Origin of the sequence: Microlunatus sp. GCM10028923, from assembly GCF_042666975.1 — a bacterium.
Taxonomy (GTDB): Bacteria; Actinomycetota; Actinomycetes; order Propionibacteriales; family Propionibacteriaceae; genus Microlunatus.
Genome location: NZ_JBHTFF010000003.1, coordinates 226,098 through 283,768, shown reverse-complemented (window position 1 = coordinate 283,768; position 57,671 = coordinate 226,098). Strand labels below are relative to the sequence as shown.

Here is a 57,671-nt window from a genome sequence, read left to right as displayed (position 1 = left end):
CCGGGTCGGCGCGACCTGGCGGCTGCTGGAGATCCTGGTCGCCGGCTCGGCCTGGGGTGCCACCAAGCTCGAGCTGACCTCGCGGTCGCTGGACGACCTGGACTTCGCGCTGGCCCGCGGCGGGGTTTCGGCCGCGGTCGGGCTGCGGCACCTGCTCAACTCCCCGACCAGCGTCAGCCTGGTGCCGGTGCAGGGCCTGGTGGTCGGCTACCACCCGTACCCGAAGGCGCTCGGGATGGCGTCCGCGTACCGGTCGGCGATGCCGGAGATCAAGACGCCGGAGCAGCGGGAGCTGATCTCCGGCCTGGTCAGCTGGCTGGACGGGTTCGTGCACTGGTCCGGCGTCGCCCAGCAGCTCGGCCGGCCCACCCCGGACCTGATCGGGTTCTGGGTCGTCGGCTGACTAACCGGTGGGATCGGTACGGTCCCGCCAACGCACTTCCGCCAACGGACCGGCCGACGTGAGCAGGGACCGGCCCAACTCCGGGGCACCGTGACGCAGCGCGTACAGGCCGGTGGAGACGCGCTCGAGATAGCCCCATTCCCAGATCGCCTCCGCGTCGACGCCGGTCCGGTCGGCCAGCAGCCGGCAGTAGCCGCGGGCCAGCCCGACCGGATCGTCGGCGGCGATCAGCTGGTGCCGCCAGTCGCGCAGGACGACGCCGAGGTCGTACGCGCGGTCGTCGAGGAAACCGTCCGGGTCAACGAACACGAACTCGGGGCTGCCGTCCGGCCGCGGTGTGAGCACTCGGAGCGCGTTGCCGGGATGCGGATCCCCGTGTGCGACGACCGACCGTTCAAGATCGAAAGCGGCGCTGCGCCGCTCCGCGTACTCCAGGGCCCGATCGATCACCCGGCGCGGGCAGGGCCGGCCGAGCAGCGGCCAGCTCTCCTCGATCGCCTCGGCCAGCGCCGTGGCCTTGTCCGGCACCGGACGGGCCGACGGGCCGGCGGCCCGCGGAACCCGCCAGGCCTCGGCCAGGGTGTCGCAGAGGATCGTCATCGTCTGCTCCGGCGAAGCGTGCAGGTCCTCCAGCGACGGACCGAGTCCGTCCAGCAGAAGGGCGTTCCGGTCCAGGTCGGACGCCAGCAGACGGACGTACCCGCGCCCGGCCGCGCGCTCCAAGGTCGCCGCCTGGTCCGTCAGGTCGAGATCGGGCTGGCTCAGCTTCAGCACGACCGAACGGCCTTCGGCGGTACGGGCCCGCAGCACCAGCGACGTGCTACCGCCGGCGAGTTGCTCGCCCAGTCGCAGCGACCAGTTCCGGCTGAGTTCCGCGAGCACGCCGGGCAGTGCGTCGAGCCAGTCGGTGCCCGGCCGCCCCAAGGCCTGGGCGCGAGCCCGTACGCGATCCGGGACCATGGCCGCACCCTATGCCGGTTCCGCCCAGGCCGTCGCGCGGATTAGCCGAGGTGCTCGGGCCGCTCGGCGAGCCAGTCCTCCCGGGTGGCCACCCGTTCCGGGTGCCGCCGGCTCCGGGCCAGGAAGCCCGCGCCGTGCTGCGGCATCGGGTCCTGGTCGGTGGGCTGGTAGCGCAGGTCGACGCTCCACCGGACGTGATCGGAGTCGTTCGGCGTGGAGCTGTGCACCAGGCGGTCGTTGAACAGGATCGCCGTTCCGGCCCGGACCGGCAGGGCGGCGACCCGGCTCGGCTCCAGGTCCAGCTCGCCGGCGCCGAGGGTGAGATAGCCGGTGCCGGACTGTTCCTCGGCCTGGTAGGTCATCACCCGGTGCCGCTGGGTCCGCGGGTAGACGTGCAGGCAGCCGTTCTCCAGGGTGGCGTCGACGAAGGAGATCCAGACCGTGATCACCGGGTTGGAGTTGGCGTCCGGCCAGTACGACTTGTCCTGGTGCCAGGGCACCGCGCCGGCCGCGATCTTGGGCACCTTGGGCCGGACGTTGTAGACCGGGTTGGCGAAGATCTCGGGGCCGATCAGGCTCTCCACCGCGTCCAGGACCTTCGGGTTGCTCATCAGGGTGTGATAGCCAGCGATCCGGTCCCGCCAGCTGCGTCCGTACTCGAGGAAGTCGTCGCCGGTCAGCCCGTCGAACAACCGGGCCAGCCGGTACGGGAAGCCGACCGCGGTCAGCGGGTCGTCGATCTTGCCGGCGGCCAGCAGGTCGGCCGCGATCCGGTCCACCTTCTCGGTCAGCGCGGCCCGGACCGGGGCCATGTCGGCGTCGTCGAGCAGCCCGTCGAGGACCAGGTAACCCTCGGTGTCGTACCGGAGGACCTGGTCCTCGGTCAGGCTCCCGTGGTTGCCGGCGCGCATCCGTGCGTTGCCGAGTTGATCATCGTTACGGTCGATCGCAGCTCTCATGTCTTGTGACATTACGAATCTCTGCCGCCGAGGTCGTGGTCAAGACCGATCGGTTGGTGGTAGAAACCGATCATGTCCCCCGGCCACGTCCCGCTCCGGCTCGACACCCCGCCCGAGGTGGTCGGTGTCGGGGTCGGCCGGCACGGCCTGCGGGAACGGGTCGAGCAGTGGCTGTTGCCGGAACTCCATTCCGTCCACCTGTACGACTACCACGCGGAGGTCGTCGTGGCCGGCGTCGCGTACCCGATCCGGCCGGGCGCGCTGAGCATCATCCCGGCCGGCACACCGATGGAGTTCCGGTACCGGGGACCGTCGGAGCACGTGTTCGCCCACCTGAGGCTGCCCCGCGCCGGCCGGACCATGTCGGCCCCGATCATGCAGGACCTCGGCGACGAGGCCGGCTCCGTGCGGGACCGGCTCACCGCGATCGTCGTCGCCCCGGCCGCGCGGCGATCGGCCGAGTTGTGGTCACTCCTGTGGCGGGCGTCGACCGGGCCGGCCGGGCCCGATCCGGGCGCCGGACCCGATCATCCGGCGGTCGCGGCGGCGGTGGCGTACCTCGAGGCGAATCTGGCCCGGCGGATCACCGTCGAGCGGGTGGCCGCTGCCGCGCTCGTCTCGGCCAGCCACCTGAATCGGCTGTTCCGAACGAGATTCGGCATCGGTGTCGCGGGCTATGTCCGGCGGCGCCGGGCGGACCAGGTGGAGCACCTGCTCCGGGACACGACGCAGTCGATCAGCTCGGTCGCCGCGAGCATCGGGATCAGCGACCTGCAGACGTTCAACAAGTTCTGCCGGGCCAGGCTCGGCGCCTCGCCGCGGCAACTCCGGGACGGCCCGCGTTAGCCCGTCTTCTCGCGCACGAAGAGGTCTCCGGTCTGCGCGTTCCAGATGCGGTCCTGGTCCGGCAGGTCGTCACCGGAGTAGTAGTCCGGGATGTCGATCTTGGTTCCCGCCGGGTAGAAGGTGCCGAAGGGCGCGCCCGCGAACGAGTACTGCAGTCCCCCGTCCTCCATCCGGAACGGCTTGCCCACGATCTTGTCGCTGGAGCCGTCGTCGTAGCTGACCTTGGGAAGCTTCACCGTGAGGCAACGCTTGTCGTTGCTCTGCTTCGTCGGACACCACTCGCCCTCGACGGTCCCCTTGGCCTTCGTGGGCTTCGGGGTGGGACTCGGAGTCGGGCTCGGCGTCGGTGTGGGCGTTGGGGTCGGCGTAGGTGTGGGGGTTCCGGCCGAGGTCTGGGCTTCGGGCGGTGTCGCCGCGGAATCCGCGGGACCGGCGGCCGAGCAGCCGGACACGGTGAGCATCGCAGCCAGGATGATCCCGGCGGCGGCCGCGGCGCGGTTCTGAGTCATGGGTTCAGCTCAGAGCCACTTCTTCTTGACCTCGGCCTCGAGGTCGATGTCGTACTGGCGGGCGAGCAGCAGGACGTGCGCGAACACGTCGGCCATCTCCTCGCCGAGCAGGTCGTCCACGTCGGCGGCGTCGAGGCCGTGGTCGCGGGACTGGCCGCTGCGCATCAGGTAGGCCCGGGTCAGTTCCCCGACCTCCTCGTTGAGCTTCAGCATCAGCCAGTCCGGCGTCCGTTCGATCTTGAAATGCCGGACGTACGACTCCGACCGGGTCTCGACGGCTTCGGACAGTTCGCGCAGCTCCATGTCTGCGAGCCTAGAGGGTAGGCCGCGCCGGCACCGGCCCACCTCGCCTACTCCGGTTGGTGATCAGGAACACCACCGCCGCCGCGAGCCCGGTCAACCAGCCCCAGTAGAGACCCCAGCCGCCGCCGGCGCTGATCCGCTGCAGGACCAGCTGTTCGACCATCTCCGGCCGGAAGCCGAGGTCGAGCGCCACCAGCGGGGAGGTGGCCAGGGCCGTCAGCCAGCCGCCCAGCACCGCGGCGATCCAGCCGCCGAACAGGAGCGCTGCGAACCCGTACCGTGGGGAGGCGGCGCGAGCCACCAGCCAGACGACCAGCACCACGATGACCGCAAGGACGACGAATCCGACCAGCATCGCCACCAGCGCGAGCGGCCGAGGCCGCAGCGGCGACGAGATCGGCGTGTTGAACAGCACCCGGAGCAGGAGGGCGTCGACCGACGCCAGCGCCATCAGCTGGCTGATCACGCCGCAGACCAGCCCGCCGAGCGGAGCCAGGACCGCAGCGGTGATCACCGCAGCGGTCGTCTTCGGCCGGGTCGGCCCGGGGCTGGGAAGGGACATCGCAGCAGGATAGCGAGGCGCATCGTCCGCGACGGCTCGTCAACGCGATCGACGGCTAGGCAAGCCTGATCGGTCGCGGCGGTTCGCCCCGAGGTGAGAGCTGCAGCACCTCCGCTCCCGGCTTGACCCTGAGATCGGTGGAGTGGATGGCGGCCAGTTCCTGTTCGGCCGATACGTCGCCGGAGTCCGCGCGCAGGACCAGCTCGGCCAGCCGGTCGCCCAGCTCGAGGTCGACCCAGTGGCCGGGCAGCGGCATGGCACCCCAGCTGTCCCAGAGCAGCAACTCGTCTCCGAATCGGTGCGCGACGTCCATGATCAGGTACGAGAGCACGAAGGGCAGCCCGAGGTAGCCGACCGGGCCGATCCGGACACCAAGATCATCAACGGGAGCACCGTTGCGTCGATGATCGGCCCACGCGGCCGCCGCGGTCAGGAAGGTACCCGGCGGAAGATCATGCGGGTCCTCGATCGCACCCCGCGGACCCGCGAGCCAGGGATCGAAGCGGCGCCAGCGCCCACCGATCCACGCCTCACCGACCACGTGATCAGCCCGGGAACCGGGCCGCAGGTAGTTGGCGAACCCGACCCGGCTCCTGGCCGGGATGCCGTGCTGGCGCAGGATGCCGACGGCCAGCAGCACCTGATCACGGCAACAGCCCTGGACCCGCTCCGCCTCGGGACGTGCCTCGGTCAGCGGCGCCCGGTGCCGTTCTTGATCAAGCTCCAGGATGCGGCTGAGCCGCCGGAGGTTGATGTCGCCGTTGGACGACTCGGGCAACGGAACCCGCGCATAGCGGTAGTGCACGATGACGTTGCGCGCGACCTCACAGACCTCGGGCAGGCCCGGCCGGACCGCCAGCAACAGGTGCGCGAGCCGGCCCGGATCGGAGTAGCGCGAGTGACGCGCGTAGTGCGGGGACGGTTGGTCGCCACCGAACTTCGCGGACATCGAGCCTCCTCGACCGTGATCGGCTCAAGTCTGTCGCAGAAGTCCCCCGCGTTCGGCCAGAACATCGCGTCCGACGTCGCAGACCGCACAGCGGGGGACTTCCGCGACAAGCTCACGCCAGCATCAGCCGGGTGGTCCGAGTCCCGCCGACAGCGCCGGCGAGGTCGGCCGTCACGACGGTCGTCGAGCCGGCGGTCACCTCGAGTCCCTGGTCCCGGGTGAGCACCTTCGTCGTGGCCCGGTCGATCGTGATCCGGATCGGGCCGGCCGCTCGGGTCGGATCGGAGACCGCGAGGGTCAGGGTGCGGCCGTCGGACTCGACCATGATCGCCGCGGCCGCGTCCACGGCGACGCCGGCCACGGATCCCGGTGCGAAGAAGGCGGCCATGATCAGATCGCGGTCGAGCAGCCGGATCGCCTGCGCGGACGGGGTGTTGGCGAGGATCTCGAACTGCGGCGCGGCCGCAACCTGGGCCGTCCGTTGGGCCGACGCCCCGGGCAGCAACACATACGCGTAGGACGCGTCCCGCGGCTCGATTCCATGATCGAACCAGAGCGTCAGGTAGCGCCGGGTCAGCGGATCGGTGGTGCCGGCCGCGCTGCCGCTGTCGATGTCGCGCCACGAGGCGGTCCGGTCCTCACGAGCCGCGCGCAGCGTCACGTCCGTCGGGAAGACGTAGCCGCCGACGCCCTTCAGCTGCGCCCAGCCGACGCCGGCGAAGTCACCGGACCAGCCGGCGCCGTTCGGCTGGGCGGCCCCGTCGACGACGAGTTCGGCGCTGCCGCCCTCGTGCAGGTTGCGGTTCTCGACGGTCGTCACGACCGGGAACCGGCCGCCGGTCCCCTCCGTACCGCCGCCGGTGATCCCGGCGCCGAGCGCGATCACCCGGTCGTCGAGACAGAACCAGGCCTTGCGGCCCTGGACCTGGGTCGCGCCCGGAGCGACGATCCCGCGGACCGCCATCCCAACCAGGCCGAGGGTTCCGGAGGGCGAGGCGACGCCGCCGACCCAGCTGGTGTCCGGCCGCGACGCCCCACCCGCACCGATCGGCAGCGGCGTGGTGTCCGCCGTGGTCCCCGGCAGCCGGTACGGGTCGACCGTCGGCCAGAAGCCGTCGGTGAACTGCGCGTCGTCGGCGTCGTAGAGATAGGTCATCCCCGACCCGGTGTGCCAGCCGTGCTTGTTCTGGTCGTTGAGTGACTCGTAGTAGCCGATCCGGCGGCTGGACATCGAGATCGCGTACGTCCAGGCCGGCCGCCGGTGCACCGCCCGGTTCATGATCGGGAACTGGCGATGCTCGGTCCGCTCCGCCGTCGCCGGGATCGCCGGATCGTCGAGGACTTGGGCGAACAGCGCCAGCCGTGCCGGCCCGGCTCCCCAGCGGGTCGACTCCGGCGGGAACGGTCGCGCGGTGTCCCGGGCCAGCCAGCCCTTGACCAGCCCACGCCAGCGCAGCGCCCGCTCGGGATCGACGGCCTGGGCCAGCCGGAGGATGTGCTCCATCGTGATGTAGCCGGAGATCCGGTCGGACTCCAGCTGCACCGAGATCGCCCGGCCGCGGACGCAGTCCATCATCTTGCCGTCGTGGATCAGCGGCGCATAGGACCGTTCGACGACGCCGAAGAAGTCCTCCCGGTTCGGGTCGGTGATCTTCCACGGCGTCGCGGCCAGCATCGCGAACAGCCGGGCCAGGCCGCCGAGCTGGACCATGCCGTAGGACCCCGTGTACGCGTACACGCTGTGCCCGATGTAGGAACCGTCGGCGTAGAAACCGTCGCTCTTGGTGACCAGCGGCAGCAGCGGCGCGAGCGCGACGACGCCCCGGGTGATCCGTCCCTCGTCATCGGTCAGGATCCCGTCCAGGATGGAGATCTCGATCACGTCGGAACCGTTGGAGCCGACCCACTCGACCGGATCGAGGGTGCCCGGATCGGGGACGAAGAACTTCACGGCGGCGCTGTAGTCCGCGAGGTCCGCCGCCGGCAGCACCTCGTGCACCAGGCTGGCGGCGTGCAGCAGCGCCCTGGGCCCGCCGATCACCCAGAACCACCAGTTGCCCGGTCGCTCGCCGCCGGCGTGATAGATCTGGTCGTGGGTGAGCCGGAGGCCGGCGAGGACGACCTCGGCCAGCTCATGATCATCATGGCGTGCGGCACCGGGGGTGGCGTACGCGAGGGCAAGATCACGCAGCCTTTCGTACGTGTAGCGCATGTTCGGCGGGTCGAACGGCAGGTCGGTGAAGACCCGGTCCCGGTCCGGCCGACGGTCCAGCAGGGCGAGCAGTTCGTCTGCGCGCTCGTCCACGTCGACCAGCGAGGCCTTGATCAACGCGTTGGTCAGGTCGGGGGTGCCGCCGGTCAGGATGTCGCGCAGGATCGCCCGCGCTGCGGCGAAGTCCTCGGGCGACGCGGCGTGTGCGGTGGCCGGTAGCAGGGTTCCGGCCACGGCGGCGGCGCCGGCAGCGGCGACGAAGGTACGGCGAGGCATGATCATCTTCTACTCTCTCCCTGGTCTGCGTCGAGCAAGGCCGACGTCTTGGCGAACGGGCGGACCGAGCGGATCGCGGCCGGCCCGATGATCTTGTCCCGGCTGTCCAGCAGCATCGCCGGCATCAGGCGCTCGGCCTCCTCCTCGACGACGGGCTCGACCCGGAACTGGACGCCGGTGGTCAGTGCGGAGGCGAACCGGCCGAGCTTGACCCGCCACGGCACGCCCTGGTTGAAGTTGTCCGCGATCAGCCGGCCGGTGCCCGTGTCGAAGGCGCGGCAGAGGTCGCCGACGTAGTCCAGGTCGATCCACAGGTCGTCCGGCTCGGTGATCGTTCCGGCCGCGACCCGGAGCACCCAGCGGGACTCCGACAGCCGCTCGATCTCAAGATCATCCGGCTCCAGCCGGGGTGCCGGCAGCGACGCCTCCTGGAGCTCCTCGCCGGGCAGCAGCCGCAGCGTAGCCGGCTTCGGATCGGTGCTCCCGAGCGGGACGAAGCGGGACAGCCGGAGTCCTTCCGGTGTCTCGGTCAGTTCGTCCTCGCTGATCACCAGCCGCTTGCCGGCCCGGCCGGTGATCACCTGGGCGCGTTCGGCGGCGGCCCGGTCGAGCGTGATCAACTCCACCGTACGGTCAGCGATCGGGATCGAGGCGGTGCCGCCGGACGAGGTCAGCGCCAGCCGCTCACCGCCGGCCTCGAGGACGTACTCGACCGGCTCCGCCGTCGGCGCGAACGAGACCAGGCACGGCCGTTCCGCCGTGCCCAGCCTGGCCAGCGGCTGGGCGGTCGCGGACCTCAGCGTGACCCCGTGCCCGAGCTCAAGGTTCACCGGCAGGATCGCCCACCCGGCCGACGGGACGGCGAGCCGGGCCTGGCGCGGCAGCACGACCTCGTCGGCGGCCAGGGTGACCCGGACGGTCACCTCGTCCCGGTCCGACAGCGCGGTGTTGTTGCCGTAGTTGCTGAGGAAGACGAACCCGCCGTGATCATCGGCACGGACGACGGCCCGGAGTCGATCATCGTCGGGATCCGTCACGGGGTCCTGGACCGGGACCGACGCCGTCCGGGCCAGCTCGCCGCCGAACTCGCGGACGAACAGGTTCAGCGGATTCGCCCGGTAGAAGGAGTCCCGCCGCTCCCCGAACTCGCTCACCGGTGCCCAGAAGTCGTACGAACGCAGGCCGAACGCCGGCTCCTTGGTCATCCAGCCGAAGCCGTCGCCCCGAACCGGATTCGTCCCGCCGTGGGCCAGGTAGTAGCCGAGGAAGATCGACTCCGCGCCGCCGAGCCGGGTCAGCGCCGTGGTGATCATCATCTCCGGCGGCGACATCGGCCGGTACGCGGCCCGGCCGGGCGATCCGGTGCCGAGCTCGCTGAACGCGATCGGCAGCCTTCCCCGGTACGGATACGCCGGCCCGCCGCCGAACGTCGTGAGCGGGCTGTTCGGGCCGAGCCGGGGATGCAGGTCGAAGTAGCCGCCGTAGCTGGGCAGGAAGTCGTCGCCGGGCACCTCGCCAGCGGTACCCCAACCGGTCATCGAGAAGATCGGCGCCGCGATGCCGCCCTCGATCGCCAGCCGGCGCAGCTCGGCCATGTGCCGGGTGAACTCGTCCCCTTCGGGACCGCGGTGATCGGTCGCCGTGTAGCCGAACAGGGTGCGCCAGTGGTTGGGCGCGTGGCTGAGTTCGTTCTCCAGCTGGACGATCGCGATCGGGCCGCCGTCGCCCCAGAACCAGCCGCGCAGTTGATCACCGATCGCGGCGTAGTAGCGGGCGACCAGGTCCAGGTAGGCCGGATCGTTGGACCGTTCGGTGACCGGCATCCCGTACAGCCAGGGCGGCAGGCCGCCGAGCAGGAACTCGGCGTTGTTGAACGGGCCGATCCGCGGGGTGAACCACATCCCGTGCTCGGCGCAGATCCGGGCGAAGGCCGCGATGTCGTTGGGGCCGGTGAAGTCGAACCGGCCGGGCTCCGGCTCGACCAGATTCCAGAACCAGTACGACGACACCATGGTGCAGCCGCCGGCCCGCAGCGCCCGGACGGCCTCGGCCCATTCGGCGCGCGGATAGCGCTGCGGGTGGAACTCCCCCGCCACGATCGGCCACGGCTCGCCGTCCAGGGTCAGGTGCTGGTTGTTGGCACCGACCGTCCGGCCGGTCGGGTCGCTGCCGCCCCAGTGCCGAAGATGATCATCACGGATGATCAGCTTCGTGCCGCGGGCATCGCAGGACAAGGAGGTTCGGGTCACAGGTATCCAATCGCCGGGGTCCAGTTCGTGGTGTCGTTCGAGTTCTCGCCGGCCGCTCCCGCATCGACGACGAACCTGATCACGTCGCCCTGGGCGACGGTCAGCGCATCGATCGAGGTCGGCCGGCCGATCCGGTCGGCGCCGCCGATCGCGGTCGGGCCGAGCACGGTGGTCGTACCCGCCGCCGAGGTCCGCAGCACCCGGACCCGGATGCCGTCGCCGCCGACGGCACCCTTGGCGGCCTGGCCGGTGATCGCGATCGTGCCGGCCGCCGGCGCGGTCCACGCCTTGGCGACGTACGCCGAACCGCCGCCGGGATGCCAGGTCCACTTGCCGGCCTGCGGCAGTCCGCCGGCCGCGGGCCGCCAGTCGCCGCTGGCCGGGATGTAGGTCAGCGGGCTCCAGGAAGCGCCGGCGTTCGTCGAGTGTTCGAAGCGCCAGCCGTAGGTCCCTTGTCCGGTGGAGAAGTCGCGCGCCGCGTACCAGATCCGGTCGCTGGTGACCGGGCCCGGGTTCGGTGCCTGACCGCCGATGATCATGCCGTCGAAGGTGGCCCCGTCGTGAAAGGTGAGGCCGCTCGAAGTCCACAGGTTGCGGTCGATCGTGCCGGTGGCCGTCGCCTCGGAGCCGAGCCGGGCGATCCCGGGGACGTTGTTGGCGAAGGAATTGGCGTCGATCGCCACCCCACGATGATCACCGCCCGGCGACGGATGGATGGTGAGGACCTCGACGCCCCAGCCCGCATTGCCGCCGAGGTAGTTGCCGCGCACGGCGACGTCGGTGGTGCCGGCCTCGTAGTCGATCCCGGTCTGATCGGGCGAGCCGGTCGCCTTTGTGTTGACGATCAGGTTGTTCAGCAGCGTCACCTTGGCCACATGGCCCAGGTAGACGCCCGTGGTCCCCGTCGCCATCGGGCAGCCGCCGGCCCCGTCGATCAGCGAGTTGGTGACCAGCACCTCCGTCGCGCTCTGCAGGGTGAGCGAGTTCGGGCAGCCGCCGCCCTCCGGGGCAGGTGCCCCGTCGTCGTGGTGCAGGTGGGCGGCGGTGATCGTGACGTTCTGGATCAGCCGCTCGGTGGTGGTGGCGTTGCCGAGAGCGATCGAGGTCTCGTTGTGGGTTCCCTCGACGTTGTTGATCACCACGCCCTTGACGCCCCACTCGCCGACCGCCGGCGCGGCCTGCCCGGTGATCGCGATGCCGAGCCGGGTGTGGTGGACGTACAGGTTGCTCAGCGTCAGACCCTGGTGACCGATGGTTCCGTACACGGCCTGGAGGCCGGCATCCAACTTGTTCGCCCCGGCACCGTCGAGCTCCAGGTCACGGAAGGCCCAGTACGAACTGTTGGTGACCCGGATGCCGTAGCCGGCCCGGCCGCCGTTGGTGATCTTGGGCCGGTCGCCGCTGCCGTAGCCGGCGACGGTGATCGGCGCAGCCGCGGTGCCGGACCCGGTCAGGTCGAGCGACTCGGCCCAGGTCCGGCCGCGGGCCAGCAGGATCGAGTCGCCGGCACCGTACGGACGGCCGCTGGTGACCCGGGCCAGCGTGCACCACGGCTGGCCGGTCGAGGTGCCCGGGCCACTGTCGCTGCAGCCCGGGTTCGCGTTGTCCACATAGAAGGTGGTGCCCGCGGCGCGTGCCGGTGCCGGGACCAGCGCGGTCCCGATCACCAGCACGACGACGAGCAGGAACCGCTTGATGATCTTCATTGATCGCTCCTTCGTTCGCTACGGATCAGTCGACCCGGATGTAGTCGATCCCCCCGGTCCAGTGCTGTGTCAGCGCCGAGAACCGGTAGTTCCACCGGTTCAGCGGCTGCACCATCAGCTGGTCGATCTCGCCCTTCCAGCCGGGCACGTGGCTCAGGTCGATCACGTACTCGTGGTAGTCCGGGCCCGGGATGAGGGCGAAGGCGACGCCGCGGCCGCCGTCCTCGTTGCCGGGCGGGACCCCGACGTCGGGCTGGTCGAAGGCCGGATCGTCGGCGGTGCTGAACAGCAGGTGCGCGGCGTGCCGGTTCTCCGGGTTGTTCATCCGGATCCGTACGTAGCGACTATCGGCGGCGGCGATCTTGAGGCCCGTCGGCGACAGCAGCACCGGCTCGTAGCCGGTCTTGGCCCGCACGGTCCCGTCGGTCACCGCCACCGGCGCGAACTCGTCCGGCTCCTCGACGACCTCGGTGCTGGAGAACGTCCGGAACCGCAGGCTGCGTTTCCCGCCGGCCTCCGGCCCGCGCATGATCCCGGCCGCGTCGACGGTGTAGAACTCGCCGCCCTCCGCGTACAGACCTTGATCGTTGTAGCCGATGCCGTACTTCGCCGTGCCCGGCAGCTGGTACGGCGACGTGATCAACACCCCGTACCGCGCCTTCGGGTCGAGACCGTGCAGGTTCGGGAAGATCGACACGAAGCCGCCGGCCTCGCTGATCTTGGACGCGGGCACCGCGCCGGTGAACAGCCGGTCGGCGATCTGGTTCCGCTCGTCGACCCGGACGACCTGCAGGAACAGGCATCCGGTCGGTGCCCCGCTCCGGTAGGTCCACAGGTCGAACCGGGACAGGTTCCCGTCCGGCACGGTGAAGGTCTGCATCCGGCCGTTCGCCCAGGCGACGTCGGCGTGCTGGGTGAAGGTGCCCTCGCCGTTGTCGACCACCGGGGTCTGCTGCTGCGCGGCGGTGCCCGGCGACGGGCAGCTCACATCGGGGGCGATCGTCCAGCCGCCGGCGTCCGCGAACTCCCAGGCGTGTTGCGGCGCCCGGTCGAACGCGATCCGGTCCACCGACACCGAGCCCACGGCGTCCTGCAGCGTGATCGTGATCTTGTCGATCGTGCCGCGCCACTGCGGGTCGGTGATCGGGACCAGGTAGTCGGTGTAGGCGTCGGTGAGCCCCTTCGGCTGCTTCGCGTTGAGGTCGAACTCCTGGCGGCCCCGGCGGCCGTCGGCGGTGACGAAGTCGATCATGCCGGAGTTGGCACCGGTCCGGTTCAGGGCCGAGATCCGCAGCGCCCGCCGGTCGCCCGCGTCGATCCCCAACCGGGACGGCGATCGGAGCTGCGTGGTCGATCCCGCTCCGGTCAGCTCGAGCTTGCCCCGGAGCACGCTGGTCGGGTCGTCACTGCTCCAGCCCTGGCGGTCGCCGTTCATCGAGAACGTCCAGCTGCCGGGCGGATCGTCCGCCTGGGCCGCGGCCGAGTAGCCGATCCCGGGCGCCCAGCTCACCGTACCGCCGCGGGACTGGAACCCGATCACGTCGCCGGCGGCCACCCGGAGCTCGTCGACCGTCGAGGTCCAGCGGTGATCGGCATCGACCGTACCCTCGGCGATCGGCTTGCCGTTCAGGGTGATCGCCAGCCGAGCCGTGCCCTCGACCGCGAGGCCGAGACCACGCACGTTGATCACCCCGGACTTCGGTGCGGTCCAGGTCCGGGCCACCGCGGTGGCATCGCCGCTGGTCAGGGTGAACCTCTTGATCATCGAGCTGCCGGCCCGGAAGCTCTGGCCGGCCTCGTCCCAGGGAAGCTCGCGCCAGCCGCCCGCGGTCAGCTGCCGCTGGCCCCAGACCTCGTCGTCGGCGAACCCGGCGCCCGCGTGGTAGAGATCTCCGGGGTCGCCGATCTCGACGTTGTTCTTGATCGTGAACCGGCTGGTGTCGCCGCCGAGCTTGGCCTCGACGAAGGCGTGCGGCTCGGAGTGCAGGTTGCCCGTGATCTTGGCGGCGATCGGGATGTCGTCGCCGAGTTGGCCGACCGACCCGCCCGCCGGGTACGGGATCAGCGAGCCGCCGCCGTTCCCGGTGAAGACGTTGTCGACGACCGAGCCGTCGGCGTGGAAGTCGTTCGCGCCGTGGATCGCCAGATACTCGATGCCGCCGCCGTAGTTGTTCCCGAAGTAGTTGCCGCGGATCTCCACCTCGCTGGTCCTGGCCTCGTGATCGATGGCGACCATGTCCGGGTTTTCGGTGTTCGGCGTGTTGACGAACAGGTTGTTCGCGATCAGCACCCGGCGCACCGAGCCGAGATAGAGGGCGGCGGTCCCGGTCGTGGTCCGGCAGCTGGCCTCGTTGTCGAAGATCGAGTTCATGATCGTCACGTCGGTCGCCCGCTGCAGCGCGAGACCGTCGGGGCAGCCGGAGTCGACCATGCCCGGCGTCGGGACCGGGTTGTTGTTGTGATCGTCGTGCAGGTAGAGCTGGTCCATCACCACGTTCCGGAACACGTTCTCGCCCACCCGGCCCGGCACGCCCGGATTCGGCAGGTCGGTCGGCGGGACATAGCTCGTGGTGGCCAGCGTGTGCGAGTTCCGGGTGCCCTCGACCCGTCGGATCACCAGGTCCTGCAACACGGTGTCGGTGCTGGTGTGCGGCGCACTGTTGGCCACCAGCAGGCCGAGCCAGCGGTGGTCGTGCAGGAACAGGTCCTCGAAGATCACGTCGCGGTGGCCGAGGCTGTCGTAATTCGCCTGGATCCCGTACGTCATCGTGCTCTTGCCGTTCGTCGTCGAGCCGATGTCGAGATCACGGACCCGGACGTGCGAAGCGTTCTTCAGCACCATGCCGATCTTGGTCGCGCTGTTGGTGATCTTGGGCCGCGGCCCGGAACCGTACGCGCCGATGGTGATCGGGGCCTCGGCGGTGCCCGAGTCGTCGAAGGTCAGGCCGTGATCGAAGCTGGCGCCCCGTTCCAGCAGCAGCCGGTCGCCGGGCTCGAAGTCGAACCCGGCGGCCGGCGCGAAGCCGCACCAGGGCCGGTCCGGCGAGGTGCCGGGCCCCTCGTCGGAGCAGCCGGTCCGGTTGCTCACGTGGTAGTCCTGGCCGACCGGCTCGGCGACCGCCGGCGGTGCGGCCAGGCCGGCCGCGATCAGACCGCCGGCCAGGACCAGGGCGAGCGGCCGTCGCCGCGAGGAGGGCCCGGTCATGACTTCGCCCAGTCCTCGTTGTCCCAGCCGTTCTTCTTGATCTTCTCCTGGAACCCCTTGACCCAGAGGTCCTGCAGTTGATCAAGCTCCTGGTCCAGGGACTTGGTGCCGAGCAGGAAGCCGTCGTACATGCTCAACTCGGAGACTCCGGCCGGTCCGCCGGGCAGCCCGCCGATCCGCATCGGCTCGCTCCACTCGCCCTCGATCATGCCGGAGATCCCGTCCGGAACGGTCGCGTCCTTCAGCGCCGGGATCCCTCCCGTGGCGTCCAGCCAGGGCTGGATCTTCTCCCCGACACTCATCCACTGCAGGAACTTGATCGCCGCCGCGCGGTGGGCGTCGTCGAGGGTGGACGGGATCATGTACGAGGTGCCGCCGGTGCTGACCCCGAACCGCGCAGCGGCGCCGGTGGAAAGCTTGGAGCTCTCCGCGGTGATCGTGGGGAACGGCATGCTGGCCACCTTGTCCTTGATCTCGCCCAGGGCGCCGTACCCGAACGGGACGCCCCAGGCCATCGCGGCCTTGCCGGACTGGAAGTCCCGCAGGTTCACCACCGACCCCGAGGAGGCGGCCACCCCGGTCCAGTTCTTGGTCGCCCCGGCGTCGAAGAACTGCTTGAGCAGCATGATCGACTCGGCCACCTCCGGCGTGCCCTGCGCGCTGAGCTCGCCGGTCAGCACGGCGCGGGCGAAGCTCTTGGCGGCCAGGTATTTCGCCTTGCCCGGCTTGCCGAAGGTGTCGTAGACGTTGATCTTGTCGAAGTACTTGTCCAGCATCATGTTGGCGATGGTCTTGATCGACCAGCCGACGCCGATGTTGGAGTTGTCCATCGCGAACGGCGTGTAGCCCGCCGCGGTCAGCTTCTCGCAGGCCTCCAGCAGCTCGGCGAAGGTCTTGATCGGCGCGCTCACGCCGGCCTTCTCGAACGCCTCGGTGTTGTAGTAGACGCCGACCGAGACCAGGTTGAACGGTACGAACTCGAACTCGCCGCTGATCGGGCTCACCACGTTGGGCAGCTCGGCCGCGAAGTACTTCGGATCGAACAGGTCCAGCCAGGCCTTGTTGCCGGAGACGTACGGGTTCGGCTGGCCCAACGCCTCGGTCAGCGGATGGACCATGTGCGGCTCGTGCGAGGCCTGGTTGAACACCAGCTCGGGCGCGGTCCCGGCCGAGAGCTGGGTGGCCAGCGTCTGCGCGAAGTCCTTCAGCGGAAGGACGACGGTCTTCACGGCGATGTCCGGCTCGTCGGCCTGGAAGCGCGCGATCAGTTCCTCCCACGGCGTGCCGAAGCTGGCGCCGTCGGAGTTCCACTGGTTCGGCCCGGACAGCGTGATCTCCACGGCGCCGCCGGCCGCACCGCCGGCGCCGCAGCCGGCTCCGATCAACACGGTGCCGCCGAGTGCTCCGGCCAGCAGCGTTCGCCGACCGAGCGGCGGGGATGCGGGAATCATGAGACTTCCTCCTTGAAGCGTTGGATGGTGATCACTTGTTGGCGCCGGGGATCCCGCCCTGGATGCCGGCGAGGAACCACTTGGACAGGAAGGTGAAGATCAACAACAGCGGCAGGCTGGCCAGCGTGTAGCCGGCGAACAGCGGGCCCCACCGGGTGGCGTTCTGGCCCTGGAAGAACGAGAGCCCGACCGGGATGGTGCGCAGCGAGTCGTCGGTGATCACCAGCAACGGCCAGAAGAACTCGCCCCAGACGCCGATCACGGTGATCAACGAGACGGTGCCGATCACCGGGAGCGACAGCGGCAGCATGATCGAGAAGAACAGCCGCACGCCACCGGCCCCGTCGACCTGGGCCGCGTCGAACAGTTCCTGCGGAATCTGCTCGACGAAGGTCTTCATCAAGATCGTCGCCAGCACGACGCTGCCGGCGATCTGCGGCAGCACCAGCACCGGCAGCGTGTCCAGCAGCCGCAGGTTGCGCATCAGGACGAACAGCGGGATCAGGCTACTGATGCTCGGCACCATCATCAGCGCGGCCACCATGCCGAACAGGAACTTCCTGCCGTAGAAGGAGTAGCGGGCGAACAGGAAGCCGCTGACCGAGGCCAGCGCGATGGTGCCGACGATCGAGAGCCCGGCGACCGTGAGCGAGGTGACGAAGTAGCCGTCGATCTGCTCCCAGGCCGCCGCGTAGTTGCCGAGCTCCAACGGCCAGGTCGGCACCCAGTAGCTGGTGGTGAACTGCTCGTCGGTCTTGAACGACGTCATCAGCATGAACAGGAACGGGAACAGCCCGATCAGCACCAGCACGGACAGCGCGGTGATCACCGCAGCCTGGGCCGGACTCCACCGGCGCCGCGGCCGGGGTGTCGCCGGCTTCATGATCGGTTCGGGTTCGCGCGCGACCGGCCGGTCCGGCGCGAGACTAGAGGGAGCGGACATTGCCGGAGTCCTTTCGCCGCACGGCCATCACGACACCGCTGAGGATCAGCGTGATCAGGAACAGGGCCGTGGACAGCGTCGTCGCGTAGCCCCAGTCGTTGCCCTGGAACGCCACGCCGATCATCCGCAGCACCGGCACCTGGGTCGCGTTGTCCGGACCGCCGCCGGTCACCAGATAGGCGGCGAATCCGTACTGCAGAACGGAGATGGTGGCCAGGAAGAACAGCAGCCGGATCTGCGACGCGAGCAGCGGAAGATCGATCGCGACGATCCGCCGCAGCCGCGACGCACCGTCCAGCGCTGCCGCCTCGAAGACCTCCTTCGGGATGTTCTGCAGCGTCGTCAGGAAGATCAGGAACGGCAGGCTGGCGATCCACGGGAAGCCCATCATGAGCAGCGATCCGAGGGCGGTGCGCGGATCGCCGACCCAGTTCTGGACCAGCGACTCGAGCCCGATCGCCTGCAGCGCACGATTCAGCACGCCGTTGTTCGGGTCGTAGATGAAGGACCAGACCAGCGCCGTGACCACTCCGGGGAACGCGAGCGGAGCGATCAGCAGGGTGCGGAACAGGAACTGCAGCCGCTCGCTGCGCAGGCTGATCACCAGCTCGGCCGCCAGCAGAGGGAAGACCCACATCACGGTGACCGAGGCGACGAAGATCACCCCGAGGTTGCGGAAGGACCGCCACCAGATGTCGTCGCTGATCATGGTCCGGTAGTTCTCCAGCCCCACGAACGGCGAGCTGAACCCCGGGCGCCAGTCGAAGAACGAATGCACCACGCCGCTGATCGCCGGGTAGTACTGCAGCAGCCCCAGCACAGCGAAGGTCGGCAGCAGTCCCAGGTAGACGAACCACGGGAAGCCACGCCGTCGTCGTTGCCTGGTCGGCTCGGTCACCGCGGTCATCAGCACTCGTCCTCCCTGACGTCTCTCGTTGATCGAGTTTGCAACGTTTCAACATACTTGTCAACTTCTTGATCGACTCTGATCGACTTTGCAATATGCGGTAATCTCCTGCCATGGGAAAGCGGTGGCCGTGCTAGCGGCCGAGCGGCGCTCGCGCATCCTCGGACTGGCGCGCAAGACGGGTTCGGTGCGGGTCACCGACATCGCCGAAACGCTCCAGGTGTCCGAGGCGACGGTGCGGCGGGACCTGGATTCGCTGGCCGCGGACGGCGTGCTCGACAAGGTGTACGGCGGCGCGACGCTGAGTCAGGAGCGGGCCGCGGCCGCCGGTCGGGTGATCCAGGTGGGCGTCTTCATCCCGCCCCTGACCGCCTACTACCCGCGGATCGTCGACGGGATCCGTGATCTTGCCGATCAGCCGGACTCCGGGCTCGCCCTCAACCTCGCCCTGCCGCAGACCTCGCCGGACGAGACGGTGGCCGACATCATCGCGGCCGAGCGCGAGGCCATCTCCGGACTGCTCGACGCCGGGGTCGACGGGTTGCTGCTGTTGCCCGCCCTGGAGCACCGGACCCGGCCCAGTGACGAGGCCCGGGACTACGCCGGCTGGCTGCGGCGGCTCGAGGTGCCGACGATGTTGATGGACCGCGAACTGCCCGAGCTCACCCTCGGGTCACCCAGCACGATCCGGATGGCGCACGAGCGCGGTGCGGCGGCCGCCGTCCATTACCTGTACGAACTCGGCCACCGCCGGATCGCGCTGATGGCCCGCACCGACACCCAAACCGCGGAGCTGATCCAGGCCGGCTGGCGGCAGGCCGTCGATGATCTTGATCTTGACCAGGAGCTGCCGTTCATTCCCGGCAAGGACTCGCTGACCTGGCCGGGCTGGACCGGTGACCGGCTGGACGACGTGCTGGCGTTGCTCCGCCGCCGCAAGATCACCGCCCTGCTCTGCCACAACGACGAGGACGCGCTGACCCTGGTTCGGCACGCGCGGAGCCGGGGTGTCGCGATTCCGGACCAGCTGTCCGTGATCGCCTACGAGGACGAGCTGGCCGCCCTGGCCCAGCCCGCCCTGACGGCGATCCAGCCGCCGCGCCGAGAACTCGGCCTGTACGCCATCCGTACCCTGCTCGACCAGATCCGGGGCACCGCCCCCGCCGCGACGCAGCGGATCACGCTCGACCCGGCGTTGATCATCAGGGCCAGCACCGCGCCGCGGTGACGGGATTCCGCCACGGGCGCGCGCCCGGAACCGCCTCAACCGCTTGACCGGTCGGTGCGTGGAGGAAAGCCGACATCAGCCGGGGTTGATCACCAGGACCAGGTCGCCGCCCTCGGCCTGCTGCACCCGGCCGACGGCGAGGCGTTGCACGGTGCCGGCCACCGGCGCGGTGATCGCGGCCTCCATCTTCATGGCCTCGATGGTGGCCACGGTGGCGCCCGCCTCGACCCGGTCTCCCTCGGCGACGGTCACGCTGACCACACCGGCGAACGGCGCGGCAACGTGGCCGGGGTTGCCGGTGTCGGCCCGCTCGGCGGCCTTGACGTCGACCTTGATCGAATTGTCCCGGACCCGGATCGGCCGCAGCTGCCCGTTCAGGGTGCACATGACCGTACGCAGGCCGCGCTCGTCGGCCTCGCCGATCGCCTCCAGGCCCAAGATCAAACTGACGCCCTTGCCGATCCGGGCGACGTGTTCCTCGCCCGGCCGCAGGCCGTACAGATAGTCGATCGTGTCCAGTCGGCCGACGTCGCCGTACGTCTCGCGGGCCGCCTCGAAGTCCTTCGTGGGGCCGGGGAACAGCAACCGGTTCAGCGTGACCTGGCGGTCCCGGCCGGGCTTGTCCAGCGCCGCCGAGTCGTCCTCGGACAGGTCGGCGTGGGCCGGCGGGACCTTGCGTCCCTGCAGCGCCTTGCTCCGGAACGGCTCCGGCCAGCCGCCGGGCGGATCGCCCAGCTCGCCGTTCAGGAACCCGATCACGGAGTCCGGCACGTCGTAGTTCTCCGGGTGCTCGGCGAACTCAGCGGGATCCGCGCCCGCCGCAACGAGGTGCAGAGCAAGATCACCGACGACCTTCGAGGACGGGGTGACCTTGGTCGGCCGGCCCAGGATCTTGTTGGCGGCGGTGTACATCGCCTCGATCTGCTCGAACTTGTCGCCGAGCCCGAGGGCGATCGCCTGCTGGCGCAGGTTGGACAGCTGACCGCCCGGAATCTCATGATCATAAACGCGGCCGGTGGGGCTGGGCAGACCCGACTCGAACGGCAGGTAGGCCCGCCGGACGGCCTCCCAGTACGGCTCCAGATCCATCACCGCACGAAGATCAAGATTCGTCGCCCGCTCGGTGTGCTGCAGCGCGGCCACCAGCGCCGAGGCCGGCGGCTGGCTGGTCGTCGACGACATCGGCGCGCTCGCCACGTCGACCGCGTCCACCCCGGCGTCCACGGCCGCGAGCAGGGTGGCTAGCTGACCGCCCGCGGTGTCGTGGGTGTGCAGGTGCACCGGCAGGTCGAACCGCTCCCGGAGCGCCGTGACCAGGGTCCGGGCGGCCGGCGGCCGGAGCAGCCCGGCCATGTCCTTGATCGCCAGGATGTGCGCCCCGGCCGAAACGATCTTCTCGGCCAGCCGGAGGTAGTAGTCCAGCGTGTAGAGGTCCTCGGCCGGATCGGTCAGGTCGGCGGTGTAGCAGAGCGCGACCTCGGCGATCGTGCTCCCGGTCTCCCGTACGGCCTCGATCGCGGGGCGCATCTGCTCCACGTCGTTCAGCGCGTCGAAGATCCGGAAGATGTCGATGCCGGTCTCGGCGGCCTCGGCGACGAACCCGCTGGTCACCTTCTCCGGGTACGGGGTGTAGCCGACCGTGTTCCGCCCGCGCAGCAGCATCTGCAGGCACAGGCCCGGCATGTTGTACCGCAGCGCGGCGAGCCGCTCCCACGGATCCTCGTTGAGGAACCGCAGCGCGACGTCGTACGTGGCGCCGCCCCAGCACTCGACCGAGAACAGCTCCGGCGTCATCCGGCCCACGTACGGCGCGATCCGGAGCATGTCCTTGGTCCGCAGCCGGGTCGCCAGCAGCGACTGGTGCGCGTCCCGGAACGTGGTGTCGGTGACCTCGACCCCGGTCCGGTTCCGAAGATCGGCGGCGAACCCCTCCGGGCCGAGCTCCAGCAGCCGCTGCCGCGAACCGGACGGCGACGGCTGATCAAGATCGACTCCGGCCGGCCGCTTCTCGCCCGGGTCGAGCCGGGTCGGCGCCTTGCCGTACGGCTGGTTCACCGTGACCTCGGCCAGCCAGCGCAGGATCCGGGTGCCGCGGTCGGCCGGCGCGTGAGTGGTCAGCAGCTGCGGCCGCTGCTCGATGAAACCGGTCGAGACGTCCCCGGCCAGGAAGTCGTGATCTTCCAGAACCGCTTGCAGGAAAGGAATGTTGGTACTGACGCCGCGGATGCGGAACTCGGCCAGCGCGCGCCGGGCCCGGGCGATCGCGGCCGTGAAGGTACGGCCACGGCAGGTCAGCTTCACCAGCATCGAGTCGAAGTGGGCGCTGATCTCCGCGCCGGTCGCGGCGGTGCCGCCGTCCAGCCGGACGCCCGCGCCGCCGGCGGACCGGTAGGCGGTGATCGTGCCGGTGTCCGGGCGGAAGCCGTTGGCCGGGTCCTCGGTGGTGATCCGGCACTGCAGCGCGGCGCCGTTGATCCGCACCACGTCCTGGCTCAGACCAAGATCATCGAGGGTCTCCCCCGAGGCGATCCGCAGCTGCGCCTGGACCAGGTCGACGTCGGTGATCTCCTCGGTGACCGTGTGCTCGACCTGGATCCGCGGGTTCATCTCGATGAACACGTGCTGGCCGGCCCGCTCGCCCTCGGTCTCGACCAGGAACTCGACGGTGCCGGCGCAGGAGTAGCCGAGCGACTTGGCGAACGCGACCGCGTCGCGGCAGAGCGCCTCCCGCAGCTCCGCGCTGATGTTGGGCGCCGGAGCGATCTCGACGACCTTCTGGTGCCGGCGCTGGATCGAGCAGTCCCGCTCGAACAGGTGCATCGTGTTGCCGTCGTTGTCGGCCAGGATCTGCACCTCGATGTGCCGCGGCCGGCCGACCGCCTGCTCGATGAACACGGTCGGGTCGCCGAACGCGCCCTCGGCCTCGCGCATCGCGGCGGCCAGCGCTTCGGGCAGCGCGGCCGGGTCGTCGACGCGCCGCATGCCGCGGCCGCCACCGCCCGCGACGGCCTTGACGAAGACCGGGAAGCCGATCTCGGCCGCGCCGGCGAGCAGCGTCTCCGCGTCGTCGGACGGCGGGGTCGACCGCAGCGTCGGGATGCCGGCGGCCTTGGCCGCGGCCAGCGCCCGGACCTTGTTACCGGCCAGCTCGAGCACATCGGCCGGCGGGCCGATGAAGGTGATCCCGGCCTCGGCGCAGGCCCTGGCCAGGTCCGGGTTCTCGCTCAGGAAGCCGTACCCGGGATAGATCGCGTCGGCGCCGCACTCCTTGGCCGCGCGGATGATCTCCGCGACGTCCAGGTAGGCCCGGACCGGGTGGCCCTTCTCCCCGATCAGGTACGCCTCGTCCGCCTTGATCCGGTGGACGGCGTTGCGATCCTCGTACGGATAGACGGCGACGGTGGCCGCCCCCAGCTCGTACGCGGCACGAAAGGCTCGGACGGCGATTTCGCCCCGATTGGCGACCAAGACCTTGGCGAACATGCCCCTGAATCTATCTTCCCTGTGCCGACCGCCCGAATCCTCCCGCGAATGGTGGACACCCGTCCGGAGCCCGATCGGCTGGCAGCCAGCCGCCAGCCGGGCTGGCGGTCAGCCAGGTTTCGCCGGCCGGACCAGCGGCCGAGAATGGAGTCGGGTGATGATCATGGTGTTGGAGGCTGCCGGTCGCACGGCGGCCAGGATCGCGGGCGTTCTGCTTGTGCTGGCCTTCGTCTGTTTCGTGATCGGCGCGATCGTGCCGCTGGTCGGCCCGCGCGGCAATCCCTCGATCTTTTCCCTTCCGGTACGGGAGCAGCTGCTGGCTGTGGCCGGGGCCGAAGCCGGCTGGCTGTTGGCCAACCTGCTGATGGGCCTCGGGATCGTGCTCCTCGCAGGCGGCATGACGATCATGACCGCGCTGCTAGGCAGACACGGCGAGGTCGTGCTGTCCCGGATCGGGCTCGTCGGGCTCCTTCTCGCCGCAGCGCTATGGCTGAGTGTCACCGGCTACCGGTCCGGTGTGGTCCGGCCGGGTTTCGAGACGTTCGCCGACTGGTCGGTATGGCTGATCCGCGGTTATCTGCTGCTCGGCTGTCTGAGCCTGGCCGCCCTGTCCGGAGCGTTGATCAGGTCCAGTGTGACCCCGCCCTGGACCGGCTGGGTCGCCCTCGCACTGAGCGTTGCGCCACTGGTGCAACTCATGATCACCGGCGACACGCTGCCCGGCTTCCACTACTTTCCGGCTCTGCTGATCGGCGTCGTGCTGTTGCTCCGCTGACTCCTTCTGGAGGACAGCTTCCAGAACGACGTACGGATAGCTGGGTTCCGCCGGGACCGGCGTCGGGGCAAGCTCGAAGCGAGGATGAGGAGGCACGATGAAACCCGATCCGCAACGCCCGGCCGACACGACGATGATGGGGGTCGTCCACGATGCGTTCCGGCGCGACCTCGCGCGGGCCAGGACGGCTCTGACCACGGAACCGTACCCCGACGTGGAACAGCGCAAGGCGATCGCCGAGCACCTGCTCTGGATGATGAGGTTCCTGCACGCTCACCACACCAGCGAGGACGAGGGACTCTGGCCGATGGTGCTGCGCAGGAATCCGGGCGCGGCGGCGATCATGGCGACCATGGACGCGGACCACTCCCGGATCGCGCCGGCCATGGACGCCCTGAACGCGGCAGCGACCGGGTATGCCGACGACGGCTCGGCGGCCGCCCGGAACTCGGTGCTCAGCGCGCTGGACACGCTCTGCGAAGTGGTGCTGCCGCACCTGCGCCGAGAGGAGGACGAGGCGATGCCGGTGGTCTCGGCCAGCATCACGGCCGCCGAGTGGGACGCCTGGGATGAGGAGCACAACATCAAGCCGAAGCCGTTCACCCAGCTCGGCCCGGAGGCGCACTGGGTGATCGACAATCTCGACCCGGAGCGCTATCAGGTCGTCCGCGGATTGCTGCCGACCGTTCCGCGGTTCATCGTGCTGAACGGTTTCCGTGGCGGCTACCGGCGCCGCGCGACGGCGACTTGGGGGCCGGGCCGCTACGGCCCGAAGGCTTGATCCCCTTCGTCAGTCCGTGGCCGCCGCGTCGTCCGACGGCGCGTGGCGCAGGAACGTGAGCACAGCGGAAACCCTCCGGTGCAAGGAGTCCTCGACGCCGAGGCCGAGCTTCGCGAACACCGCGTTGACATGTTTCTCCACCGTCGATTCGGCCAGCGTCAGCGACTCGGCGATGGCCCGGTTGCTCATCCCCTGCGCCATCGCCGCCAGCACCTCCAGCTCGCGCGCGGTCAGCGAGCTGAGCGGCGATTCGGCGGTCCGGCTCTGGCTGCGGACCAGCACCTCGACGATCCGCGGATCCACCACCGACCGGCCGGCCATCACCTCGCGGAGCGCGCGGATCAGTTCGTCGACGTCTCCGACCCGCTCCTTGAGCAGGTACGCCAGCCCTTCGGTGCCGTGCTGGAACAGTGCGAAGGCGTACTGCTCGCCGGCGTGCTGCGACATCACCACGACGCCGACGGACGGGAACCGGATCCGGATCTCGTGTGCCGCCGCGATCCCCTCGGTGTGGTGACCGGGCGGCATCCGGATGTCGGTGATCACTGCGTCGGGCCCGAGCCGGTCGACCGCGTCCAGCAACTCCACCGCGGAGCCGACCGCGGCGGCCACGGAGACCCCGGCGTCCTCGAGGATCCGCCGGGTGCCCTCCCGGACCAGGTAGTGGTCCTCGGCGATCACGACCCTCATGGTGCCGCCACCTCTGCCGCAGTGGGCAGCCGGGCGTGTACCGTCGCGCCGCCGGCGGGCGCGTTGCCGACCCGGACTGTGCCGCCGACGGCCTCGATCCGGTCCCGCAGCGCGATCAGCCCGGAACCGGAGCAGACCATCGGCGGCAGCCCGGACCCGTTGTCCCGCACCTCCAGCTGCAGCGACCCGTCGGTCGCCACCAGGTCGATCGCGGCATTGGTCGCCCGCGCGTGCTTCAGCACGTTGGTCAGCGATTCGGCCACGAAGTAGAACGCCGATTCCTCCACCTCCACAGGAAACCGGGCGTTCCGCAGCCCGGTCGAGGTGGAGACCGTGACCGGGATCGGCATCCGCCGTGCGCTCGACTCGACGGCCGCGACCAGGCCTTCGTCGCTGAGCACGGACGGATGGATGCCGTGCGCCAGCTCCCGCAGGTCGTCCACGATCCGTACCACCTCGCCCTGCAGTTCCTCGATCAACCGGCCGGCCCGGTCCGCGTCGCGGCGCAGCGTCGACCGGGTCAGCCCGAGCTTGGCCACGAGAGCGACCAGCTCCTGCTGGACCCCGTCGTGCAGGTCGCGCTCGATGCGGCGCCGCTCGGCGTCCTGGGCCTGCACGATCCGGGCTCGGGACGCCTCCAGCTCGACCGTCTGCCGCCGGTTCTGCAGCGCCAGCACGGTCTGCCGGGCCAGGGTGTCGATCAGTTCATGATCACGAGGACCGTACGGGCCGTCCAGCCTGGTGCCGCACCGGATCATCCCCAGTTCCACGCCGTCGTGCCGCAGGGGCTGCTCCAACACCGCCGGCCCGATCCGCGTCCCGGCCGTCGCCACCGAATCCTCCAGCCGGACCTCCGCCCAGGCCAACCCGAGCCCGTCCCGCAGACCCGTGGCCAGCAGTTCGGCCAGCTCGTGCGGGCGGCCGGCGTGCTCGAGCGTGCTGCCGAGCCGGATCAGCACCTCGTAGCCGGACAGCCGGTGCCCGAACACCTGCCGTTCCGCGATCTGGTTCACCCAGCGGCGTACCGGCTCCAGCGCGATCGTCGCCGCCACGGTGATCACGATCGCGATCGCGACCGGCAGCCGGGCCGTCGCGGCCAACCCGAGTCCGGTCGCCAGCCCGAGATAGACCCCGGCGATCAGGATCCACAGTCCGGCGTAGACGAGCGTGCGTCGCGCCGCGGGACCGACTCCCAGGACCCCGTTGCGGACCCCGGCGACGACGACCGTGGCCAGTACGCCGACGAACGGGAGTAGGCCGAGGATTCCGTTCGGCAGCAGGGAATTCAGCGTCTCGTCGGCGAACCACAGGTAGCCGACCACGAGGGCGACCAGCTCGATCGTCAGCACCGACATCACGATCACGATGACCCGGAACATCCTCCGCTCGGCCGGCGACATCCGCACCGCGCGGATCAGGAACAGGGCGACGCCGATCACCGCGACGAACCAGTAGTCCTGGTACGCCGAGGCGAGCGGCTCCGGCAGCCACGTCGGCACCGGCACCGGTCCGGGCACCGGCCGGCCGTCGCCCGGCAGCGCGAGTTGATCAAGCCGGCCGGCCGGCGCGGTGACGAAGCTGATCACGCCCAGCAACGGCAGCAGCCACAGGCCACGCAGGATGATCCGCTCGTACGGGTAGCGATACCGGCCGTCCGGCAACAGGGCCAAGGCCCGGGTCAGCAGAACGATCATGATCATGCAGGCGAGCTGGTACGTGATCATCAGCCCGATCTTGGCCTGCCGGAGCGGCCCGGCCGGGTCGGCAGCACCGGCCAGATAGCCGAGCACGGCGGCGATCGCGCCGGTGCCGCCCACCCAGAGCAGCGGCGCCGCGAGCGTGCACCGGATCGGGCCGCGCCAGCGACCGGCCACACCGACCAGGAAGAACGGGAGCGGTCCCGCCAGCAGCCAGACCACGCCCAGCCATGGTTCGGCGCCGTTGACCGGCTGGGTGACCGCGAGGCAGGCCGCGCCGACGAAGCCGACCGCGGCCAGCGCGGCGAAGGCCACCGCCACAACGCCGCGCACGCCCTGCCGGTCCATGGGCTCATTCTCCGACCCTGCCGCCGATGAGGGAAGCCGGAACTCCGCCGATCCGACTGGAGGCCAGCTTCCAGAACCCGCTCCGGGCTGCCGGGTTCACCGGCGACCGGCGCTCGCGCAGGCTGGTCTTCTGGGCTTCGTCGGAAGGTTGATCATGGACGTCGGACACATCGGGACCGTGACGGAAGTCGTCCCGGCCACCGCGGAAGCGGTCTGGTCGGTCCTCACCGACCCGGCCCGGATCGGCGAGTGGAGCGGCGAGTGCCGGTCGGGCCGCTGGCTGGACGGCGCGACCGGGCCGGTCGCCGGCGCCCGTTTCCTCGGCCGGAACCGGGTCCGCTGGATCCGCTGGTCCCGGCCATGCCGGGTGATCGAGGCTGCCGCCCCGTACCGGTTCTGTTTCGAGACGGTCAGCCGGACGGACCGCACCCGCTGGACGTACGAGCTCGAACCAGTCGGCACCGCCACGCGGATCCGGCAGACCTTCGAGATCCGCCGGCTGTCCCGACCGCTCGCCGCGATGATCACGCTGTTGCTGCCCGAACACTCCGACCGCTCGGCCGCGCTCCGGGCCGACCTGGTCCGGCTCGGCCGGGTCGCGGCACGGGCCTTTCCGCGGAAGCCTGCCGGGGGCCGCTGGCGGAATCCCGCGTGAGCCCTGGCGGGCAGCCTCCAGAACAAACCGGCGGACTGCCTGGTTCCCCGCGACCGCCGCTAACCGGAAGGCTCGGTGAGCGAGCCCGACCCATCGAAAGGAACACTCGTGCGCAGAAGGTTCTATCGGTCCATCGTCGCCGCGGCACTGTTGACCGTTGGCCTCCTGTCCGCGCCAGTCACCCCCGCGTTCGCGGACGTCGCGGTCGACACACCTGAGGAGTTGGCCGAGGCGTTCCGGACCTCGGCCGACGGATCGGTGATCGAACTGGGAGCCGACATCGTGGTCGCTCCCGACGATCCGGCGATTGCTGTACCGGTCGGGAACCTGCTGCGACTGGATCTCGGCGGTCACCGGCTCGAGATCCGGCCGGGTGGGAGGCCGGGGATCCTCGTCCCGAACCAGGCCCACCTGGTCATCCGGGACGGTGCCGGCGGCGGCAGACTGATCGCGGCCGGCGACGGCGACGCGGCGGGCATCGGCGGTGCCAACGGCACCCCCAACCTCGGCAACGCCGGCATGATCACGATCGAGAGTGGGTCGGTGACCGCCACCAGCCCGAACGGAGGCGCTGCGATCGGCGGAGGCTTCCAGGGAAACGTCGAGGGAATCACCATCACGGGCGGGTCGGTGACCGCGACCAGCCGCTCCGGTGCCGGGATCGGCGCCAGCGAAGCGGCCACTGCCGGTCCGATCCGGATCGAAGGGGGCACGGTCAAGGCCACCAGTACCGGTGGGGCGGGCATCGGGGCCGGGGTCACTGCGATCTCCGGACCGATCAGGATCAACGGCGGCACAGTCGTGGCGACCAGCCTGGGAGATGGCGCGGGCATCGGGTGTGGTGCCGGAAATCGGGTGCAGTCCGGCTCGACATACGGCTCGGTGGAGATCGGCGAGGACGCGGTGGTGACCGCCGTCGCCAAGGGCCGCGGTTCGGCGATCGGCGCCGGGTACTACAGCGACTCCCGGGGCCTGTTCCTGGTCAACCGTGGATGGCTGACGATTCCGGCGGGTTCGACCCTGCGCGTCGGCGAAGCCGCCACGGCGTCGAACCGCGGCACGATCACGGGGTCCGGGACCGTCACCGGCTCGGCGAACCGGAGCGTGCTCGAAAACGACGGGTCGATCCGAGCCACCGTGACCGTGTCGCCGCCGCTCGACGTCACCCACAACAACTATCGACTCACCTTCGCCGCGAGCGAATCCGACGGCGGCAGCACGCCTGACGACGTCACCGTCTACGCCCCGACACTGGCGGCTGCCGGGCTCTCGGTGCCGGCGGAACGGCCCACTCGGACCGGCTACACCTTCTCCGGATGGTTTCAGTCGAACGGCGGGTCGGCCGACCCGTTGACCGCCGACACGGACCTGGGAACCGGGGTCGCCGGGGAGGTTCCGTTCCACGCAGGCTGGAGCGAGGGCGAGCAGCAGGCCCCGAGGCTAACCGGTGGCACGGAGGCGAGGTTCACGGTGGGCCAGCCGGGCGCGTACACGCCGAAGGTCGCCGGGCGACCGGCCCCGACCGTCACCGCGAAGGGGATGCCGGAGGGGCTCGTGCTCGACCCACGGACCGGAGTGATCACCGGCACGCCGAAGCCGGGGACCGAGGGTGAGCACGAGGTGATCCTGACCGCCGACAACGGGATCGAACCCGATGCAACGCTCAAGATCACCGTAGCCATCGATCCGGCACCGATCACATCGTTCGAGCTCGAGGCACCGGATCGGGCCCGGGCAGGCGAGAAGCTCAAGATCACCGGTGGCGGCCTACCGGGAGGCACGGAGGTGCTGCTGCAGCTCGGCTCTGATCCGACCGAACTGGGCTCCGTCGTAGCCGGCGATGACGGCGCGTTCAGTTTCGCCGCAACGATTCCCGAGGACACCGAGGCCGGTGATCACGAAGTGATCGCCACGGTCGAGATCGACGGGCGCAAGGTCACCGAAACCGAGCCGGTACGGATCCTCGACCGCGAGCCAACCCTGCCGTCCGGGTCGCCGACGGAGTCTCCGACCGACGAACCGAGCGGTGAACCCACCGACCGGCCGACTCGTGAACCGAGCAGCAGGCAGTCTCGGTCCCCGTCTCAGGAGTCCCCCTCACCCGGTCACCCAGACCCGGATGATCAGGATGGTTCGGACGGCCGCAACAGCGGAGATGATCATGGTGGCCCCGGTGAAGGCGGCCTGCCGAACACTGGGTCCGAGCTGCCGCTCGGTCTCATGATCGGGCTCGGAGCGCTTCCGCTGGCCGCCGGCGGCATGCTGCTCCTCGGTCGCCCGCGGCCACGAATTCTGGAGTACGACAGGGCGCAGTGCGACCAGCCGAACCCACCCCACGTTCCGATCCGGGAGTCCCGACCATGAACGAGTCTCTGTACCCCAAGACGCTGCTGACACCGGGAGATCCCGGCTGGGACGATGCGAGGCGGCCATGGAACCTGGCCTTCGACCAACGGCCCGACGCGATCATGAACGTCGAATCGCCGGACGATGTCGCCGCGGCCTTCAATCATGCCCGCTCCCGCGGACTGCGCGTGACGGCGCAGGGAACGGGGCACGGTGCGGGGATGTTGCGGCCGCTGGCCGGAACGCTGCTGGTGCGGACCTCCCGAATGCGGAAGGTCCAGATCGATCCGGGCGCGCGCCGGGCCCGGGTCGAAGCCGGAGCGTGGTGGCAGGACGTCACGGTGCCGGCCGCCACCCATGGGCTCGCCGCGCTCGCCGGTTCGTCGCCGGACGTCGGCGTCGCGGGCTACCTGCTCGGCGGTGGCGTCAGCTGGCTGGCTCGGCGGTACGGACTCGCGACCAACACGATCCAGGCCGTCGAGCTCGTCACCGCCGACGGCCGGCTTCGCCGGGTGGACCAGGCCCACGACCCGTGGCTGTTCTGGGCGCTGCGCGGTGGCGGCGGGAGTTTCGGGATCGTCACGGCACTGGAGTTCGAGCTGTTCCCGATCCGCGAGGCGTACGCCGGGGCGCTCTTCTGGCCGATCGACCGCGCGCCGGAGGTTCTGCACGCCTGGGCGCAATGGACCGCCGATGGCGTTCCTGAGGAGTTGACCTCGATCGGCCGGGTGTTGCGGTTCCCTTCTCTGCCGGAGCTCCCGGATCACCTGCGAGGCCGGGACTTCGTCATCCTTGAGGCGGCCTACGTCGGGCCCGAGGCAACGGGTGCCGGCCTGCTACAGCCGTTCCGTTCGATGGCGCCGGTCATGGACACGTTCGCGACCGTACCGATGCCTGCTCTGCAATCCCTCCACATGGATCCGGAAGCCCCGGTGCCCGCCCTGGCGGACGGGTCGCTGCTCACCCAGCTTCCCGGTGCCGCCATCGACTCGCTCCTGGCTGTCGTCGGCCCCGGATGTCCGACTCCGTTGCTGTCGGTCGAGGTCAGACATATCGGCGGTGCCGCTGGACGTACCGCGCCCGATCATGGAGCGCTCGCCCGCCTGGACGGGGACTATCTCTTCCTGGCGGCCGGAATCACCCCGGATCCGGACACGACCGCCCAGGTCGGCCGCGACGTCCAAGCGACGCGGCAGGCCGTAGCGCCATGGGCCTCGGCGTACGAATACGCGAACTTCTGCGAACGGCCCGGCGATGCCGGGCGGTTGTTCCCGCCCGATGTCTACCGGCGGTTGCGCATGATCAAGACCGAGGTCGACCCGGACAACCTGATCGAGGCCAGCCACTTCGTACCGCCGGCTGGCTAGCCTCGGCACGGCAGCGGAGGGTTGATCACGATGTCGATCTTCAGAGCCCAGCGTACGAACGCGGGTGGGGGGCGGGGCCGTTTCTTTACCTGGGGCGGCCACTGGGCACTCCGGGACAACACCATGATCATCTCCAGGGGCTACCAGCGACTCGTCCGCGACCTCTTCGACGTCGACTACGCCGGGCGCAGGTTCGAGCTCAGGCACCAGCGCGACGTCGGCTGCGAGCTCGTCGAACTTCCGAGCGAACGGCAGGTTCTCGAGCTGACGTACCAAGTGTTCCAGCCGGCGGCCGAGACCGCCCGGGTGACCCTGTCCTCCGGGCGCCGCCTACGTTGGACAAGGCGCTACCAGAAGTACGATCCGGTGACCGGTTTCGCCGATGATCAAGGCCGCCAGATGGTGTCGATCTTCAACGAACTGCAGTGGCACCCTACGTTCGGGCAAAGCGCCTGGAGCATGCTCTGGCGGTTCTGGGCCTCGTTTGTGACCGCATCCGAGTTCTACCGGATCGAGGTCGACGACGCGCTGGCCGGCGACCTGGACCGGTCCGACGAACTGATCCCGTTGATCATGGTCGGGCTGTGGATGGAGCTCTCGCAGAAGCGCCGCCACCCGTCCCGACTGGCGGCCTCGCAACTCCCCGGTTAGCCGACGGAGACGGCGGCCAGGCCGAAGCGGACGGTGATCCGGCCAGAGACGCGCTGCGGCTGGGGCTCGAGGTCCAATTCGATCTCGTCCGAGACGGGACCGCCGCCGCGCGCGTACATGGCCATCGGGCGGGCGCCGCCGAAACCCTCCTCGAGGTCAGAGATCTCGAGCAGTTCGGCGATCCGGCCGCCGAACCCGGCCGCGTAGTCGGCGGCTCGGGACCTGGCGTCGTCGATCGCGGCGAGCCGGGCCTCGCGAAAGACCGGGTTGTCCCGGCGGAGCGACCAGGTCGGCCCGTCCGCCTGGCCGTTCGGCAGCTCCGCCACGGCCAGCAGCAGCGGCGACAGCGCCTCGAAGTCGTGCACCACGACGCGGGTGTGCTGGCTGCCCCGGTAGCCGGTGATCTTGGTCTGGCTGCGCCGGTGGAACACCGGTCCGACGTGCGCGCCGACGGTGGCCCGCTCCTCGATCGCCGCAGCATACCGGTCCAGCACCTCGGTCAGCCCGGCACCGGAACGGGACAGCTCGGCATAGACCGACTTCGCTTCGGCCCCCGAGCCGTGCAGGGTGATCCGCAGTTCGGCGAGGTCGGGTGGAACTTCGAGTTCGGCCTCGCCGCGGACGGTGACCATCGGTGCGCTCATGAACTGAAGCTACCCGTGATGCTCACATTTGCACCCCCGGCTCGCCTGATCCGAGTTGCGTAGATTTGCCGCCATGATCGATTCGGTGATTCGCGTCGGGGTTGTCGGCGCCGGCGGCAACACGAGACTGCACCACATCCCCAAGCTGCAGGCGATCGAGGGGGTTGACGTGGTCGCGGTGAGCAACCGGACGGAGGCCTCGGGACAGGCCGTAGCGGACGAGTTCGAGATCCCGCGGGTCGCCGGCCACTGGTCCGAGCTGGTCGCCGATCCGGAGCTGGACGCGATCGTGATCGGCACCTGGCCGGACCTGCACGCCCGGGTCACGATCGCCGCACTGGAGGCAGGGAAGCACGTGCTCTGCGAGGCCCGGCTGGCGCGTACGGTCGCCGAGGCGCAACGGATGATCACCGCCGCCGAAAGCCGGCCGCGGCTGGTCACCCAGGTGGTGCCGTCGCCGTTCACGCTGGCCTACGACGCGACCATCTCCCGGCTACTGGGCGAGGGCTATCTCGGCGACCTAGTGGCGGTCGAGATCACCGATCGGTCCGGGTTCGCCGACCCCGCCGCGGCCCGGACCTGGCGGCAGACCACCGAGATCTCCGGCGTGAACGTGATGTCGCTCGGCATCTGGTACGAGGCGATGCAGCGCTGGCTCGGCGACGCGGCCTGGGTGATGGCGGCGGGCCGCACCATGATCACCCGGCGGCCCGCGGCGGACGGCACCAGCGAGTTCGTCGACGTACCGGATCATCTCGACGTGATCGGCGCGCTGCCCTCCGGCACCCAGCTGCGGATCGCGGTCTCCCAGGTCACCGGGCACGCGCCGGCCAACGGCGTCTGGCTGTACGGGACCGACGGCACCCTCCGGCTCACCGCGGACGGGCTCTTCGGCGCCCGACGCGGCCAGGCCGAGCCGACCAAGATCGACATCCCGGACGCCGAGCGGATCGACTGGCGGGTCGAGGAGGAGTTCATCGGCGCCATCCGCGGCTCCGAGCCGGTCCGCCGCACCACGTTCAAGGACGGACTGGGCTATCTGATCTTCACCGAGGCCGTCTGGCGCAGCCTCCGGGAACGTCGCGTGGTACCCCTCAGCGAACTCGCCTGACCTCTCTTCACCTTCCCGATCCCGGGTGGTCCAGCCAGCGTCTCGAGCGTTCCATATCGCTGAACGATCTTCCATCTGATCAAATGCTCCGGTAGAGTCGGCGGAATCCAAAGCCGGACAAGAAGGGCTGCGATGTCATCCGAAGAACTCGTCGTCGACTGCGACGTCCACAACGACCTGGTCGGACTCTCGAGCCACCTGCCGACGGTCTGGCAGAACACCTGGCAGACCCTCGGCCAGCCGCGCGGCAACTACGCCAATCCCCGCGGGGTGGCCCGGAAGGACGTGACGCCCCCGAACGGCGGCCGGGCGGCCAGCGACCCGTACTTCCTGATCAGTGATCATCTGGACCGCTACCGGATCGACTACGGGATCCTGACCGGCCCGACCCTGCTCGGGATGGGCACCGATCCCGACTTCCTGAACGTGGTCGCCACGGCCTACAACGCCTGCACGGTCACCGAGTGGCTGGACCGGTCGGACCGGTTCCGCGGGTCGATCCTGGTCTACGGCGACGAACCCGCCGCGGCCGCCGCCGAGATCCGCCGCTGGTCCGGCGACCGGCGCTTCGTCCAGGTGATCACCGCGGCCACCACCCGCCGGCCGCTCGGTCAGCGCTACCACTGGCCGATCTTCGAGGCCGCCGCGGAGGCCGGGCTGCCGTTCGCGATCCATCCGGGCACCGAGGGCGCCGGCACCGCCCTGCCGCCGACGCCGGTCGGCTGGCCGTCGCGCTACATGGAGTGGCACAACATCCTGCCGATCAGCTACATGGCGCAGCTGAACAGCATGATCACCGAGGGTGTGTTCGAGCAATTCCCGACCCTGCAGGTGGTGGCGATCGAGGGCGGCACCGCCTGGCTGCCGCATCTGATGTGGCGGATGGACAAGAACTACAAGGCACTCCGGGACACCACCCCGTGGCTGAAGCGGCTGCCGTCGGAGTACATCCTCGATCACGTGAAGCTGACCACGCAGCCGATCGAGGAGCCGCGGCGGCCGCACGAACTCGGCCAGATCCTCGCCATGATCGACGCGGACCGGACGTTGATGTTCTCCTCCGACTACCCGCACTGGGACTTCGACAACCGCGACCTGATCCTGTCCTCGGTCGAGCCGGCCACCCGGTCCAAGATCATGGGCGGCACCGCCGCCGAGCTCTACCGGCTGCAGTCCCCGCCGGCGGCGGAGGACCTGCCGCCGCACCTCCCGGTCGAGACCGAACCGAGCGAGCGCAGCGGCGCTCCGACCGAGACCGCCGTCGAATGACCGCCGCACCGATGACCGCCCCTTCGCCCGTCGGCGGGCCGGTGCTGGCCCGGCTCGCGGACGTCCCACCGGTCGGCGCCGGACCGCTGCGCTGCCGCGTCGACGGTGTCGAGATCGGCCTGTTCCGGGTCGGTGACCAGGTGATCGCCTGGCGCGACCTCTGTCCGCACGAAGCGGCTCCGGTCTGCCGCGGCACGATCGCCGGGACCCGGCTCCAGTCGGCGGTCGGCGACTACCGGTACGGCCGGGCCGAGGAGATCCTCCGATGTCCCTGGCACGGCTGGGAATTCGACCTGATCACCGGGCACCACCTCGCCGCCGGCTCCGGCGCCCGGCTGCGGTCGCACCCGATCGAGGTCCGGGACGGTTTGATCTTCGACGCGGCCGGGCTGGCCCAGGACCGGCCGCTGATGATCACGCGACGTGCCGACGCGGCGGATCGGGTGATCATGCTCGAGTTGCGGCCGGCCGACGACGCGCCACTGCCGGCCTGGGCGCCGGGCGCCCACGTCGAGCTCGAGCTCGGCTCCGGCCGGCGCCGGCACTACTCGCTCTGCGGTGATCCCGGAGACCGTACTCGCTATCGGATCGCAATCCTCCACGAGCCGGCGGGCCGAGGCGGATCGGCCGAGCTGCACGACGCCGGGCAGGTTTCAACGACGGTGATCATGAAACGGCTGCGGAACAGGTTCCCTCTGGTCGGCGCGCCGCGGCACCTCTTCGTGGCCGGTGGGATCGGCATCACGGGGGTGTTGTCGATGGCGCGGTCGGTGGACCGCCGCCACGGCAGGTACGAGCTCGTCTACGCCGGCCGGAGCGCTGCCGCGATGGCGTTCCGGGACGAGGTTGCCGAGCTGCCCGGCGCACGGATGATCATCACCGAACGGGACGGCAGACCGGATCTGACAACCATGATCGCCGCCGTCCCGGACGACACCGTGATCCACTGTTGCGGCCCGGCCGGGATGATCACCGAGGTGATCGAGGCCGGCCGACGGTACGGGAAGCGGGTGATCACCGAGAGCTTCGCCGGCGACGTCGCCCCGGCCAGCAGCGCGGGGCCGCGGCGGAGATTCGAGGTCGACCTGGCCAGGTCCGGTCGCCGGTTCGAGGTCGGTGCGGACGAGACGATCCTGACCGCGTTGCGCCGCGACGGCTTCGGCCACGCGGCGTCGTCCTGCGAGCAGGGCTGGTGCGGCAGTTGCGAGACCAGGGTGCTGGCCGGCACGCCGGAGCATCACGACACGGTGCTGACCGACGACGAACGCCAGGAGGCGGACCGGATGATGATCTGCGTCGGCCGCGCCGCCGACGGCCGGCTCACCCTCGATCTGTGATCACGGAAGTTGCCGGGTCGTGCGGCTGCGCGTACGAACTCCGCTACTTGAGGCCGGAGTGGGCGAGCCCCTCGACGAACTGGCGCTGGGCCACCACGAAGACGATCAGCATCGGAAGCACGGTCAGGGTGGCGGCGGCGAGCTGGGTGTTCCACATCTCGCCGCCGTACGCGTCGGTGAACCGGGTCAAGGCCTGCGGCAGGGTGAACAGCTCCGGACTGGTCAGGTAGACCGTCGGCTCCAGGTACAGGTTCCAGGAGGACAGGAAGGTCAAGATCGCCACCGCGGACAGTGCCGGTTTGGCCAGCGGCAGGCTGATCCGCAGCCAAAGGCCTGGTCGGCCGAGTCCGTCCAGCCGGCCCGCTTCCTCCAGCTCGATCGGCAGGGCGATGAAGAACTGCCGCATGATGAAGGTGGCCAGGACGCAGGGCGCGGCCAGCGACGTGACGAGGATCAACGTCCAATGGGTATTGATCATGCCGAACTGCTTGAACAGTTGGAACAGCGGCACGATGGTGACCTCGCTCGGCACCAGCAGCCCGACCAGAACCACCAGGAACAAGGCATTCGCGCCGGGAAACCGGATCCGGGCGAAGGCGTAGCCGGCAAGACTGGAGACCAGCAGCGTGATCACGGTGACGACGATCGCGATGTAGACCGAGTTCGCGTACTGCCGGGCGAACGGCTGGAACGTGAAGGCCTCGGCGTAGGCCGCCAGGGTCGGCGCCTCGGTCCACAACGTCGGCGGCGCGGCGAAGATCTCGGCCAGCGGCTTGACCGAGGCTGCGACCATCCAGACCGTCGGCACCACGAACGGGACGGCGAGCACGGACAGGGCGATGATCAACAACCCGCGGCGAACCAGGCGCCCGATGGCAGGCTTGCGCCGGGTTCCGGTGCGCTCAGTTCTCATGGAACACCCACTTCCGGCGAAGCTGCCACTGCAGCAGGGTCAGCAGCAGCACGAAGGTCAGCAGCATCAGGGCCAGCGTCGACCCGTAGCCGATGTCGTTGAACTCGAAGGCCTGCTGGAAGACGTAGAAGACCAGCACGGTGGTCGACAGTTCTGGCCCGCCGCCGGTCAGTACGGCGATCTGGGCGAACGACTGGAGCGCCCCGACCACGGTGATGATCGCCGTCAGCAGCACCGTCGGCGAGATCAGCGGCAACGTGATCGTGAAGAAGATCGCCGGTGCCGGGGCGCCGTCGATCCGGGCCGCCTCGTACAGCTCGGAGGGGACGCCCTGCAGGGCGGACAGGAAGAGCACCAGGTTGATCCCGACACTGCGGACCACCTGGGTGATGATCACGGAGACCATCGCGGTGTCGCCGTGCTGCAGCCAGTTCGGTCCGTCGATGCCGAACGTGCCCAGCAGTCCGTTGATGCCGCCGTTGTCCTGCAGCAGGAAGCCCCAGACCAGTGTCCAGGCGACCACGGACACCACGACCGGCGAGAAGAACAGGGTGCGGAAGAACGTGACGCCGCGGAACCGCCGGTTGAGCATGATCGCGATGGTCAGCCCGAGGGTGATGTTCAAGATCACCACGCCGCCGGAGAAGATCGCCGTCGCGCCCAGCACCGCACCGAGCTGCGGGTCCGCGGCCAGTGCGGCGTAGTGCGACCCGCCCACGAAGGTCTGCTTGCCGGTGAAGACATTCCAGTCGTTCAGGCTGTACCAGATCGCCAGCCCGACCGGGATGAGCACGAAAAGTGCCACCCCGGCCAGCTGCGGAGCGACGAACAGGTAGCCGGTCAGCACGTCGCGGCGCCGGGTGGTCCAGAACCCACCGGGGCGCGCGGGCCGGGCAGCAGCCGGGGCCTTCGTCCGATCCGCGCCGCCGACTTCCGGCGCCTCGGCGACTGAGGTGGTGATCATGATCGGAAGGTCACTTGCTCAAGATCGGAGCGATCGCGGAGCAGACCGAACCGAGCACGGCGGGGATGTCGGCATCCGGCTTCCAGATGGCGTCCAGGGCGGTCTTGCCCTTCTGCGCGATCTCGGCCGGACTGGTGTGGTTCGGCAGCGTGACCGCGTCCGGCAGTTGATCAACGACGACCGCCTGCAGCTGAGCGGCGGTGACCTTCTGGTTGTTCGCGGCCAGCTTGTCCCCGGTCAGCAGCGACTTCCGCGGCGGCGGGAAGAACTGGGCCAGCTTCTCCGCGTTGGTCGGATTCGTCAAGTAGGCCAGGAAATCCCGTGCCTCTTCCGGATGCTTACTGGACGTGAGGACGCCGACGCCGGCCTGCCCGAGGACGGCGTAATCGCCCTTCGGACCGTCCGGCAGCGGCACCAGCTCGTGCTTGAACGTGCCGTCCAGCAGCGAGGCCCGGGACACCTGGGCGACGGTGAAGGCGGCGTCGCCGGCGAAGAAGTCGGCGGTCGTGCCCGGGCCCGGCATGGCCTTGGTCTTGAACGCCGCGTCATGCAGGAACCGGAACGCCTGTTGCATCTCCGGGCTGTCGAAGGTGCAGGTCTTGCCGTCCGGACTCCAGGCCGAGGCACCCCAACCGGTCCACACCGTGGCGAGCGTGTTCCAGGACGTGTAGTCGAAGTCGCGGATCACGAAGCCGGCCTTGCCGGTCTTGGCGTTCACCGCGGCACCCGCCTCAGCCACCTGGTCCCAGGTCAGGCCATCGGTGTCGATCTTCAGTCCGGCCTCCGCCAGCAGGTCGGTGTTGACGTACAACGCGAACGGAGAGTTCGAGAACGGGTAGGCGTACAGCTGGTCGTCCTTGCTGAACTCCGCGGTCACGCTGCCCAGCAGGTCGTCGTACTTCCAGCCGTCGGTCGCCTTCAGCTTGTCGGTCAGCGGCAGCAGCGCGTCGGAGGCGATCAGGTCCTTGGACAGGTCGCCCATCCAGGCCAGATCGGGCGCGTTGCCGCCGGCGATCTGGGTGGTCAACGTCGTGTTGTAGTCGGCGAACGGCAGGCTCTCGAAGGTGATCGAGGAAACCTCGGGATGATCGGCCCGGTAGGCGTCGCCGATCGTGTCGAAGAGCTTGAGTTGATCTTCGTTGGAGGTCCAGACGGTCATCCGCAGGTCGACCTGATCGGTCTGCGCACCCGGGTTGGCCGGCGTGGTGCCGCAGGCCGCGGTCAGGCCGATCGCCGTGGCCAGCGCGAGCGCGCCGAGCAGCTTCCTTGCTGTGATCATGGTGTTTCCCCTTGTGTGGTTCAGCTTGTGCAGTTCTTCGTACGGGTGGTGGGAGGCCGAATCAGTAGCCGACGACTTCGGGCCAGCTCAGCTCGACTCCGACAGCGACGAGCACGGACTGGAACTGATCAACCAGGCCCGGGTCGGTCGCGACCTGCTGCGGGGTCAGGCCGCGGTCCAGGCAGAAGGCGGCCAGCTCGCCGGCCGACTCGCCGATGTTCCACTCCACCGGGTGCAGCCGGTAGGCGCCGTTGGTGATGTGGGTGGTGCCGATGTTCTTGGCCGCCGGCAGCAGATTCCGGGTCCGGACCGGCACCAGGGCGCCGAGCGGAATCTCGAACGGTGCGCACTCGACATCGATGTAGTTGTCGCCACCGGTCGAGGGGTGCAGATCGATCCGGTACATCCCGACCCCTACCGATCCCTCGAACCGCGCCGGGCCGTCGTAGCCGCGGACCTTGATCGAGACGTCCTGCTCGCGGATCGTGGTGAGGGCCTTGATCCGCCGGGACTCCCGGATGTACGGAGCCTGGGCGAAGCCGTCGTCCGTACCCACCAGATCGCCGCGCAGCCGCAACCCGGGCCAGCCCCGGCCGCCGTCCGGCCGCGGCGCCTCGGTCTGCAACCAGTAGACGTAGGCCCGAGCCTGCGCCTTGGCCCGAGCCAGGTGATGATCACGATCGGGGGCGTCGATGATCGAACCACCGACGTAGTCCAATTGGGGCCAGTTCGCCAGCACGATGTCGCTGTCGTAGAAGCCCTCGGCGAAGGTCTGTCTGGCCGCGATCCGCCGAAACTGCCACAGATCCTGATCACCGGCGTCGACCCGCGGGTCCCCGGTCACGTCGACCTCCGGATTGACGATCATGGTCCGCTGCTCCGGCACCAGCGTCCGCGGGTTGGGGGCGGTGAAGGAGAGCATGGGTGCGCCCCAGAACGGCAGCTCGTAGGTACGCCAGTGGTCGTAGTCGGCTGGCCGGTCGATCGTGTGATCGCCGTCGACATGATCGAAGACGAAGCACCACGCGATCGACTGCACGTTCGCCGGATCGGGCTGCTCCGGGGCGCTCGGCTCCCCGTACTCGGCCCGTGACTCGGCGCCGACCGCGTACTCGGTGCCGGTCAGCGGCAGCAGGTCGCCGGTCTCCGTTCCGTCCAGGACGAACGCGGCGCTGATCTTGGTCTCGGCGCCGGTCCGTGGATCCACGACGGTGACCGAGGAGACCACACCGTCGGCGACCGCTGCGGCCACCGGTACCGCCGGCTGCAGCACCGTCAGTCGGCCACCCGCCCGGTACGGATCGAGCAGGGCGTTGATCACCGCCAGCGCCACGCGCGGCTCATGACAGAGCCGGCTGACCCGGCCCCGACCGGGATTCAGCTCGCGGTCGGCCAGGGCCGTCGGCGACAAGGGATAGTTGGCCCGGTAGTAGGCGCGGATGTTCTCGCGCAGCCGGCGGTAGCGGGCCGTGACACCGAACCGCTCCACCCAGATGTGCTCGTCCGGCGGTACGGCCTGGGACGTCAGCTGACCGCCCAGCCAGGCGAACTCCTCGGTCAGGACCACCCGACGGCCGCGCTGCAACAGGGCGAGAGCGGCGGCGACCGCGCCGAGCCCGCCGCCGATGATCGCCACCTCGGTGTCGATCGTGCTGGTCATGATCATGATCCGTCCTGGTCTGGGTTCGGCGCGGTGACGATGGTGTCGCCGGGCTCGACCTCGGCCCGCATCAGCCGCTGGGTGTCGAGCCCGGGCCAGCTCTGCGGATCGGTGATGATCAACTGCTGCAGCAGTTCGAGCGCGGCCGCGGCGACCTGCTCGCGCGGTACGTGGAATCCGGCCAGGGCGTGGCCGTCGGTCCGATGGCCACGCACCTCACCGAGGGCCGCGATCGACAGGTCGGCGGGCACCGACAGCCCGGCGGCGGTCAACGACAGGATCACGTCCTCGGTGAGGAAGGCGTCCTCGCCGATGATCATCGTCGCGCCGGTGGCCCTGGCCAGTCGGGGCAACTCGGGGATGCGCTCCTCGCCGACCAGCAGGAAGGACAGCTGGCCGGACGCCGAGGCGGACTCGACCGCGCCGCGCCGATCCCGGGCGGTCGGGCTGTCCCGACCGCGATGGACGTACAGGGCCTGCTGATGACCGGCCGCCGCGGCCGCGGCGATCAGCTCGTTGGTGGGAGTGACGTAGTCGATCCCGACATACGGCACGGCGGCCGTGGTCTCGTCCCGGCGGCCGACCGCCACGAACGGAAACTGCTCGGCCACCAGCCGGCCCAGCTCCGAGCCGACCATCTGCTGACCGAGCAGGATGCAGCCGTCGGCCAGCCGAAGCCGGGTCCGGCGGTGGAACAGGCTCCGGGTCCCGTCCTCGACCGGCGAGGAGGTGAAGAACAGCAGGTCGCAGCCGATCCGCTCGGCTGCCCGCTCGAGCCCGTTCAGCAGCGGCCCGTAGAAGTCCATGCTCTCCGGCGACAACGCCGGCTCGTAGGTGAAGACGCCGACGATCTGGTTGTCCAGCCCGGCCAGCCGGCGAGCCGCCGGATCGGCCACGTAGGTGGCCTGCTCGATCGCCTGCTTGACCCGGGCCCGGGTCGCTTCCGGGATCCGTACGTTCGTCCCGTCGCGGTCGTTCAGCACCATCGACACAGTCGTCTGGCTGACCCCCGCGATCTGGGCGATCTCGCGCTGGGTGACCCGGCGTGGCTTGGACGGCATCGTTCCTCCACGGTGATAATCCCTATTGGCAACTACGACGGTGACCCTAGCCCGACGTCGATCGCAATGCAAGCAGAGCCTTGACAGCAAGGGGAATCGCTGCAAGGGTTCCATTCATCGATTCGCTAATAGGTATTATCAGGAGTTGACGATGACGTCTTCCCAGCTCAGTCGGCGCGGTTTCCTGGGCGCCGCCATGGCGGCCGGAGTCGTACTGGCCGCCGAAGCCACCCCGATCACCGCCCACGCCGCCGATGGCGACGTGACCCTGACCGCCGGCGGGATCAGCCTGCTGGCCAGCATCGGCGGCCGGCTCGCGATCCGTGACACTACCGGCGTGACCCGCTCGGCCGGTTCCAAGTTCCAGGTCAAGGACAAGATCACCGGTGTCCACCTGTCGACCGGCGGCACGCCGACCCTGAGCACGCTGCCCGACGGGACCCCGGCGATCCGGATGGACTACACCTTCGACGCGGCGGCCGGCGCGACGACCGTGGTGGGCTGGTTCACGGTGGCCACCAACCAGGCTCACCTGGAATGGCGGATCAACGGGGCCGCGACCTTGCTGCCCGAGGGCTTCCTCTTCAGTCGGTCCATCCAGGCGCCGACCGCGCCGGATGACTACATCGCGGTCACGGAGTGGGTCCGCGATGCCGGCGGCGGCATTCCGTACGAGGACTCCGTGGGCGTCGCCCACACCTCGACCTGGGGTAGCCAGCACGGCCTGTTCTTGTTGGAGCGTTCGAAACTGGACTTCACCAACGCGAGCTGGATCCACGCCCCGGGTATCGCTCAGCAAGCCGGCGGCTGGCTCAGCCAGACCGAGTTCTTCTTCTCAGCCACTCGCCCCTCGGCCACCGTCACGATCGGCCGCGGCTACGAACTCGGTCTCGAACTCACCACCAACGCCGATTTCAACCTGTACGAGGCCGCCGGGCAGTCGATGGAGCTGACCGCCAGAGTCGCCAACGGCGGTCCGGCGAAGAGCGTCGAGCTGGAGCTCTGGGTCCGCGACTTCAACGGGGCGCAGGTGGCGGTGACCACGGTCAGCGGGAACATCGCCGCCGCCGGCACCTGGCAGCACACCTTCGCCGTGCCCGCGCCGGCCGCCGGGATCGTGCTGGCCGAAGTGGTGGTCCGTTCGGGTGCCGACGAGGCGTTCGCCCGGACCAACCTCGCGGTGCTGCCACCGTTCAGCTATCAGGCCGGGGCGGACAGCATGTTCGGGATCGCCAACTACCCGTGGCTACAACGGCCCAGCGCCGGCGCGCTGCTGGACCTGTGGCAGCGGGCCGGCATCAACCTGGTCCGGATCTCGTACGAGGGTGGGCCGGGGTTGCCGCCGTCGGCGTTCGATGCCCGCGGCATGCAGCACAACATTGAACTGCAGCCGTCGCTGGACGCGACCGACGCCGTGGCCGCGACCTGGGCGGCCGAAAAGCTCGCGGTCGCGGTCGACGCCGGGGCCGAATACTTCGAGGTCGGCAACGAGCTGAATAGGCCGTTCAATACCGGCGATGCGGCGGTGGCCTACCTGACCAAGGCCTATCGGCCGGTCTTCGACCGTCGGGCCGCGACCGGCGATCAGATCAAGCTGATGAGCAACGGGCTGGCCGGGATGGACAAACCGTGGGTGGAGAAGTTCATCGCCGCCGGCGGTTGGGACCTGATCGACGCGTTCGCCTATCACCCGGGCCGGGGCAACTTCACCCCCGATTTCATCCCGCCCGGCGACGATTGGGGCGCGGGCTCAACCGGTTACTACTGGAACTTCTATGGCGGGCTCAAGCAGCTGAAGACGATCATGGCCACCCATGGCAGCAAGGAGATCTGGCTGACCGAGGCCTACGCGGCAACCAAGCCGAACAGCTGGTGGCACGACACGTACCGGCATGCCGCGGAGAACATTCTGCTGACGCTCGTGCTGGCCAAGGCCGAGGGCATCCGCTGCGTGTGCTGGTATCAGTTCCACGACTCGGTGCTCGGCATGACACAGGTCGCCAACCCGGAGAACGTCGAGTATCACTTCGGGCTGATGAACCGGGACTTGTCGCCGAAGCCGTCCCTGCTGGCGTACGCCAACGCGGCCCGGACCCTGGACCGGGCCACCTTCGGTGGCTGGCTGACCTTCGCCGACAGCCACACCAAGGGGTTGTGGTTCGACACCCCGGACGGTCCTGCCGTCGTGCTCTGGAACCGGGCCGACGGCTATCTGCTCAACACCGCCGGCACCCGGACCGACTGGCACTTCCCGGCCCCGGAAGTCTGGGTGGACCCATGGCCGACCAAGACGCCGGTGACGGTCGAAGCCGGCGCGGCGACAGTACGGCAGGTCGACGTGATCGGTCAGGTCACGCCGCTGCCGATCACCGGCGGCCAGGTGAGCCTGACGCTCGATGGAGCCCCGCGCATCTTCTACGGACTCAAGGTCCGGCCGACCGGAACCGGCGGCCACACCCTCGCCGGCTGCCGGATCCGCCGGCCGCGCAGCTAGGGCGTGTCTAGGGCGTGCCGGTCGCCGGCATCCGCCCGGCTGTTGACTCGACTCCTCTTCCGATGATCAGGGTGACCCCGAGCACGGCCCACACGATTCCCCAGCCGGCGATGCCAAGCAACGACTCGGAACCGAGGATCACGAGCGGAAACATGAGCAGCAGGGGGTACACCCCAACGATCAACACCGCCCACCCCCCACGGCCGGCGCGGGCGCGGAGCACCCCGACCCCTGCCAAGATCATTCCGATCGTGGTGATCAACAGCGCAATCGGCAGCAACGGGCTGAAATCACTGCCCAGGCTGAGACAGTGCGCCTCGCCTGCGACATAGGCAACCCGGCCGACCAGGACTACCCAGATGCCGCTCTGGGCGAGTCTGCCTCTGCTTGCCGCCAGTCCCAGCAACCCGATCAAGGCCGCGAGGAAGGTGAAATGGATGATCATCCACACCAGTTCCGCGATGACGAAGGTCGCACCACTGAATGGGCCGAAGAACTCGCTGATCACTCCAATCGTCATCCAGCCGGCTCCGCCCACGGCAAACAAGGCGCCAGACAGCCGGCTTCGGGTCGACACCTCCGTACTGCTCCGCTCCATGACTCCCACTCCTTGATCACGAGACCCTGCAGCACAGGGAGATCAGCAAAGGCCGATCGATCACCGAGCCTCGCAGGGCCGAGCCCACGACAGAACCCGGCTGCCCTCGCATCTCAGTGGAGGCTCGCCGCCAGGCAAGAAGGAGGTTGACCTCACGAGGTACGCCTCCGGGGGTCGGTCCCATCGGACCAGATCCGCGCGACGATCACCGGAGCGGTCAACTGCTCGAAGGAGCCGACCTGTGCGAAGTCAGTACACAGCTGTCGCCACGGTCCGGCGGGCTCGGTTCCTGCCCGTGAATCGACTCATCCAGACCGGGGTCAGGGCCGGGACGCGGCCCGGTAGACGTCGGCGATGGTCGCCTGGTCGGGCTCCGGCACCGGATAGTCGGCCAGCCCCAATTGTTGGGTGAGCGCCCGGCCCGCCTGCCACAGCTCGCGTGCGACGCCGAGCACCTCGGCTGCGGTCAGCGCCCACGGGGCCGAGCAGCCTACGGCCCAGGACGGCTTGCCAGGACGGCGCCAGACCGGCACAGCGACCCCGGTCGCACTGACCCGCGGCGACAGGCCGGCCAGCGGCACCCGCAGCCCGACCCCCGCTTCACGGAACCGAGTCAGCACCTCCCGCCACCGTTCCGCGTCCCAGTCGGTCGAGTGATCGTGATCGGCAACGTAGTCGGCCCAGGTCTCCGGATCCTCGTGGGCAATCAGCAGCCGGCCGGTGGCGACGTCGAGGACGGACAGGTCGGTCACCGGGGTCCGGCCGACGGTCACCAGGTCAGTGCCGGGGCTGTACGCGACCTCCTTCGCGCGGTCCGCGATCAGGGCCACCGCAATCGCACTGTGCCCGGTCGCCGCGGCGATCCGGTCCGTCGCACCGTTCAGCGCATTCTGCAGCGATTCCTCGCCGGCCGAGGCGATCGCAGCGGCCCGCGGGCCGAGCCGGTAGGACCCGTCCGTGTTGGTGGCGTAATCCTCCTCGACCAGTGTGATCAAGAGGTTGTGGGTCGTCGACGGCGCCAGCGACACCTGCTTGGCGATGATCGACAAAGGCACCGCGGCGTCGGCGATCGCCAGCACCTCGAGGATCTTCAGCGCCCGGCGCACCGACGTCACTCCAGCCAACCCGCGACCCTTTCCGATCCGACCCCACCGTCACGATGACAGAAGAGTAGCCCCCGGACGGACATGGCACCTCCGAAGCCGATCCGTGCCGTTTCGGTCCACTCGACAGGTTGAACGCGCCGCGGCCGCCTTGGTGGTCCGACCTGGACGGATCGATGCTGGCTGTAGTCGCCGTTGGCCGCGGTGCGCGGCAAGATGCCGGGCACCTTCCGTACCGGCAAGGAGTGGAGGGCAGCCTCCAGAACGATTGGCGGGCCGCCGGGTTCCGACCGTGCTCTCGGACCGAGAAGCTCGGACACGGCCCGTGATCGACTTTGCGAACCGGGCCAGTTCAACCGCCGAAGGGGATCCTCACGTGCCAATGCCACTCGCATCGACCGCCGCGCCACGTCGGCGCAGCGCTCGCCGCGCCACCGTGACGCGGCTCGCCGCCGCGACCATGCTGACCGTCGGCCTCTGCTGGCCGGCGGTGCCCGCCGCAGCGGCCACCACGGACGTCGACACCGCAGCCGAACTCGCCGCCGCCTTCCAGAGAACCGGCGCCGAGGACCAGGAGATCGTCCGGCTGACCGGCGACATCGACGTGACCGCCGAGGACAACGCGATCTCGGTCGCGACCGGCGCGGGGGTGGTGCTCGATCTCAACGACCACGCCCTGACGATCACCGGCCAGGCCGAACGCGCCGCCATCGAGATCCCCGAGACCTCGGACCTGATCATCCGGGACGCGGGCACCCGGGGGACGCTCACGGCGGTCGGCGGGCAGGGTGCAGCGGGGATCGGCGGCAACGCGGGTCGTGGCAACGGAGCGATCACAATCAACGACGGCACGGTCGACCTGAAGGGCGGAGAGCGCGGTGCCGGAATCGGCGGCGGCGCCAACGGTGCGGGTGGAGCGATCACGGTGAACGGCGGGACGATCACCGCGCGCGGAAGCCTCGACGCTGCTGCGATCGGAGGCGGTGCCAACGGCGACGGCGGCACGATTGCCGTCAACGGCGGAGACATCCGCGCCATCAACAACTCCAACGGAGCCGGCATCGGTGGCGGCGGGTATGCGGCGGCCGGCTCGATCACCGTCACCGCCGGCCGGGTCGAGGCGAGCGGCGGCGCTGGCGGTGCCGGAATCGGTAGCGGATCCGAAAGCGACGCCGGAGGCAGCATCACCATCGACGGCGGCACCGTCCACGCGTCAAGCCACTACTCGGCCGGGATCGGCGGCGGATCCGGCGGCGAACCCATCGCATCGATCACGATCAACCAAGGCACCGTGACGGCCAGATCCTCGAGCGGAGCCGGCATCGGCGGCGGACGCGAAGCCGGCACCGGACCGGTCACCATCAACGGCGGAACGGTCGAAGCGACCAACACCGGGTTCGGCAGCGCCATCGGTGCCGGTGTCGGCAGTCACGGCAGCGCTGTCACGATCGGCAAGGCCGCCGTGGTCTCCGCAACATCGGAGTCCGGTACGGCGATCGGAGGTCACCCACGTCCAGAGGACGAAGAGCTCCGCTTCGGCTCGCTGGAGATCGCCGGCGAGCTGACCATCCCCTCCGGCTTCCTGGCGATCCCGGACCAGGTGACGGTGATCAACTCCGGAGTGATCACCGGAGCCGGCTCGATCAGCGGAGGTGGCACGATCGAGAACACCGGCACGATCCGCAAGACGATCAAGGTCGCGGACTCGGCCAAGGTGACCCGGAACAACTACCTGGTCACGTACGACCCACAGGGCGGCACGGGCCGTAGTCCGGACCGCTACTCCGTCTACGCGCCGACGCTCGAGACGGCTGGCTACCAGGTCCCCACCGGGCCGACCAGGGATGGGCACCGCTTCCTCGGCTGGTACCCCGGACCTGACAAGGCAGGCACCAGGCTGGCGGCCGACACCACCCTCGGCCAGGGCAACGGACCGGCCGACGTGCCCTACTACGCCGCCTGGGAAGCCACCGCCGCGCCCCAGATCACCGGACCCGAGTCCGCCGCCTTCACGGTCGGCGAGAACGGCAGCTACACGCCAACCGTGACCGGCAGCCCGAAGCCCACCGTCACTGCGACCGGGCTTCCGGACGGTCTCAAGATCAACAAGGACACCGGCGAGATCACCGGCGCGCCGAGCGCCGGCTCCGAGGGATCCCACCTGGTGACCTTGAAGGCCTCGAACGGCACCGACCCCGACGCGGCCTTCGAGGTCCTGATCGACGTCCGGCCGGCGCCGGTCACCCAGTTCGAGCTCCAGGTCACGCCGACCGAGACTCGGGTCGGTGAGCGACTGATGATCACCGGCTCCGGGCTGCCAGAGGGCACCAAGATCAACCTCGAGTTGGCCTCCGACCCGGCCGCCCTCGGCACCGCGACCGCCGGGCCCGACGGCAGCTTCGAATTCAGTACCACCGTCCCCGACGGCACCACGCCCGGAGCTCACCGGGTGATCGGCACGGCCGACCTCGACGGGCGGATGATCAAGGACGACGCACCGGTGCGGATCCTGGCGGACCAGGACCCGGACGCGGCCGCCGGTGACGACGAGGACCCTGACGCCGCCACGGACTCCGATGCCGATCCCAGCGACGACGACGCCTCCGGCGACGCGGATCCGGCCGACGGCGAAGCCGCGGCCGACGATGAGGAGGAGTTGCCGAGCACCGGCACCGATCTCCCGCTCGGACTGCTGATCGGCGCCGGATGTCTCCTGCTCACCGGCAGCGGCATCGTCCTGATCGGCCGAAGCCGCCGCAGCTGACGAGAGTGTCCAGCGAACCCGACTGGCCGCCGCCGGAGGACGACGACCTCCGTCGCGGGATCCGGCCAGTCGGGTTCCGGCCGCCGATCCGCACGGCACGACTTGATCATCACACGACTTGATCATCATCAGGAGGAGGTTCTCCCGCGAGAGATCAGGTATCTCGTCGTTCTCTGTACTCGCTCGAGTCCAGCATGATCATCGTCGGGATCCGAGCCTGGACCATCGCACCGCCGTTGATCGCCTCGGCCATGGTCATCGATCCGTTCACGGTCCGGATCCGATCCCGCAGTGCGGTGAGGCCGAACCCGGTGCGGACCGACGAGGGCAGGCCGGAGCCGTCGTCCTGGATCTGAATCCGGATCGTCCCGTCCGACCGCGTCAGTCGGACCGCGACCCGGGTGGCACTGGCGTGCTTGATCACGTTGGTCAGCGCCTCGGCCACGAAGAAGTACGCCGATTCCTCAACCACAAGAGGGAATCGGGCCGTTCGCAGCTCAGCCGATGAGGTGACCGCCAGCGGGATCGGGAGCCGGCTGACGCTCGCTTCGATCGCCGCCACCAGACCAAGATCGGACAGCACCGACGGATAGATGCCGTGCACCAGGTCCCGAAGATCATCGACAATCCGCTGTGCGGCTCGGTACGCCTCGTTGATCAACTCCCGAGCCGCTGCCGGCTTGCGGTCCAGCGAGGACCGCGCCAGACCCAGTTGCGCCACCAGCGCGACGAGTTCCTGCTGCAGACCGTCGTGCAGTTGCTGCTGGATCCGACGTCGCTCCGCATCCCGAACGCGAGCAGCCGACGCGGGCTGGGCGAGTCGATGTCGCGGACGGCTGGTTGATGGCGGCATGGGTCTCCCTGGTGGGCCGTTGCTACCACCATCGCCGGTCCGAGCCTCGGACATCACCCCCCGATCGGGTGGCACCGGCCGGGCCAACGGATGGAGAATCGCGGGGTGACCCGGGTTCTGGCGACAGCCGCGACTCCGTTCCCGGTCCGGTTGACCACCTTCATCGGCCGGGCGACCGAGTTGCGCGACGTTCACGCAGCGCTGGACCGGCGACGTCTGGTCACCCTGGTCGGGCCCGGCGGCGCCGGCAAGACTCGGCTCGCGATCGAAGCCGCGCAGGCATCGACCGTCGACCAGAAGTGGTACGCCGACCTCGCGCCGGTCGACGGCGACGGGGTCGAGGCAGCCTTGGCTGCGGCGACCGGTGCCTCGGAGGGTCCGGGTGAGGATCCGTTGCTGGCGACGGTACGGAGAATCGATGCGGCGCGGGCCCTGCTACTGGTCGACAACGCCGATCTCGTCCTCGACGCATGCGCTCAGGCGGTGGAGTCCCTGCTGAGATCGTGTCCGGGCCTGGTCGTACTGGCGACGAGCCGGGAGCCGCTGCGGGCAGAGGGCGAGGACGTCCTCAGGGTCCCGCCGTTGTCACTGCCATCCGGCACCGGGGACGGCGACGCCGTACGGCTCTTCCTGGACCGGGCCCTCCTGGCGCCGGACTTCGAGGTACGCGACCGGGCGACTATCGACGAGATCTGCCGGCGGCTGGACGGGATGCCGTTGGCGATCGAACTGGCGGCGGCCCGGGTCGGGACGCTGTCGGTCGCCGACATCGCGGCCGGTCTCGCCGACCGGTTCCGGCTCCTCTCGAACGGACCGCGCACCGGGGACGACCGTCAGCGCAGCCTCTCGGCATCGGTCGAGTGGAGTTACCGGCTGTTGACCGAGACCGAGGCGATCGCCCTGCAGCGTCTCTCGGTCTTCCGCAGCCCGTTCGTCGCCGACGCCGCGTCAGCCGTCATCGCCGGCGGTCCGATCGATCCGTCGGAGGCGTTGCCGTTGCTGGCCCGGCTGGTCGAGAAGTCCCTGGTCATGATCGACGAGAGAGCCGAGACGACGCGTTACCGGTTGCTCGAGACCATCCGCGACTTTGCCGGCGAACGGCTCGCCAGCCACCCCGAGGACTCCGTGGCGGCACGGAATCGACGGCTGCGCTATTTCTGCGAGCTCGCCGGACAGCTCGAGCCGGTGCCGTGGGCTGACGTACCGAAGGAGTTTGTCACCCGCCTGGAGTCCGAACTCCCCGACATCACCGATGCTCTCGCCTGGGCCGAACAGACCGGGGACGTCGACGACGCGTTCCGGCTGATCTGGGGTCTCACACGATTCTGGCGAGACCGAGGGCGGGCGATCGACGGCCGGATCATTGCCCGGGCCGTCGCCGCCGACGGCGGCACCGCAGCCTGGCGCGCCCGCGCCTACCTGACAGCGACCCTCGCCGGACTGTCCCGTCATGATCATCGGGCGGCGATCGGCCACGGCGAACAGGCGATCCGTTGGGCGGTGGAGGCCGACCTCGCCGAGCTCGCCGCCATGGCCCGCTGCCTGCTCGGCTGGACCTACCTGCTGACGGATGCGAAGGCAGCTCGGTCAGAACTGGACGAGGCCCGCCGACTGGCCGAGGACGCGGGCAGTCCCGGGATCCTCGCCGATACCTTGACCGGCCTCGCCATGACCCGACTGGGAGCCGATCTGCCAGCGGCTCGGGTGCTGGCCGAGCAGGCGCTCACGCTCGCCCAGCAGCACAGTATCCGCCTCGAGGAATGCCATGCGACGGCCGTGCTGGTGTGGATCGCGTTTCACCAGGGCCGGCTCGACGAGCTCGAAGCGCAGGGAGTACGGGCGCTGGCAATGGCGGAGTCGCTGGGAGATTCGCTCTACCAAGGTTCGACGCTGGTGATGCTGGCGATCGGTGCGATGTTGCACGGGGACTCCGCCGGGGCTCGGGTGCACGTCGATGCCAGAACCGCGATGGCACGGGCGAGCGGCAATCCCGCCATGGTCCGTTTCACCGAGTCGATCGCCGCTCTCCTCGACACCGTCGACGGACGCGGCGCCGACGCCCCAGCTACGCTCAGCCGGCTGGTGCGAGCCGAGGACACCTATCCGATGGGCATGGTCGCGGTCTGGCTGTGCGACGTCTCGACCGCCGTATCGCTCGCTGCCGGTGAGCCCCTCGATGCGAGCGAGACCGCGGTCAGGGCAGCCGCGTACGCGGAGGCCGCCGACAACGACTGGGGCCGCTCCCGCGCCGACCTCGCTGCCGCGCGAGTCGAAGCCCACACCGGCGAACTCCAAGCGGCACGCGATCTCGCCCACAGTGCCCTGGTGCGGGCCGATCACCACGACGATGCGATGACCACGGTCGACGGGCTGGAGCTGCTGGCTAGGCTGGAGTCGGGGCGAGCGGAGCCGGCACTGGCGGTCCGGCTCCTGGCCGCCGCCCAGGCAACGCGCCGGCGGATCCGCTACCTCCACTCCTTCGACGGTCCGGCCGGCGATCGCCTGGCCGAGGAACTGCGCGAGCGCCTCGGCGAAGAATTCGATCAGGCCTGGGCCGACGGATCCGAACTGTCGTTAGCCGACGCGGTGGCGCTGGCCCGGCGCGGCCGGGGCCGACGCGGTCGTCCGGCGCTCGGCTGGGAGGCACTGACCCCGGCCGAGCAGCGGGTGGCGACGCTGGTCGGCGACGGACTGACCAACCCGCAGATCGCGGCCAGGCTCTTCGTCAGCCCGGACACGGTCAAGGGCCACGTCTCGGCCGCGCTCCGCAAGCTCGGTGTCACCAACCGGGCGGCGCTGGCCGCCGAAGCCACCCGACAGACCTCGGACTCATGGACATGAATGTGGTCAGACGAGGATGGCCAGGCCGTTCAGGTGCCAGTGCTGGCCGGGTACGCCGGAGAACTCAAGATCAACCGTACGGCCTCCGGACACACTGATCGTCAACCAGGCAAAGGATCCGCCGAGCAGGAACTCGCTGACCGCGACGACCTTCCCGTCCAGCTTGACCGTGGTCGGGAAGGAGTCGTGCACGTCGCCAGTGAGCAGGTGCAGTTCATGATCACCGGCCGGCACGGTCAGCCGCAGCGTCCGGGCCCTGGTGTCGTTGACGAAGTCGCGCAGCAACGGGTCGGCGATCCCCCGGTCCCGGGACTGGGGCGCCCCGCCGACCCATCCGTACGGCGCGCCGTCGGCCCAGACGTCGGCCGGCGACAGCCGGCGATAGCCCTCCAGCAGCGGCGAGGTCGCCGAGCCGGCGTCGACCGCGAGCAGGCAGCGACCACCGGCGGGCGCGGTGATCACCGGCTGCTCGGCGATCAGCGCGGGCAGGTCGCCGGACCGCAGGGTCGGCCGGAGGGTCAGCACCTGCGGCGGCAGTGACGGCGTCACCGGGACATCGACGGTCCCGTCGCCCTTCGAGGGCAGCACCAGACTGGCGGTGCCGCTGGTCCAGCCGTCCCGCTCCGGCAGCCCGGCGACCAGTTCGGCCTCGGCCGCCGAGGCGTTGGCCAGGGTCAGCCGGACCTGATTCTCCCGGCCGCCGATCAGGCAGATCGCGGCGTTGCCGGTCGGCGTGACCTGAACCCAGGAACGGCGTTCGTCGAGCACCCGGGACGCGGCGAAGTAGTAGCCGGCGATCGTGTCCCGCCACAGCGTCGCCTGCTCCCGGTGCCGGTCGAACCGTTCCGCCGTGTCGGCCCACCGCTTCACGTCGATCCGGCCGCGCAGCCCCTGCCAGCGGTCCCGCATCCGGCCGACCTCGGCGGCACCGTCGAAGTGGCTGTCGTAGACGTGCTGGATCACGGTCGTACCGGTCGTCAGCCGGTGCCCGTACGGAACGTGGTGCAGGAACAGCAGCAGCTCGTCCGGGCAGTCGGCGAGGTTCTCGAACCGGTCGGCGACCGGCCGGTGGTAGAAGCCGGTGAAGCCGTTGCCGGTGGCGACGGTCCGGTCGAAGCCGGTGCCCTCGGCGTCGGCCTGGTGCCAGGCCGTGTTGGTCTGCGGGCTCGGCGTGAAGTGGTCGCCCTTGATCAGGAAGCTGACCCCGAGCGGGTTCGTGTAGTCGAGATAGGTCTGCCAGGAGCCGAGCAGCAGGTCGGTGATCGTCGCCACCGCCGTCGGGTCGTTGCCGTACGTCTGCCGGGTCCACTCGGTCGCGATGTCGCGCGCCTTCAGCCCTGGGTTCCAGGCCAGCCGGCCGTAGCCGTGGGTGTTCGCGGCGGCCAGCTGGTGCCGGGTCCAGTCGGTGTCGTCGCCGAAGTTCATCACGCCGGCCACGCCACCAAGATCGCGGCCGTAGGTCTGGCCGGAGATGATCTTGGCGACCGTCGTCCCCGAGCCATCGGCGTGGGTGTCGAAGCCGTACACCTCCTGCCACTGCGGCACCAGGTAGCACAGGTGGGTCGACTGCCCGGTGTACTCCTGGGTGACCTGGAGTTCCATCATCGCGTTCGTGTTCGGCAGCGCGCCGAACAGCGGGTGGGCCGGTTCCCGGACCTGGAAGTCGATCGGGCCGTTCTTGATCTGGACGACCGCGTTGTCGGCGAACTTGCCGTCCAGCGGCTTGAACGTCTCGTACGCCTTGTTGGACCACTCCAGGGCGTTGAAGTCGTGGACGAACGCGCGCCACATCACGATCCCGCCGTGCGGTGCGGCCGCCTCCGCGATCAGGTTCGCGCCGTCGGCATGGGTTCGGCCGTACGAGATCGGGCCCGGCTGCCCCTCGGAGTCGGCCTTGACCAGGAAGCCGCCGAGGTCGGGGACCGCCTGGTAGATCTCGGTGATCTTGATCCGCCACCAGTCCTTCACGCCCGCGTCGAACGGGTCGGCCGTGGCCAGCCCGCCCAAGATCATCGGGCTGGCAAAGTTGAGCGAGAGGTAGAGCGAGACACCCCAGTTGCGCAGCAGCGCGGCCAGCGGCTGAAGCTTGATCAACATCTCCGGCGCGATGAACTGGGCGTTCGCGTTGACGTTGTTGATCACGGTGCCGTTCAGCCCGACCGAGGCCAGCGCCCGGGCATAGGTCGCGTGCCGCTCGGTCAGTTCCGGCAGGTTCGCGAACCCGAACACCGACCGGCCCGCGTAGCCGCGCTCGACGCTGCCGTCGAAGTTGTCCCAGTGATTGGCCAGCCGGAGCGGGTTCCGCGGTCGTTCGGCGAGGTCGAGCCGGTCGATCGGGGCGTGCGTCTGCAGCAGCCGGAGCAGGTGGAACGCGCCGTAGAGGACGCCCCGGTCGCCGCCGCCGGTGATGATCACGGCGGCGGTCCCGTCGACCCGGCCCCGGCGGAGCGTGTAGCTCTCCGGCCCGGCGTCGGACTCCGCGGTCCGGAGCACCAGCGGTCCGGCGCCGTCGACCTTCCGCCGGATCGGCATGTCCCGGCCGAGCAGCGAGCCGAGCGCCCGGGACAGTTCACCGGCCGCCGAGCCGATCGGGCCCTCGACGTCCGGCGTCACTACGTACTGCAGATCGCGCCGGTACGCGTCCAGCAGTCCCCGGTCCGACACCGGCGGGTAGCGGAGCCAGAGCCGGGAGCCGTCCTCGTCGGGCGGGGCTCCGGTCTCGGCCCAGGCGGTCCCGGCCGCACCGCTCAGCCAGCCCGCGGCCACCGCCGCTGACGTACCGGCAACGAATCCGCGTCGTGTCACACCCGTCACGGCGGCCCCCTTTGGTCGCTCGAAATCGTTTACAAGGACGCTAGGAGACCAGCCGCAGCCGGTCAACGGGCAGCGTCCGGCCGTGGACCCCGCCGAGGACATCGATGACGGATGTCATCGGCCGGCACGTGCTCTCCGTCACCCCGTGTCCGCTTCGTCACGTCCTGTCACAAACGGGCCCCCTACAAGGTCTTAGGTAGTGAGACCCACTGGAGGCAGAAGATGCGAAGGATCCTGATCATCGGCGGCGGTTACGCCGGCTTCTACACGGCCTGGGGACTCGAGAAGAGACTCCGCCGCGGTGAGGCCCAGGTCACGCTCGTCGATCCCCGCCCCTACATGACCTACCAGCCGTTCCTGCCCGAGGTCACGGCCGGTTCCGTCGAGGCCCGGCATGTCGCGGTCGCGCTGCGCGGGCACCTGCACCGGACCAAGATCATCGCCGGTACGGTGACCGCGATCCACCACGCCGACCGGACGGTCCGGGTGCGCCCGCTGGAGGGCCCCGACCGCGAGCTGACCTACGACACGATCGTGATCACGGCCGGCGCCGTCACCCGGACGTTCGCCATCCCCGGCATCGCCGAGAACGCGATCGGTCTGAAGCACGTCGAGGAGGCGGTCGCGATCCGGGACCGGCTGCTGACCGCCTTCGAACGCGCTTCCAATCTGCCGGCCGGCCCGCGGCGGCAGGCCCTGCTCACCGTGACCGTCGTCGGCGGCGGGTTCACCGGAGTCGAGGCGACCGGCGAGCTGCTGTCGCTGGCCACCGCGCTGCTGAAGCGGTACCCGGAACTCAGCGTCGACGACCTGGCCTTCCATCTCGTCGAGGCGACCCCGCGGATCCTGCCCGAGGTGACCGATGGCCCGGGGGCCTGGGTGGTCCGGGATCTGGAGCGGCGCGGCGCGGAGGTCCACCTGAACACCCGCCTGGCGTCGGCGACCGACGGCCACGTCAAGCTCTCCGACGGTACGGAATACGATTCCGAGCTGCTGATCTGGACCGCGGGCAATGCCGCGAACCCGGTCGTCGCCTCGCACACCGACCTCCCGATCGACGCCCGCGGCATGCTGCCGGTCCGGGCCGACCTCCGGGTCGGCACCGACGAGGCTCCGATCGAAGATGCCTGGGCGGCCGGCGACAACGCGGCCGTTCCCGACCTGGCGGTGCCGGGGTCGCTGACCGTACCCAACGCGCAGCATGCGGTCCGGCAGGGACGGCTGCTGGCGGCCAACCTGGTCGCCGACCTGCGCGGCCGCGACCCGAAGCCGTACAAGCATCACAGCCTGGGCGTCGTCGCGACACTCGGCCTCGGCCGCGGGATCTTCCAGTGGCGGGGCCTGGTGATCAAGGGCCTGCCGGCCTGGCTGATGCACCGCGGCTACCACGTGCTGGCGGTGCCGACCTGGGAGCGCAAGATCCGGGTCCTGCTGGTCTGGCTGGCGGCGTTCTTCTTCGGCCGGGACACGGTCTCGCTGCTCGCCGTTCAGCATCCGCGGCAGGC

42 protein-coding genes (2 of these 42 cut by a window edge) are annotated in these 57,671 nt (G+C 69.8%); 16 read left to right on the top strand and 26 right to left on the bottom strand.

Annotated features, from left to right (window positions below; genetic code table 11):
- A protein-coding gene (locus ACFQU4_RS08475; protein WP_377489549.1) for a hypothetical protein crosses the window boundary here: on the top strand, window positions 1–403 show its 3' portion. Its footprint begins 257 nt before the window's first position; 403 of the gene's 660 nt are visible here — the last part of the coding sequence; its start codon lies beyond the left edge, outside the window; its stop codon occupies window positions 401–403.
- Here ACFQU4_RS08475 and ACFQU4_RS08470 read toward each other — a convergent pair whose 3' ends face one another.
- Window positions 404–1,363, bottom strand: a complete 960-nt coding sequence (locus tag ACFQU4_RS08470; RefSeq protein ID WP_377489546.1) for an aminoglycoside phosphotransferase family protein — start codon at window positions 1,361–1,363, stop codon at window positions 404–406.
- A 41-nt stretch (window positions 1,364–1,404) separates the two neighbouring features.
- Window positions 1,405–2,322, bottom strand: a complete 918-nt coding sequence (locus tag ACFQU4_RS08465; protein ID WP_377489543.1) for a phytanoyl-CoA dioxygenase family protein — start codon at window positions 2,320–2,322, stop codon at window positions 1,405–1,407.
- 72 nt (window positions 2,323–2,394) lie between these two features.
- Between ACFQU4_RS08465 and ACFQU4_RS08460 the strand changes: the two genes are divergently transcribed.
- Window positions 2,395–3,168 carry an AraC family transcriptional regulator gene (locus ACFQU4_RS08460; protein WP_377489540.1) on the top strand — a complete coding sequence of 258 codons (774 nt, stop codon included), beginning with the start codon at window positions 2,395–2,397 and terminating at the stop codon, window positions 3,166–3,168.
- Here ACFQU4_RS08460 and ACFQU4_RS08455 read toward each other — a convergent pair.
- The 11 genes from ACFQU4_RS08455 to ACFQU4_RS08405 form a co-directional block, all read right to left on the bottom strand.
- Window positions 3,165–3,677, bottom strand: coding sequence for a hypothetical protein (locus ACFQU4_RS08455; protein WP_377489537.1), 513 nt, complete (start codon window positions 3,675–3,677; stop codon window positions 3,165–3,167). The genes ACFQU4_RS08460 and ACFQU4_RS08455 overlap by 4 nt on opposite strands.
- A gap of 9 nt (window positions 3,678–3,686) precedes the next feature.
- On the bottom strand, window positions 3,687–3,980 hold the full coding sequence (locus ACFQU4_RS08450) for a MazG nucleotide pyrophosphohydrolase domain-containing protein (RefSeq protein WP_377489534.1): 294 nt from the start codon (window positions 3,978–3,980) through the stop codon (window positions 3,687–3,689).
- Window positions 3,981–3,990: 10 nt separating this feature from the next.
- The gene (locus ACFQU4_RS08445) at window positions 3,991–4,542 is read right to left on the bottom strand and encodes a hypothetical protein (protein ID WP_377489531.1); all 552 of its coding nucleotides are present in this window, start codon (window positions 4,540–4,542) and stop codon (window positions 3,991–3,993) included.
- Between the two features lie 55 nt (window positions 4,543–4,597).
- Window positions 4,598–5,491 (bottom strand): transglutaminase domain-containing protein, encoded by an 894-nt coding sequence (locus ACFQU4_RS08440; protein ID WP_377489528.1) that lies wholly within the window; start codon window positions 5,489–5,491, stop codon window positions 4,598–4,600.
- 112 nt (window positions 5,492–5,603) lie between these two features.
- The gene (locus ACFQU4_RS08435; RefSeq protein WP_377489526.1) at window positions 5,604–7,985 is read right to left on the bottom strand and encodes a polysaccharide lyase 8 family protein; all 2,382 of its coding nucleotides are present in this window, start codon (window positions 7,983–7,985) and stop codon (window positions 5,604–5,606) included.
- Complete coding sequence (locus ACFQU4_RS08430; RefSeq protein WP_377489523.1) at window positions 7,982–10,228, bottom strand: beta-galactosidase; 2,247 nt, start codon at window positions 10,226–10,228, stop codon at window positions 7,982–7,984. The genes ACFQU4_RS08435 and ACFQU4_RS08430 overlap by 4 nt, the downstream gene beginning before the upstream one ends.
- Window positions 10,225–11,934, bottom strand: coding sequence for a right-handed parallel beta-helix repeat-containing protein (locus tag ACFQU4_RS08425; RefSeq protein ID WP_377489520.1), 1,710 nt, complete (start codon window positions 11,932–11,934; stop codon window positions 10,225–10,227). Before ACFQU4_RS08425 ends, ACFQU4_RS08430 begins: the two co-directional genes overlap by 4 nt.
- A gap of 25 nt (window positions 11,935–11,959) precedes the next feature.
- Window positions 11,960–15,139: a right-handed parallel beta-helix repeat-containing protein gene (locus ACFQU4_RS08420; protein ID WP_377489517.1), complete on the bottom strand. Its 3,180-nt coding sequence runs from the start codon at window positions 15,137–15,139 to the stop codon at window positions 11,960–11,962.
- Window positions 15,136–16,590, bottom strand: a complete 1,455-nt coding sequence (locus ACFQU4_RS08415) for an ABC transporter substrate-binding protein (protein WP_377489514.1) — start codon at window positions 16,588–16,590, stop codon at window positions 15,136–15,138. The genes ACFQU4_RS08420 and ACFQU4_RS08415 overlap by 4 nt, the downstream gene beginning before the upstream one ends.
- 31 nt (window positions 16,591–16,621) lie before the next feature.
- Entirely contained in the window at window positions 16,622–17,533 is a 912-nt protein-coding gene (locus ACFQU4_RS08410) for a carbohydrate ABC transporter permease (protein ID WP_377489511.1), read from the bottom strand.
- On the bottom strand, window positions 17,517–18,440 hold the full coding sequence (locus tag ACFQU4_RS08405) for a carbohydrate ABC transporter permease (protein ID WP_377490524.1): 924 nt from the start codon (window positions 18,438–18,440) through the stop codon (window positions 17,517–17,519). The genes ACFQU4_RS08410 and ACFQU4_RS08405 overlap by 17 nt, the downstream gene beginning before the upstream one ends.
- A 124-nt stretch (window positions 18,441–18,564) precedes the next feature.
- Between ACFQU4_RS08405 and ACFQU4_RS08400 the strand changes: the two genes are divergently transcribed.
- On the top strand, window positions 18,565–19,668 hold the full coding sequence (locus tag ACFQU4_RS08400) for a substrate-binding domain-containing protein (protein ID WP_377489508.1): 1,104 nt from the start codon (window positions 18,565–18,567) through the stop codon (window positions 19,666–19,668).
- 75 nt (window positions 19,669–19,743) lie between these two features.
- Here the strand turns inward: ACFQU4_RS08400 and ACFQU4_RS08395 are convergent, their stop codons facing one another.
- Entirely contained in the window at window positions 19,744–23,151 is a 3,408-nt protein-coding gene (locus ACFQU4_RS08395; protein ID WP_377489505.1) for a pyruvate carboxylase, read from the bottom strand.
- 157 nt (window positions 23,152–23,308) lie between these two features.
- On the opposite strand from ACFQU4_RS08395, the gene ACFQU4_RS08390 reads away from it, so the two are divergent.
- Complete coding sequence (locus tag ACFQU4_RS08390) at window positions 23,309–23,926, top strand: hypothetical protein (RefSeq protein WP_377489502.1); 618 nt, start codon at window positions 23,309–23,311, stop codon at window positions 23,924–23,926.
- A 97-nt stretch (window positions 23,927–24,023) separates the two neighbouring features.
- A complete protein-coding gene (locus ACFQU4_RS08385; protein ID WP_377489499.1) occupies window positions 24,024–24,707 on the top strand; it encodes a hemerythrin domain-containing protein in 684 nt (227 codons plus the stop codon).
- 9 nt (window positions 24,708–24,716) lie between these two features.
- Here the strand turns inward: ACFQU4_RS08385 and ACFQU4_RS08380 are convergent, their stop codons facing one another.
- Window positions 24,717–25,397, bottom strand: a complete 681-nt coding sequence (locus ACFQU4_RS08380) for a response regulator (protein ID WP_377489496.1) — start codon at window positions 25,395–25,397, stop codon at window positions 24,717–24,719.
- The gene (locus tag ACFQU4_RS08375) at window positions 25,394–27,442 is read right to left on the bottom strand and encodes a sensor histidine kinase (RefSeq protein ID WP_377489493.1); all 2,049 of its coding nucleotides are present in this window, start codon (window positions 27,440–27,442) and stop codon (window positions 25,394–25,396) included. The genes ACFQU4_RS08380 and ACFQU4_RS08375 overlap by 4 nt, the downstream gene beginning before the upstream one ends.
- A gap of 154 nt (window positions 27,443–27,596) precedes the next feature.
- Between ACFQU4_RS08375 and ACFQU4_RS08370 the strand changes: the two genes are divergently transcribed.
- The 4 genes from ACFQU4_RS08370 to ACFQU4_RS08355 all read left to right on the top strand — a co-directional run bounded on the left by ACFQU4_RS08370 (window position 27,597) and on the right by ACFQU4_RS08355 (window position 32,461).
- Window positions 27,597–28,097, top strand: a complete 501-nt coding sequence (locus ACFQU4_RS08370; RefSeq protein WP_377489490.1) for an SRPBCC family protein — start codon at window positions 27,597–27,599, stop codon at window positions 28,095–28,097.
- Between the two features lie 108 nt (window positions 28,098–28,205).
- Window positions 28,206–30,461, top strand: coding sequence for a putative Ig domain-containing protein (locus ACFQU4_RS08365; RefSeq protein ID WP_377489487.1), 2,256 nt, complete (start codon window positions 28,206–28,208; stop codon window positions 30,459–30,461).
- Window positions 30,458–31,810 carry an FAD-binding oxidoreductase gene (locus tag ACFQU4_RS08360; protein WP_377489484.1) on the top strand — a complete coding sequence of 451 codons (1,353 nt, stop codon included), beginning with the start codon at window positions 30,458–30,460 and terminating at the stop codon, window positions 31,808–31,810. Before ACFQU4_RS08365 ends, ACFQU4_RS08360 begins: the two co-directional genes overlap by 4 nt.
- Before the next feature lie 123 nt (window positions 31,811–31,933).
- The gene (locus tag ACFQU4_RS08355; protein WP_377489481.1) at window positions 31,934–32,461 is read left to right on the top strand and encodes a hypothetical protein; all 528 of its coding nucleotides are present in this window, start codon (window positions 31,934–31,936) and stop codon (window positions 32,459–32,461) included.
- Here ACFQU4_RS08355 and ACFQU4_RS08350 read toward each other — a convergent pair.
- Window positions 32,458–33,105 (bottom strand): SIMPL domain-containing protein, encoded by a 648-nt coding sequence (locus tag ACFQU4_RS08350; protein WP_377489478.1) that lies wholly within the window; start codon window positions 33,103–33,105, stop codon window positions 32,458–32,460. The genes ACFQU4_RS08355 and ACFQU4_RS08350 overlap by 4 nt on opposite strands.
- Window positions 33,106–33,178: 73 nt before the next feature.
- Here ACFQU4_RS08350 and ACFQU4_RS08345 point away from each other — a divergent pair, with 73 nt between their 5' ends.
- The 3 genes from ACFQU4_RS08345 to ACFQU4_RS08335 all read left to right on the top strand — a co-directional run bounded on the left by ACFQU4_RS08345 (window position 33,179) and on the right by ACFQU4_RS08335 (window position 36,822).
- Window positions 33,179–34,216 carry a Gfo/Idh/MocA family protein gene (locus tag ACFQU4_RS08345; RefSeq protein ID WP_377489475.1) on the top strand — a complete coding sequence of 346 codons (1,038 nt, stop codon included), beginning with the start codon at window positions 33,179–33,181 and terminating at the stop codon, window positions 34,214–34,216.
- Between the two features lie 132 nt (window positions 34,217–34,348).
- A complete protein-coding gene (locus ACFQU4_RS08340) occupies window positions 34,349–35,485 on the top strand; it encodes an amidohydrolase family protein (RefSeq protein ID WP_377489472.1) in 1,137 nt (378 codons plus the stop codon).
- 11 nt (window positions 35,486–35,496) lie between these two features.
- Window positions 35,497–36,822 carry a 2Fe-2S iron-sulfur cluster-binding protein gene (locus ACFQU4_RS08335; RefSeq protein ID WP_377489469.1) on the top strand — a complete coding sequence of 442 codons (1,326 nt, stop codon included), beginning with the start codon at window positions 35,497–35,499 and terminating at the stop codon, window positions 36,820–36,822.
- 43 nt (window positions 36,823–36,865) lie between these two features.
- Here ACFQU4_RS08335 and ACFQU4_RS08330 read toward each other — a convergent pair whose 3' ends face one another.
- From ACFQU4_RS08330 to ACFQU4_RS08310, 5 genes are all read right to left on the bottom strand, one after another.
- Window positions 36,866–37,735, bottom strand: coding sequence for a carbohydrate ABC transporter permease (locus tag ACFQU4_RS08330; protein ID WP_377489466.1), 870 nt, complete (start codon window positions 37,733–37,735; stop codon window positions 36,866–36,868).
- Window positions 37,725–38,699 carry a carbohydrate ABC transporter permease gene (locus ACFQU4_RS08325; RefSeq protein ID WP_377489463.1) on the bottom strand — a complete coding sequence of 325 codons (975 nt, stop codon included), beginning with the start codon at window positions 38,697–38,699 and terminating at the stop codon, window positions 37,725–37,727. The genes ACFQU4_RS08330 and ACFQU4_RS08325 overlap by 11 nt, the downstream gene beginning before the upstream one ends.
- A 10-nt stretch (window positions 38,700–38,709) precedes the next feature.
- Window positions 38,710–39,978 carry an ABC transporter substrate-binding protein gene (locus tag ACFQU4_RS08320; RefSeq protein ID WP_377489460.1) on the bottom strand — a complete coding sequence of 423 codons (1,269 nt, stop codon included), beginning with the start codon at window positions 39,976–39,978 and terminating at the stop codon, window positions 38,710–38,712.
- A gap of 61 nt (window positions 39,979–40,039) precedes the next feature.
- Window positions 40,040–41,644, bottom strand: coding sequence for an FAD-dependent oxidoreductase (locus ACFQU4_RS08315; RefSeq protein WP_377489457.1), 1,605 nt, complete (start codon window positions 41,642–41,644; stop codon window positions 40,040–40,042).
- Window positions 41,641–42,699, bottom strand: coding sequence for a LacI family DNA-binding transcriptional regulator (locus ACFQU4_RS08310; RefSeq protein WP_377489454.1), 1,059 nt, complete (start codon window positions 42,697–42,699; stop codon window positions 41,641–41,643). Before ACFQU4_RS08310 ends, ACFQU4_RS08315 begins: the two co-directional genes overlap by 4 nt.
- Before the next feature lie 40 nt (window positions 42,700–42,739).
- Between ACFQU4_RS08310 and ACFQU4_RS08305 the strand changes: the two genes are divergently transcribed.
- The gene (locus ACFQU4_RS08305) at window positions 42,740–45,193 is read left to right on the top strand and encodes a hypothetical protein (protein WP_377489451.1); all 2,454 of its coding nucleotides are present in this window, start codon (window positions 42,740–42,742) and stop codon (window positions 45,191–45,193) included.
- 7 nt (window positions 45,194–45,200) lie between these two features.
- Here ACFQU4_RS08305 and ACFQU4_RS08300 read toward each other — a convergent pair whose 3' ends face one another.
- Window positions 45,201–45,791, bottom strand: coding sequence for a hypothetical protein (locus ACFQU4_RS08300; RefSeq protein WP_377489448.1), 591 nt, complete (start codon window positions 45,789–45,791; stop codon window positions 45,201–45,203).
- A 320-nt stretch (window positions 45,792–46,111) separates the two neighbouring features.
- A complete protein-coding gene (locus ACFQU4_RS08295) occupies window positions 46,112–46,906 on the bottom strand; it encodes an IclR family transcriptional regulator (protein WP_377490522.1) in 795 nt (264 codons plus the stop codon).
- 94 nt (window positions 46,907–47,000) lie between these two features.
- Between ACFQU4_RS08295 and ACFQU4_RS08290 the strand changes: the two genes are divergently transcribed.
- Window positions 47,001–49,658 (top strand): putative Ig domain-containing protein, encoded by a 2,658-nt coding sequence (locus ACFQU4_RS08290; RefSeq protein WP_377489445.1) that lies wholly within the window; start codon window positions 47,001–47,003, stop codon window positions 49,656–49,658.
- Between the two features lie 154 nt (window positions 49,659–49,812).
- Here the strand turns inward: ACFQU4_RS08290 and ACFQU4_RS08285 are convergent, their stop codons facing one another.
- A complete protein-coding gene (locus ACFQU4_RS08285; RefSeq protein WP_377489442.1) occupies window positions 49,813–50,511 on the bottom strand; it encodes a sensor histidine kinase in 699 nt (232 codons plus the stop codon).
- A gap of 105 nt (window positions 50,512–50,616) precedes the next feature.
- Here ACFQU4_RS08285 and ACFQU4_RS08280 point away from each other — a divergent pair, with 105 nt between their 5' ends.
- Window positions 50,617–53,352, top strand: coding sequence for a LuxR C-terminal-related transcriptional regulator (locus ACFQU4_RS08280; protein WP_377489439.1), 2,736 nt, complete (start codon window positions 50,617–50,619; stop codon window positions 53,350–53,352).
- 6 nt (window positions 53,353–53,358) lie between these two features.
- Here ACFQU4_RS08280 and ACFQU4_RS08275 read toward each other — a convergent pair whose 3' ends face one another.
- Window positions 53,359–56,166: an alpha-glucuronidase family glycosyl hydrolase gene (locus ACFQU4_RS08275; RefSeq protein ID WP_377489436.1), complete on the bottom strand. Its 2,808-nt coding sequence runs from the start codon at window positions 56,164–56,166 to the stop codon at window positions 53,359–53,361.
- Between the two features lie 222 nt (window positions 56,167–56,388).
- On the opposite strand from ACFQU4_RS08275, the gene ACFQU4_RS08270 reads away from it, so the two are divergent.
- Window positions 56,389–57,671 carry the 5' portion of an NAD(P)/FAD-dependent oxidoreductase gene (locus tag ACFQU4_RS08270; protein ID WP_377489433.1) on the top strand. Its footprint extends 103 nt past the window's final position, so 1,283 of the gene's 1,386 nt are visible here — the first part of the coding sequence; it begins with the start codon at window positions 56,389–56,391; its stop codon lies off the right edge, out of view.

Coding starts and splice junctions, on each gene's coding strand:
- ACFQU4_RS08470 (WP_377489546.1), bottom strand. CDS start 1,363: ATGGTCCCGGATCGCGTACGGGCTCGCGCCCAGGCCTTGGGGCGGCCG.
- ACFQU4_RS08465 (WP_377489543.1), bottom strand. CDS start 2,322: ATGAGAGCTGCGATCGACCGTAACGATGATCAACTCGGCAACGCACGG.
- ACFQU4_RS08460 (WP_377489540.1), top strand. CDS start 2,395: ATGTCCCCCGGCCACGTCCCGCTCCGGCTCGACACCCCGCCCGAGGTG.
- ACFQU4_RS08455 (WP_377489537.1), bottom strand. CDS start 3,677: ATGACTCAGAACCGCGCCGCGGCCGCCGCCGGGATCATCCTGGCTGCG.
- ACFQU4_RS08450 (WP_377489534.1), bottom strand. CDS start 3,980: ATGGAGCTGCGCGAACTGTCCGAAGCCGTCGAGACCCGGTCGGAGTCG.
- ACFQU4_RS08445 (WP_377489531.1), bottom strand. CDS start 4,542: ATGTCCCTTCCCAGCCCCGGGCCGACCCGGCCGAAGACGACCGCTGCG.
- ACFQU4_RS08440 (WP_377489528.1), bottom strand. CDS start 5,491: ATGTCCGCGAAGTTCGGTGGCGACCAACCGTCCCCGCACTACGCGCGT.
- ACFQU4_RS08435 (WP_377489526.1), bottom strand. CDS start 7,985: ATGATCATGCCTCGCCGTACCTTCGTCGCCGCTGCCGGCGCCGCCGCC.
- ACFQU4_RS08425 (WP_377489520.1), bottom strand. CDS start 11,934: ATGAAGATCATCAAGCGGTTCCTGCTCGTCGTCGTGCTGGTGATCGGG.
- ACFQU4_RS08420 (WP_377489517.1), bottom strand. CDS start 15,139: ATGACCGGGCCCTCCTCGCGGCGACGGCCGCTCGCCCTGGTCCTGGCC.
- ACFQU4_RS08415 (WP_377489514.1), bottom strand. CDS start 16,590: ATGATTCCCGCATCCCCGCCGCTCGGTCGGCGAACGCTGCTGGCCGGA.
- ACFQU4_RS08410 (WP_377489511.1), bottom strand. CDS start 17,533: ATGTCCGCTCCCTCTAGTCTCGCGCCGGACCGGCCGGTCGCGCGCGAA.
- ACFQU4_RS08405 (WP_377490524.1), bottom strand. CDS start 18,440: ATGACCGCGGTGACCGAGCCGACCAGGCAACGACGACGGCGTGGCTTC.
- ACFQU4_RS08395 (WP_377489505.1), bottom strand. CDS start 23,151: ATGTTCGCCAAGGTCTTGGTCGCCAATCGGGGCGAAATCGCCGTCCGA.
- ACFQU4_RS08390 (WP_377489502.1), top strand. CDS start 23,309: ATGATCATGGTGTTGGAGGCTGCCGGTCGCACGGCGGCCAGGATCGCG.
- ACFQU4_RS08385 (WP_377489499.1), top strand. CDS start 24,024: ATGAAACCCGATCCGCAACGCCCGGCCGACACGACGATGATGGGGGTC.
- ACFQU4_RS08380 (WP_377489496.1), bottom strand. CDS start 25,397: ATGAGGGTCGTGATCGCCGAGGACCACTACCTGGTCCGGGAGGGCACC.
- ACFQU4_RS08375 (WP_377489493.1), bottom strand. CDS start 27,442: ATGGACCGGCAGGGCGTGCGCGGCGTTGTGGCGGTGGCCTTCGCCGCG.
- ACFQU4_RS08370 (WP_377489490.1), top strand. CDS start 27,597: ATGGACGTCGGACACATCGGGACCGTGACGGAAGTCGTCCCGGCCACC.
- ACFQU4_RS08360 (WP_377489484.1), top strand. CDS start 30,458: ATGAACGAGTCTCTGTACCCCAAGACGCTGCTGACACCGGGAGATCCC.
- ACFQU4_RS08355 (WP_377489481.1), top strand. CDS start 31,934: ATGATCATCTCCAGGGGCTACCAGCGACTCGTCCGCGACCTCTTCGAC.
- ACFQU4_RS08350 (WP_377489478.1), bottom strand. CDS start 33,105: ATGAGCGCACCGATGGTCACCGTCCGCGGCGAGGCCGAACTCGAAGTT.
- ACFQU4_RS08345 (WP_377489475.1), top strand. CDS start 33,179: ATGATCGATTCGGTGATTCGCGTCGGGGTTGTCGGCGCCGGCGGCAAC.
- ACFQU4_RS08340 (WP_377489472.1), top strand. CDS start 34,349: ATGTCATCCGAAGAACTCGTCGTCGACTGCGACGTCCACAACGACCTG.
- ACFQU4_RS08335 (WP_377489469.1), top strand. CDS start 35,497: ATGACCGCCCCTTCGCCCGTCGGCGGGCCGGTGCTGGCCCGGCTCGCG.
- ACFQU4_RS08330 (WP_377489466.1), bottom strand. CDS start 37,735: ATGAGAACTGAGCGCACCGGAACCCGGCGCAAGCCTGCCATCGGGCGC.
- ACFQU4_RS08325 (WP_377489463.1), bottom strand. CDS start 38,699: ATGATCACCACCTCAGTCGCCGAGGCGCCGGAAGTCGGCGGCGCGGAT.
- ACFQU4_RS08320 (WP_377489460.1), bottom strand. CDS start 39,978: ATGATCACAGCAAGGAAGCTGCTCGGCGCGCTCGCGCTGGCCACGGCG.
- ACFQU4_RS08315 (WP_377489457.1), bottom strand. CDS start 41,644: ATGATCATGACCAGCACGATCGACACCGAGGTGGCGATCATCGGCGGC.
- ACFQU4_RS08310 (WP_377489454.1), bottom strand. CDS start 42,699: ATGCCGTCCAAGCCACGCCGGGTCACCCAGCGCGAGATCGCCCAGATC.
- ACFQU4_RS08300 (WP_377489448.1), bottom strand. CDS start 45,791: ATGGAGCGGAGCAGTACGGAGGTGTCGACCCGAAGCCGGCTGTCTGGC.
- ACFQU4_RS08285 (WP_377489442.1), bottom strand. CDS start 50,511: ATGCCGCCATCAACCAGCCGTCCGCGACATCGACTCGCCCAGCCCGCG.